This is a genomic window from Pseudomonas extremorientalis (genome assembly GCF_024584605.1).
GTDB classification, from domain to species: domain Bacteria; phylum Pseudomonadota; class Gammaproteobacteria; order Pseudomonadales; family Pseudomonadaceae; genus Aquipseudomonas; species Aquipseudomonas extremorientalis.
This window is the reverse complement of the sequence record NZ_CP089519.1, coordinates 3,616,415-3,674,085: the sequence shown is the minus strand read 5'-3', so window position 1 is coordinate 3,674,085 and position 57,671 is coordinate 3,616,415. Positions and strand designations below refer to the sequence as shown.

Here is a 57,671-nt window from a genome sequence, read left to right as displayed (position 1 = left end):
CGTATAAGACAAGGCCTGGTGCTGGGCATGAGCACCCTGGCCTTCACCGTCTGCTTTATGGTGTGGATGATGTTCGCCGTGCTTGGCGTGCCCATCAAGGAGCTGCTGCAACTCAACGAAACCCAGTTCGGCCTGCTGGCCGCTACGCCGGTATTGACCGGCTCCCTGGTACGCCTGCCACTGGGGCTGCTCACCGACCGTTTCGGCGGGCGCATCGTGTTCTTCCTGCTGATGCTCGCCTGCGTGTTGCCGCTGTACCTGATCACCTACGCCACCGCCTACTGGCAGTTCCTGGTGCTGGGCCTGTTTGTCGGCCTGGCCGGCGGCTCGTTTTCGGTGGGCATCGCCTACGTCGCCAAATGGTTCGACAAGCACAACCAGGGCTTCGCCATGGGCGTGTTCGGCGCCGGCAACGCGGGGGCGGCGGTGACCAAGTTTCTCGCGCCCGGCCTGATCGCCCTCGGCACCTGGCATCTGGTGCCCAAGGTATTCAGCGCGATCCTGTTTATCACCGCGCTGCTGTTCTGGTTCCTCACCAGCGAAAACAAGGCCCACCGCAGCGCCGGCGGCGCTTCCTTGCGCCAGCAGTTGCTGTGCCTCAAAGACCCGGCCGTGTGGCGCTACTGCCAGTACTACTCGATTGTGTTCGGCGGCTATGTGGCGCTGGCGCTGTGGGTGACCAAGTACTACGTGCAGGAATACGGTTTCAGCCTGCAAAGCGCTGCGCTGCTGGCTGCGTGTTTCTCGCTGCCGGGTGGTGTGCTGCGCGCCGTGGGCGGCTGGATGTCCGACCGCTGGGGCGCGCAGAGCGTGACCTGGTGGGTGTTGTGGGTGAGCTGGGTGTGCCTGTTCCTGCTCAGCTACCCGCAGACCCAACTGCAGGTGATGACCGTCAACGGCCCGTTGGATTTCCACATCGGCCTCACGCCTGCGCTGTTCACCGTGCTGCTGTTCGTGATGGGCATCGCCTTCGCGTTCGGCAAGGCCTCGGTGTTCAAGTACATCGCCAACGACTACCCGCAAAACATGGGCGCGGTGTCCGGCATCGTCGGCCTGGCCGGTGGTCTGGGTGGCTTTGTGCTGCCGATTATGTTCGGCGCCCTGGTGGACCTCACCGGCGTGCGCTCTTCCTGCTTCATGTTGATGTACGGCGTGGTCTGGGTGTCCCTCGCCTGGATGTACTTCAGCGAAATCCGCAAACAACCGCTGCTCGGCAAGCCCGCGCTCCAAGGAGAATGATCATGTCCATTGCGCAAAAGCCCACCTCGGGCCCGGTGATCCATGACTGGCGCCCCGAAGACCCGGCGTTCTGGGGCGCCAGCGGCAAGAAGACCGCCACCCGCAACCTGTGGATCTCGATCCCCGCGCTGTTGCTGGCCTTTGCCGTGTGGATGGTGTGGAGCACGGTGATCGTGCGCCTCAACGCCATCGGCTTCAGCTTCAGCACCGACCAGCTGTTCTGGCTGGCGGCACTGCCGGGCCTGTCTGGCGCGACGTTGCGGGTGTTCTACTCGTTCATGGTGCCGATCTTCGGCGGGCGCCGCTGGACCGCCCTGAGTACCGCGTCGTTGCTGCTGCCGTCGCTGTGGATGGGCTTCGCGGTGCAGGACCCCGACACGCCGTACAGCGTGTTCGTATTGATCGCGTTGCTGTGCGGTTTCGGCGGCGGCAACTTCGCTTCGAGCATGTCCAACATCAGCTTTTTCTACCCCAAGGCGCAGCAGGGCACCGCCCTCGGTTTGAACGCCGGCCTGGGTAACCTGGGCGTGTCGGTGATGCAGTTCTGCGTGCCGCTGGTGATCACCTTCGGGGTGTTCGGCCTGATGGGCGGGCAACCGCAAACCCTGGCCGACGGCAGCCAGCTGTGGCTGCAGAACGCCGGTTTCATCTGGGTGCCATTCATCCTCACCGTCACCGTGGCCGCGTGGTTCGGCATGAATGACCTGTCCAGCGCCCGTGCGTCGTTCAGCGACCAGGCGGTGATCTTCAAACGCAAGCACAACTGGCTGATGTGCTGGTTGTACCTTGCGACCTTCGGTTCATTCATCGGTTTTTCGGCGGCGTTCCCGCTGCTGATCAAGACCTCGTTTCCCGAGGTGGTGGCGCTGAAATTCGCCTTTCTCGGCCCGCTGGTGGGCGCGCTGGTACGCCCGCTCGGCGGCTGGCTGGCGGACAAACTGGGCGGTGCGCGGGTGACCCTGTGGAACTTCGTGCTGATGATCGCGATGGTGTTCGGCGTGCTGCACTTTCTGCCGCAGAACGGGCAGGGCGGCAGCTTCTACGGCTTTCTCGGCCTGTTCATGCTGCTGTTCATTACCACCGGCATCGGCAACGGCTCCACCTTCCGCATGATCCCGGTGATCTTCCGCACCCTTCACGAGAAGGCCAGCGCCGGTAAACCCGCTGCGGTGCGTGAACAGGCCCTGAAGGATGCCGGCAAGGAATCAGCTGCGGTGCTGGGGTTCAGCTCGGCCATGGGCGCGTTCGGCGCGTTCTTCATCCCCAAATCCTTCGGCAGTTCCATGGCCGCCACTGGCAGCCCGGCCATGGCCTTCTACATGTTTGTCGGTTTCTACCTGAGCTGCATCGTCGTGACCTGGTGGTGGTACGCCCGTAAGGGCTGCGCCACACCCTGCTAGTCCGACCTGAATTCGCGGGGCAACGCACCCCACGGCACGCCTGATGAGGAAAGCACCATGAGTCACTTACTGGATCAACTGCGGTTCTTCAACCGCAAGCAAGACGAGTTCTCCGACGGCCACGGCGAGACCCGCAAGGAGTCCCGCGACTGGGAAAACGTCTACCGTTCGCGCTGGCAGTACGACAAGATCGTGCGCTCCACCCACGGGGTGAACTGCACCGGCTCGTGCTCGTGGAAGATCTACGTGAAGAACGGTCTGATCACCTGGGAAACCCAGCAGACCGACTACCCGCGCACCCGCAACGACCTGCCCAACCACGAACCCCGTGGCTGCCCGCGTGGCGCCAGCTACAGCTGGTACATCTACAGCGCCAACCGGCTCAAATACCCGAAGATCCGCAAGCCGTTGCTCAAGCTGTGGCGTGAAGCGCGCCTGACCATGGCTCCGGTGGAGGCCTGGGCGAGCATTGTCGAGGACAAGGCCAAGGCCGAGTCGTACAAGAGCAAGCGCGGCATGGGCGGTTTCATTCGCTCCAACTGGGAGGAGGTCAACGAGATCATCGCTGCCTCCAACGTCTACACCATCAAGCAATACGGGCCGGACCGCATCGTCGGCTTCTCGCCGATCCCGGCCATGTCCATGGTCAGCTACGCCGCCGGCTCGCGTTACCTGTCGCTGCTGGGCGGGGTGTGCCTGAGTTTCTATGACTGGTACTGCGACCTGCCACCGGCCTCGCCGATGGTGTGGGGCGAGCAGACCGACGTGCCGGAATCGGCCGACTGGTACAACTCCAACTACATCATTGCCTGGGGTTCCAACGTCCCGCAGACCCGTACGCCGGACGCGCATTTCTTCACCGAGGTGCGCTACAAGGGCACCAAGACCGTGGCCATCACCCCCGACTATTCGGAAGTGGCCAAGCTCACCGACCTGTGGCTCAACCCCAAGCAGGGTACCGACGCGGCGTTGGCCCAGGCCTTCAATCATGTGATCTTCAAGGAGTTCCATCTCGACCACCCGAGTACCTATTTCACCGACTACGCCAAGCGCTTCACCGACCTGCCGGTGCTGGTGATGCTCAAACCCGTGACCGGGTTTGCCCCCGGCGCCGGCTTCCAGCCCGACCGCTTCCTGCGCGCCTCGGACCTCACCGGCAACCTGGGCCAGGACAACAACCCGGAATGGAAAACCATCGCCCTCGATGAGAGCGGTGAGCTGGTGTCGCCACAAGGTTCCATCGGCTACCGCTGGGGCGAGAAGGGCAAGTGGAACATTCTCGCCAAAGAGGGCGGCGAAGGCCGTGCCATCGACCTCAAGCTCAGCCTGATCGGCGCAGACGTGGCCGAAGTCGGCTTCCCGTACTTTGCCGGTGAAGCCCACGAACACTTCCAGCACGTGGCCGGTGACGCGGTGCAGTTCCGCCGCGTGCCGGTGCACAGCGTGACGTTGGCCGATGGCAGCATGGCCAAGGTCGCCACGGTGTTCGACCTGTCGGCGGCCAACCTGGCCATCGACCGTGGCCTGGGCGGCAGCAACGTGGCCGGGGACTACGACGACGCCAGCGTACCGGGCACCCCGGCCTGGCAGGAAGCGATCACCGGCGTCAGCCGCGAGAAAGCCATCCAGATCGCCCGTGAGTTCGCCGACAACGCCGACAAGACCAAGGGGCGCTCAATGATCATCGTCGGCGCGGCGATGAACCACTGGTACCACATGGACATGAACTACCGCGGGCTGATCAACATGCTCATGCTCTGCGGTTGCGTCGGCCAGACCGGGGGCGGCTGGGCCCACTATGTCGGCCAGGAAAAACTGCGCCCGCAATGCGGCTGGTTGCCCCTGGCGTTCGGCCTGGACTGGAGCCGCCCGCCACGCCAGATGAACGGCACCAGCTTCTTCTACGGCCACAGCTCGCAGTGGCGCCACGAAAAAATGAACATGCACGACGTGTTGTCGCCGATGGCGGACAAGTCGCAGTTCCCCACCCATGCACTGGACTACAACATCCGCGCCGAACGCGCCGGCTGGTTGCCCAGCGCGCCGCAACTGAACACCAACCCGCTGCATATCTGCCGGGACGCGGCCGCCGCCGGCATGGAGCCCAAAGACTACGTCATCAAGGCCTGGCAGGACGGCACCTTGCGCTTTGCCTGCGAGCAACCGGACAGCCCGGTGAACTTCCCGCGCAACATGTTCATCTGGCGTTCCAACCTGCTCGGTTCGTCGGGCAAGGGCCATGAGTACATGCTCAAGTACCTGCTCGGCACCAAGAACGGCGTGATGAACGAAGACATTGGCTTTGCCGGCGAAAGCAAGCCCACCGAAGCCGAATGGGTCGACGACGGCGCCATCGGCAAGCTCGACCTGGTGACCACCCTGGACTTCCGCATGTCGTCCACCTGCGTGTACTCCGACATCGTCTTGCCGACCGCCACCTGGTACGAAAAAGACGACATGAACACCTCGGACATGCACCCGTTCATCCACCCGTTGTCGGCAGCCATCGACCCGGCGTGGGAGTCGCGTTCCGACTGGGAAATCTACAAGGGCATTGCCAAGGCGTTCTCGGCCATGGCGGTCGGGCACCTGGGCGTCGAGCAGGACCTGGTGACCGTGCCGCTGATGCACGACAGCGTCGGCGAACTGGCCCAGCCGTTCGGTGGCACCGACTGGAAAAGCGCCGGTGTGGCGCCTGTACCCGGCAAGAACGCGCCGAACATGGCGGTGGTGGAGCGTGACTACCCGAACATCTACAAGAAATTCACCTCCCTTGGGCCCTTGCTGGAAAAACTCGGCAACGGCGGCAAGGGCATCAACTGGAACACCGATGACGAGGTGGCCTTCCTCGGCGAGCTGAACCATCACGAAGGCGACGCGGGCATCAGCCATGGCCGGCCGAAGATCGATACCGCCATCGATGCGGCCGAGGTGATCCTGTCCCTGGCCCCGGAAACCAACGGCCATGTGGCGGTCAAGGCCTGGGCGGCGCTGTCGGCCTTCACCGGCATCGACCACAGCCACCTGGCGCTGCCCAAGGCGCATGAGGCGATCCGCTTCCGCGACATCCAGGCGCAGCCGCGCAAGATCATCTCCAGCCCCACCTGGTCGGGCCTGGAAGACGACCACGTGAGCTACAACGCCGGCTACACCAACGTCCACGAAAACATCCCATGGCGCACCATCACCGGCCGCCAGCAGTTCTACCAGGACCACCCGTGGATGCAGGCGTTCGGCGAACAACTGATGAGCTACCGGCCACCGGTCAACACCCGCACCATCGAAGGGGTGAAGGGCAAGCGCAGCAATGGTGAGACCGAGATCGTGCTGAACTGGATTACCCCGCATCAGAAATGGGGCATCCACAGCACCTACAGCGACAACCTGCTGATGCTCACCCTGAGCCGTGGCGGGCCGATCGTCTGGCTCTCGGAGATCGACGCGAAACGCGCCGGCATCGAGGACAACGACTGGATCGAATGCTTCAACGTCAACGGCGCGCTGACCGCCCGCGCGGTGGTCAGCCAGCGCGTGAAGGAGGGCATGGTGATGATGTACCACGCCCAGGAACGCATCGTGAACGTGCCCGGTTCGGAGACCACCAAGACCCGTGGCGGCCACCACAACTCGGTGACCCGCGTGGTGCTCAAGCCGACCCACATGATCGGTGGCTACGCCCAGCAGGCCTACGGTTTCAACTATTACGGCACGGTCGGTTGCAACCGCGACGAGTTCGTCGTGGTGCGCAAGATGGCCAAGGTCGACTGGCTCGATGGTTCCACCGGCGATGACTTGCCGCGCCCATTGCCGACCGATATCGAGGAGAACTGAGATGAAGATTCGCTCACAGATCGGCATGGTGCTGAACCTGGACAAATGCATCGGCTGCCACACCTGCTCGATCACCTGCAAGAACGTGTGGACCAGCCGCGAAGGCATGGAGTACGCCTGGTTCAACAACGTCGAATCCAAGCCCGGCATCGGCTACCCCAAGGAGTGGGAAAACCAGGACAAATGGAAGGGCGGCTGGGTGCGCAACGCCAACGGCAGCATCAACCCGCGTATCGGCGGCAAGTTCCGCGTGTTGGCGAATATCTTCGCCAACCCGGACCTACCGAGCCTGGACGACTACTACGAGCCGTTCGACTTCGATTACCAGCACCTGCACACCGCGCCGTTGGGCGAGCACCAACCGACCGCGCGGCCGCGCTCGGTGGTCTCGGGCAAGCGCATGCAGAAAATCGAGTGGGGTCCGAACTGGGAGGAAATCCTCGGCACCGAGTTCGCCAAGCGCCGCAAGGACAAGAACTTCGACCAGATCCAGGCCGATATCTACGGCGAGTACGAAAACACCTTCATGATGTACCTGCCGCGCCTGTGCGAGCACTGCCTCAACCCGGCGTGCGCGGCGTCGTGCCCCAGTGGTGCGATCTACAAGCGTGAAGAAGACGGCATCGTGCTGATCGACCAGGAAAAATGCCGCGGCTGGCGTATGTGCATCAGCGGTTGCCCGTACAAGAAAATCTACTTCAACTGGAAGAGCGGCAAGTCCGAGAAATGCATCTTCTGCTACCCGCGCATTGAGGCCGGCATGCCCACCGTGTGTGCGGAAACCTGCGTCGGGCGCATCCGCTACCTCGGCGTTCTGCTCTACGACGCCGACCGCATCAGCGAAGTGGCGAGCACGGCCAGCGAGCACGACCTGTATGAAAAGCAACTGGAGATCTTCCTCGACCCGAATGACCCGGCGGTGATCCGCCAGGCCCTGGCCGATGGCGTGCCGCAGTCGGTGATCGACTCGGCGCAGCGTTCCCCCGTGTACAAAATGGCCGTGGACTGGAAGCTCGCACTGCCGCTGCACCCGGAATACCGCACCTTGCCGATGGTCTGGTACGTGCCGCCGCTGTCGCCGATCCAGAACGCTGCCGCTGCTGGCACCGTGGGCATGAACGGGGTGATTCCGGACGTGGACAGCCTGCGCATTCCGCTGCGCTACCTGGCCAACATGCTCACCGCCGGCGATGAGAAACCGGTCAAGCGTGCCCTCAAACGCCTGCTGGCGATGCGGGCTTTCAAGCGCTCGCAGCAGGTGGACGGCGTGCAGGACCTGCAAGTGCTCGAAGACGTGGGCCTGAGCGTGCCGCAGGTGGAAGAGATGTACCGCTACCTGGCGATTGCCAACTACGAAGACCGCTTTGTGGTGCCGAGCGCGCACCGTGAGGACGCCATGAGCGACGCCTTCGCCGAACGCTCCGGTTGCGGCTTCAGCTTTGGCAGCGGTTGCAGCGGCAGTTCCGACACCAACATGTTCGGTGCCAGGAAAGCCAACCGTCGCGACGTGCTGAAAACCGTCCAGATCTGGGAGGACTGAGCCATGCGCATTCTTAAAGTGATTTCGTTGCTGCTGGACTATCCCACCGAGGCCCTGGTGAATGGCCGCGATGAACTGGAGCAGGCAATTATCGAGTCGCGGGAAATCAGCCCCAAGCAACGCGGCGCGTTGTTCGAGCTGTTGGAGCTGATCTGCGCCAATGACCTGATGGATGGCCAGGAACACTACGGCGCGTTGTTCGGTCGTGGTCGTTCGCTGTCGCTGCTGCTGTTTGAACACGTGCACGGCGAGTCCCGGGATCGTGGCCAGGCGATGGTCGACATGATGGCCCAGTACGAGGCCGCGGGGTTTGCCATCGGCGTCAAGGAGCTGCCGGACTATATCCCGCTGTACCTGGAGTTCCTCTCCACCCGCGAAGACATCGAAGCCCGCGAAGGCCTGGCGGATGTGGCGCACCTGTTGGCGTTGCTTGCGGCGCGCCTGGAAGAGCGTGAGAGCGCCTACGCCAGTTGCATGCGTGCGCTGTTGCAGATCGCCGGCACCGAGCCGCACCAGGCCGTGGCCGAGGTGCGCGCCCAAGTGGCGGCCGAGCCACGCGACGACTCCCTCGAAGCCCTCGACAAGGTCTGGGAAGAGGAGGCCGTGGACTTTATGCAGGCCGAGCAGCAGGACCGTTGCAGCGCGATGCCGAGCGCACCCGGCAAGGCACGGGAAGAAAGCGCCGTGCCGCTGCATTGGGTGGATTTTCAGCAAGCAGCGCCGGCCGCCATGCCGGCCGGGGAGGTGGGTAATGTCTAAGTGGAATTTGCTGGTATTCGGGGTGTACCCCTATGTGGCCCTGGCGGTCTGTCTGCTGGGCAGTTGGGCGCGGTTCGACCTGTCGCAGTACACCTGGAAGGCCGGCTCCAGCCAGATGCTGAACAACCGTGGCATGCGCGTGGCGAGCAACTTTTTCCATATCGGCGTGCTGTTTGTGCTGGCCGGGCATTTTGTCGGCCTGCTCACACCGGCGTCGGTCTATCACCACGTAATCAGCACTGAAAACAAGCAACTGCTGGCGATGGTCTCCGGCGGATTCTTCGGCCTGCTGTGTCTGGTGGGGTTACTGATGCTGGTCAAGCGTCGCTTGAGCGACCCGCGGGTACGCGCCACATCGAGTGCGTCGGACATCCTGGTCCTGCTGGTGCTGCTCGCGCAGTTACTGCTCGGTTTACTGACCATCGTCGCCTCGACCGGGCACATGGACGGCTCGGTGATGGTGATGCTCGCCGACTGGGCGCAGAACGTGGTGTTGCTGCGGCCGGTGCAGGCGGCGGAATCGATTGCGCCGGTGTCGCTGATCTACAAGGCCCACGTGGCATTGGGCTTGACCCTGTTCGTGCTGTTCCCGTTTACCCGCCTGGTGCACATGGTCAGCGCGCCGATCTGGTACCTGGGGCGGCGCTACCAAATCGTGCGGCAGAAGTCGTGAGGAGCGCGTGATGACCCAGCCTGAATTGATTGCCAGCAGTGAACAGGAATGGCCCATCGTCAGCGTCAACGGCGTGTCGATCACGCCCGAGGCGATGGCCCTGGAGTTGCAATACCACCCGGCCGAAAGCCGCGAAGCAGCGGTGTACCTGGCGGCCCGCGCCCTGGTGATTCGCGAGTTGCTGCAACAGCGCATTGCCGAGCTCGGCCTGACGGTGGACATCGCCCCCGGCGAGAACGAAGAGGAAGCGGCCACGCGCTTGCTGCTGGAGCGCGAAATCAGCGTGCCGCAGTGCGACGAAGCGACATGCCGGCATTACTTTGAGAGCAATCGCGGGCGCTTCCACAGCGCGCCGTTGCTGGCGGTGCGGCACATCCTGTTCGAGTGCGCGCCAGACGATGCCGAGGCGCGCCAGATGGCCCATGTGCAGGCGCAAATCCTGTTGCTGAGCCTGGCACAGACCCCCGGCGGTTTCGCCGAGCTGGCGCTGAAGTATTCGGCGTGCCCCTCCAAGGCCCAGGGCGGTTCGCTGGGCCAGATCAGCAAGGGCCAGACCGTGCCTGAACTGGAGCGCCAGCTGTTCACCCTGGCACCGGGCCTGGCCGACAAACCGTTGGAAAGCCGCTATGGCTGGCATGTGATCAGCATCGACCAGCGTATCGAAGGGCAGCCGTTGCCTTATGAAGCGGTGGTCGGGGCGATTCGCACCCAGCTGCAACAAGGCGTGTGGCAGAGGGCATTGGTGCAGTACCTGCAAACCCTGATCGGCGCGGCGGACATTCGTGGCCTTGCGCTGCAGGGCGCCGACTCGCCGCTGGTGCAGTGACATGAGCCTGGTGGATGGGCTCGGCCGTACCATCGATTACCTGCGCTTGTCGGTGACCGACCGCTGTGATTTTCGCTGTGTGTACTGTATGGCGAAGACCATGACCTTCCTGCCGCGCCAGCAGGTATTGAGCCTGGAGGAACTGGAGCGCCTGGCCCGGCTGTTCGTGGGCCAGGGCGTGCGCAAGATCCGCCTGACCGGCGGTGAGCCGCTGATCCGCCCGGGAATTGTCGGGCTGTGCCGCAACATCGCGGCGCTGCCGGGCTTGCGTGAACTGGTGATGACCAGCAACGGCTCGCAACTGGCGCGATTGGCGCGCCCCCTGGTGGACGCAGGGGTCAAGCGCATGAACATCAGCCTCGACAGCCTGGACCCCGAGCGGTTTCGGGCGATCACCCGCAACGGTGACCTGCGCCAGGTACTGGACGGTATCGAGGCGGCGCGGGATGCGGGGTTCGAGCGGGTCAAGCTCAATTGCGTGGTGATGAAAGGGCGCAATTTCGACGAGGTGCCGGGGTTGGTGCGGTATGCGATCAAGCACGGGATCGATATCAGTTTTATCGAGGAAATGCCCTTGGGGGATGTGGGGCGTTCGCGCGGGGAGACGTTCTGTGCCAGTGATGACGTGCGTGGGGTGATTGCCCGTGAGCATGTGTTGCTCGACAGCACCGAGAGCAGCGGTGGGCCGGCCAGGTATGTGCGGTTGGTGGGGCATCCGCGGACGCGGATCGGGTTTATTTCGCCTAATTCGCAGAGTTTTTGCGGCAGTTGCAATCGGGTGCGGATGACGGTGGAGGGGCGGTTGTTGTTGTGTCTGGGGCAGGAGGATGCGCTGGACCTGCGTGGGTTGCTCAGGCGCTATCCCTTGGAGGATGGGCCGTTGGTTGAGGCGTTGCATCGGGCGTTGCGGGGGAAGCCTTTGGGGCATGATTTTACGGGGGCGGGGGAGGTGCAGGTGGTGCGGTTTATGAGCGTGAGTGGGGGGTGATCGTGGGTTGTTTGGTCGTCGTGTACATATCCGTTTCTTCGGTCACGGCGGCTTATGGTTCCGCCGCAATGGGCCATCCATGGCCCAGTGCGGCTAACCCGGCGTCCTGCCGGGTTACCCACGGATTCAAGCCTGCGTTCGGCCAGCGTGTTTGACGGGGCGATCCCAGATCAAAAGCAAGAGCGCGGCGGCCTTAGAGCCGACCGGATTGTATGGCCGGTACTCGGTCAAAGTGTGGGAGGGGGCTTGCCCCCGATGGCAGTGGGTCAGTCACTGATGAGTTGGCTGACACACCGCCATCGGGGGCAAGCCCCCTCCCACAGTTTGATCTTCATGTATCAGTTGAAGGGTGGTTTGCTCTGGCTCTGGCTTTTGATCTGCTTTTGATTTTGATCTTAGGCCCCCCAAATCACTGTCGAATTACGGGCACACCGAGCCTAAGCGAGGTGCCGAGTGTTGGGGCAAGAGCGTTTTGCTTACTTTTGCGCTTTTCAAAAGTGAGCCGCCGTTACCGAAGAAACGGATATGCCCCCGATCTGAAAAACCTTGACCCCGATCAAGGGCACCCAAGACCAATCTTCGTAATATCACCGCATATTGTGTTTAAAGAATAAAAAATACCTATATGTAGTGTTTGGAGCCTCCCCAATGCAAACCACGCTCACCCCCCTGGCCAGCACCCGCCTGCACAAACGCGACGGCACGCTCGTCCCCTTCGACGCCGAAAAAATCCGCCAGGCCCTGATCGCCGCCGGCACCGCCACCGGCGAATACCAGCCCCCCGACGTCGACCTGCTGCTGGGCGCCGTCCTGGCCCGCCTGAGGGGCATCGACCAACTGGACGTCGAACAAATCCAGGACAGTGTCGAACGCGTGTTGATGGACGCCGGCTACTTCCTGTCGATGCGCGCCTACATCGTCTACCGCGAACAACACGGCCGCCTGCGCCGCGACCGCAAGACCCTGGTGGAAGTCGCCACCTCCATGAACGAATACCTCGACCGCGAAGACTGGCGCGTGCAGGCCAATGCCAACCAGGGCTACTCCCTCGGTGGGCTGGTGCTGAATGTGGCGGGCAAGGTCACCGCCAATTACTGGCTGGATGAGGTCTACAGCGAGCAGATCGGCCGTGCGCACCGCGAAGCCGACCTGCATATCCATGACCTGGACATGCTCGCCGGTTACTGCGCCGGCTGGTCCCTGCGTTCGTTGTTGCACGAAGGCCTCAATGGCGTGCCGGGGCGTGTGGAGGCCGGGCCGCCCAAGCACTTGAGCAGCGCGCTCGGGCAGATGGTCAACTTCCTCGGCACCCTGCAGAACGAATGGGCCGGTGCACAGGCGTTCAGTTCCTTCGACACCTACCTGGCGCCCTATGTGCGCAAGGATCAGCTGAGCTATCCGCAAGTGCGCCAGGCGGTGCAGGAGTTCATCTACAACCTCAACGTGCCGTCACGCTGGGGCACCCAGACGCCGTTTACCAACCTGACGTTCGACTGGGTTTGCCCCGAAGATCTGCGTGAACAGGTGCCGGTGATCGGCGGCGAGGAAATGCCGTTTGCCTATGGCGACCTGCAAGCCGAAATGGCGTTGATCAACCGCGCCTACATCGAAGTGATGCAGGCCGGGGACGCCAAGGGCCGGGTGTTCACCTTCCCGATCCCGACCTACAACATCACTCATGATTTTCCCTGGGACAGCGACAACGCCGATCGCCTGTTCGAGATGACCGCACGTTACGGCCTGCCGTACTTCCAGAACTTCCTCAATTCGGACATGCAGCCCAACCAGGTGCGCTCGATGTGCTGTCGCCTGCAACTGGACGTGCGCGAATTGCTCAAGCGTGGCGGCGGGCTGTTTGGCTCGGCGGAGCAGACCGGCAGCCTGGGGGTGGTGACCATCAACTGCGCGCGCCTGGGCTACCTGTTCAAGGGTGACACCTCGGGCTTGCTGCAACGCCTGGACAGCCTGATGGACATGGCCATGGAGAGCCTGGAGGTCAAGCGCAAGGTGATCCAGCATCACATGGACGCCGGTCTCTACCCCTACACCAAGCGCTACCTGGGCACGCTGCGCAACCACTTCTCCACCATCGGCCTCAATGGCATGCACGAGATGCTGCGCAATTTCAGCGGCGATGAACAGGGCATGCACACCGAGCAGGGCCGCGCCTTTGCGCTCAAGTTGCTCGACCATGTGCGCGCCACCTTGCTGCGCTTCCAGGAGGACACCGGCCATCTCTACAACCTGGAGGCGACGCCGGCCGAAGGCACCACCTATCGCTTCGCCAAGGAAGACCGCAAGCGCTACCCCGGCATCCTGCAGGCGGGCAGCGATGTCGCGCCGTACTACACCAACTCGTCGCAACTGCCGGTGGGCTTTACCCAGGACCCGTTCGAAGCCCTGGAACTGCAAGACGAACTGCAATGCAAATACACCGGCGGCACCGTGTTGCACCTGTACATGGCCGAGCAGATTTCCTCGACCCAGGCCTGCAAGCAGTTGGTGCGCAAGGCGCTGGGGCGCTTCCGCCTGCCGTACCTCACGGTGACGCCGACGTTTTCGATCTGCCCGGTGCATGGCTATCTGGCCGGTGAACACGAGTTCTGCCCCAAGTGCGATGAAGTGTTGGCAGCCGCCCGTTAAACCAAGCTTTTCAACCCCAAGGAGATTCACCATGCAAGTATCCCAGCCACAACGTCAGCGCTGCGAAGTCTGGACCCGGGTGATGGGTTATCACCGGCCGGTGTCGGCGTTCAACCCCGGCAAGCAGTCCGAGCACAAGGAGCGCGTGCACTTCACCGAAACGGCTGCGGCGGCCGGGCGTCAATGAGCCGAGCGCTACGGGTCGGGGGCCTGGTGCCCCTGACCACCCTCGACTACCCCGGCATGCTCGCCTGCGTGCTGTTCTGCCAGGGCTGTGCCTGGCGTTGTCGTTATTGCCATAACCCGGACCTGATCCCGCCGCGCGCCAGCACGCAAGTGGATTGGCGCCGGGTGCTGCTGTTTCTGCAACGGCGCCGGGACCTGCTCGATGCCGTGGTGTTCAGCGGCGGCGAGCCGACCTTGCAGGAAGGCTTGCCGGCGGCGATGGATGAAGTGCGGGCGATGGGTTTTCACATCGGCTTGCACAGCGCGGGGATCAAACCGGCAGGGTTTGCCAATGCGTTGCGTCATGCCGACTGGGTCGGGTTCGACGTGAAGGCCCTGGCCGAAGACTGCCAGTCGATCACCCAGGTCAAGGGCAGCGGCGCCGCCAATTGGCGTAGCCTCGACACTTTGCTCGCCAGTGGCGTGGACTATGAATGCCGCACCACGGTGCATTGGCACTTGATCGACCCACCCCGGTTGTTGCTGCTGGCCCAGCGTCTGCAAGCCACCGGTGTGCAGCGCTTCGCCGTGCAAATGGTGCGCACCGTCAGCATGCTCGACCCGCAATTGCCGAGTGCGCCGGCACAGGCCGCGTTGCCCGAGCTGTGGGGCCGTTTGCGCGAGTTGTTTCCCGCGTTTGTCTTGCGCGGGTGATCACCCTACGCCTTGCACGACCTGGCTGGCCCCCAGCCATGCACCGCAGCAGTGCGCGGGTTGGCAAATGTGGGAGGGGGGCTTGTCCCCGATGACGCAGTATCAGTGACAGATGGACTGGCTGACCCACTGCCATCGGGGGGCAAGCCCCTTCCCACAGTTTCAATCCTGGCAGGTTCTGATATAGCGCTTGCTTCAGTGGGCCCAGCCCCAGAACTGCAGCCACCAGCCATAGCCGATCAACCCTGTACTCATCAGCATGCATAGGAACGCCCGTCCGCGAGGCAGTCCCTCGAGTCGTTGCCACGCCAACGACAGGCACCAGCCGATCGCCGCCATCAAGATCCCCGCTCGCAGCGGTTGCACCCACGCCAATACCAAGCCTTCATACCGCAACAGCTTCACCGTGGTCGCCGACAACCCCAGGAACAATCCTGCGCCCGCCAGGGGCGTCAACGTCAATGCCAGGGGCCGAAACATTGCGCCATCACTCGCCCAGCGCGCAGCCAGGTGCAACAACAGCCAGCACCCGCCGCCCACCACCAGCGAACTGGCGGCCAGATACAGCACGATGCACGCCCCATCCAGCCAACTGAAACTGTCATTGAGTTGCGGATAATGGGTGAGCAACCACCAGGGGGCGTTGTCTTGCAGCGGCCATAGCCAGTCGCGGCTCACCATCCACTCGGCCAGGTGTTGCTTGAGGGCGATGAACCAGGGGCTCAGCGTCCACTGAAACGCGCCCATGGCCAGGCCGATCACGCCGAACAGCAGCAGGCGTACGTCCCAGGCCGAACCGTGTTGCAACGGAGCCTGCAGAATTTCCTGGTTGCATGAGCGGGCGATCAATTGCACCGCGCCGCGTTGCCCGCTGCAGCGGCCGCAGGCGTGGCATTCGCTGGCGCCTTGCAGGCGACGGATGTCCAGCAGCGGCGCGCAGTTGGGCAACGACAGGCGCGGCGCGGCGTTGGCCTTCCAGCGTTGTTCATCCACGGCGAAGTGCACCGACGCCAGGCGGGCGAGCAGGGCGAAGACGCCGCTGACCGGGCACAGATAGCGGCACCAGACGCGTTTGCCGCGCACGAACAGCAGGCCCACCACAACCGCCGCGAGAGTCGAGCCACCGAGGATCAGCAGCGCGGCCGGGGCGTAGTCGTACACGCTGATCAACTGGCCATAGAGCGTGGTCAAGCAAAAACCCAGGGTCGGCCAGCCGCCCCAGCGTAGCCAGCGCGGAATGCCCAGGCCGCGTCCGTGCTGGCTGGCCCATTCGCTCAAGGCACCTTCCGGGCAGAGCACGCCGCACCACAGGCGCCCGAACAGCACCATCGACAGCAACACGAAGGGCCACCAGAGGCCCCAGAAGATGAATTGTGCAAGCAGCGTGAGGTTGTTGAGCAGGCGCGCCTGGCTGTCCGGCAGGGGCAGCAGCGTCGGTAACACCAGCAGCACGGCGTACATCAGCACCACCATCCATTGCACGATTCGGATCAGCCGCCCATGGCGGCGCATGCCATCGCCCAGTCGCTGTAGCCAGCTCATGCGGCTTGCCGTGACCGGCGCAGGCCGTTACCCACCACCAGCCAATAGCCGAGCAACACCATTACCGTGATCAGGCTGGGCGCGGCACGGTAGCCGGCGAAGTCTGCCAGCAACGCGCCCAGGCCATGGCTGTCACTGAGCAGCAGGCTGCTGTCCCAGCGGCTGTCGCCAAAGGCCGAGTAGACCCAGTCGGGCATGTCCATCGCCAACAGTTGCCCACTGATGCGGTCCACCGCAGACACCAGCAAAGCGCCGCCCAGCAGCAACAGCAAGGCTTCGCTGACGGCAAAAAAACGTGCCCAGGAAATAAAGCGTCGGCTGCTGCGCAACAGCACCACGCTCAGCCCGGCCAGCACCAGCCCCAGCACGCCACCGACGGCGAACAGGCCCAGAGCTTCGTCGTGCAGACGGGCACCGGCACCAAACAAAAACACCACGGTCTCGCTGCCTTCGCGGCTCACCGCCAGCAGGGCCAGCAGCAACACGCCCCAACCGCCGTGCCGGGCCAGGTGCTGGTCGGCTTCACTGACCAGCCGGTGTTTGAGCGTGGGCGCATGGCGATGCATCCAGAACACCATCTGCACCATCAGGCCGCTGGCGGCCAGGGTCAGCGCCGCTTGCAGCCATTCACCCTCGGGGCCGGTCATGGTTTCGCCGGCCCACAGCATCAACCCCGCCAGCCCGGCGGAACCGAGCAGGCCCAGCAGCACGCCGGCCCAGAGGTAACGGGCCAGGCGTGAGCGACCGGCCTGGCAGCTGATCCAGGCCTGCAGAATGCCGATCACCAGCAGCGCCTCGACGCTTTCGCGCCACACAATAAACATCGATGTGTTCATCAACGGCTCCTATTCGGCGCGGATGCTGCCTTGGGGCAGTTGGGGGTTGAATTCGTCGAAGAACGGATAGGTGCCTGGCTTAAGAGGATGGATCACCACAAAGGTGGTCGCCCCAGGGGACAAGACTTTCTCCACCCGCAACGGTGTGCTCTCGAATTCGGCCGGGCCTTGGCCGAGGTTCTTGAGTACGATCTTGAAACGCTCGCCGGCCTTGACCGCCAACTGGGGCGGCGTGAAGTGGCCGTCTTGCAGAGTCAGCTCATAGCTGGGCAAGGGCGCCGCCAAGGCTGCGCCGTTTAGCGAAAAAACGCCGAGCAGCAGGGCGCGGCGCATCAATAGCCGCCTTTCTTGCCGATGCCGGCATAGACGAATTCGTAATGCACTTCGCAGCGTTCGAACCAAGGGGCGACGCCGGTTTCCTTGTCGGTGTGACGGCCCAGGGAGGGGTGGCCGGAAGGAGGGGTAACGGTGAAGGTCAGGCTGTACTTGCCCGGCCCTTGCAGTTTGACGTTGTCGCCATAGTGCGGGCCGTCATTGGCGACCATGGCGTGGAAGTCACCGTTGATGGGCGGCGTGTCACCTTGTTTTTTCAGCGCGAAGGACAGGTTCAGGTAAGGCACGAAACTGCCTTCCTGAAAGCCTTGGGCGTTGTCTGCCGTGGCGCGCACATCGGCTTCCAGGTGCACGTCGGAATCGGCGGTGGCGCGCATCATGCCGGCGGGGGCCATCTCGATCGGTTGCAGGTACACCGCACCGATTTCCAGCCCCGGGCAGTGTTGCGGTTCGCCGATCGGGTACTCCTTGGCGGACACCGCGAAGGTGGTCATCAACAGGAGAATGGGCAGCAGGGATGAGGTACGCATGAGGGCTTCCTGACGGGAAAGGGGAGAGGGCCCGAGTCTAGGAAGGTCTGCCGTGAATAATAATGATTCTTGTCAAATTTGCAGGATATTTCATGATTGCCCGGCTTGATCCGTGTCAAGGCCGGGTTGGTATCGTGGCATTAGACTTGACCTACAGTTCACCGGTAGGAAGCTGCTTCATGGCCAAGCCATTTCCGCTGCATCCCAAACACCCTGAACGCATCTGCTGGGGGTGTGACCGCTATTGCGGCGCCTCTGACCTGGCCTGCGGCAACGGTGCCGATCGCACCATGCATCCGGCCGAAATGCTCGGTGATGACTGGTACGAACAGGGCGATTGGGGATTGGCGCCCGAACCTTCGCCAGCACCCGGCACCGAAGCCCCGGCACTACCCGTGAGGCTTCGGTGAAACATGCTTCAGGCTGCCAGGGTCTTGGTTGCCTGCTGCTTTTTATGCGCTGTTTTCATCGCTTCCATCTCGGCGCCCAGTTCTTCAAGTTGTGCTTTCCCGAGTAATTTTCTCGCTTGGGGAAACATCTCGCTTTCCTCCTCTTCGATATGGTGTTCCAACAGCTCTTTGACCACTTTGACGCGGCCGGAAAACTCTGTTGTCGAAGGTTCGGTGTGCTTCAGGTCGGGCAGTACCAGGGCGTCGACGGTACGGTGCTCTTCCTTGGCCTCGTGGTACATGATGTCTTGTTCCTTGCCCCCGGCTTTTCTGAACGCCGGGTACAGGATTTCTTCTTCCAGCTTGGTGTGCAGGCTGATTTCCGCTTCCAGCTTGGCCAGCAGTTCAGTGCGTTTCTTGACCCCGCGTTCGGTGGATTCACTCAGTTGAGTCAACAGGGCTTTGACGCGTTCGTGGTCGGCTTTGAGCAGGTCAATCGCATTCATGGGTGACACCTCACGGGAAACTCAGGGCGTGTCGAAATGCACGCCTCGTCCAGTGCAGGAGTGCATCAGGTGTACCAACCTGAGCTTTTTGAAATACCTCTACAAATTCAATGGCCTACAGCGAGTGCGTGACGGTGCTGTTCGTGCAGGTTGCATGGTTGGCCCTGTGGCGCATTGCATTCCACCACGGCGCAAGGTTCGCGCAAATTTAAATGAACCCTGACGGCCGATGCTTGACCTAACGCATACGACCTAGGAGGTGAAGCATGGAAATTCAATATATCTGGATTGGGCTGGCGGTGATTCTGTTGCTGCTGGAGTTGTGGGCGATCAATATCGTTTTGCGCAGCACGGGGGGCTGGGAGTCCAAAGGATTATGGCTGGTGGTGCTGATTTTTGTGCCGCTGTTGGGGCTGATCGCCTGGGCAATGTTCGGGCCGAAACGGGAGATGCCGGAGCATCGTAAAAGCTGAGGCATCAGCCCATAAAAAACAGGCGCCTCGACGGCGCCTGTTTTCGTTCAGCGCTCGGGCATCAGCTTGCCACAGCCCTTGCAATTGCCTCATTGAATGCCGGCAGATCGTCCGGTGTACGCGAAGTAATCAGGGTCCAGCCGTTAGCCTTGCATTCCTTGACCTCGGCATCGACCCAGCCGGCGGCACCGGCGTTTTCCAGGTCAATACGCACGCTCTTGTAGGAGGTCAGGGTCTTGCCCTTGATCACGCCTGCGTCAATCAGTGCCCAGGGTCCGTGACAAATCGCCGCTACGGTTTTACCCGCCTTCACGAATTCGTTGATCAGCTTCAGTGCGGCTGCATCCTGGCGAAGCGTGTCCGCATTGACGGTGCCGCCGGGAATGACCAGTGCATCGAAATCAGCACCGGAGAGCTCGGACAGTTTTGCAGCGGATTCCACGGTCTGGTCTTTCTCGGTGTCGCCGACGAAGGTCTGTGTGGTGCCGCCCTTGCTGGAGGCGTGGGTCACCGTCGCGCCATGCCCGCGCAGTGCTTCCAGCGGTTTGAGCAGTTCATCGCGCTCAATGCCGGTATTGGAGGTGATAACCAGAATATTCTTGCCGTTTAGGTGTGAACTCATGATCGAGTGTCTCCTGTTGGGGAATGGGATCTGAGAGAGTTGATCCAGCGCGGGCGACAAAGGTTTAAATTAATTTGCGCTTATTTTCCGGGCGGTTGGCGCGGGCAATTTCCTTGAACTATCCACATCGGCAGGCCTCTGCTGCTTAAGCGCCCGTCATTTTCACGGGCCTTCAATTGACTGGAGACTCACCATGAATGCCGATAAAACCCCAGCACCCATCAGCTCTGAAGAAGCCCAGCGGGGCACCGACAAGGCTGACAAGGGCCAGACTCTGGAACGCCCGAATCCCAAGACCGAAACCGTCGATAAAGTAGTGACGCCCACCGAGATCAAAGACATCGAGCGTCAGACCGATGCCATCAATGAACAGGCCGCCAAGGCCGAGCGCAAACTGGGCCACTGAACATGGCCCGCGCCATCAGTGCGTCGGAGTTGGGCATTGAACTCAAGCCCGGCGACGACCACAGTCTGTTCAAGTGGTTTATCGCCAGCTTCCTGATGGGCAAGCGTATCCAGGCACCGATTGCCGCGCAGGCCTATAAGGTGATTGTCGAGGAAGAAGGCCGTGACACTGCGCGCAAGCTGCAGCACTGCACATCGCGTGAATTGGTGGCCATGCTGGGACGCGCGCATTACGTGCGCTATGACGAAACCACCGCGCAACGCTTGCTCGACCTCAGCGCCAGGTTGAACGCCGAATACGCCGGCAAGATCACCCATATGCGCAGTGTCAGCGAAAGCCGTGAGGCCTTCGAAAAACGTCTCGGGGAATTCGACGGGGTGGGCCCCAAGACCATCGAGATTTTCATGCGCGATGCTGCCAAGGTGCTGTTTTGACTGCAGCTCCCTATGTGGGCTGTGCCGGCTGGAGTTTGCCGCGTGAATACTGGCCGAGGTTCAGCGGTGAAGGCACGCACCTGCAGCGCTACGCTTCGCGCTTCAATGCGGTGGAAATCAACAGCTCCTTCTATCGTCCGCACCTGGCGAAGACGTATGCACGCTGGGCGGATTCGGTGCCCTCAGGCTTCCGTTTCTCGGTCAAAGTGCCTAAGCGCCTCACTCATGAGCTGCGCCTGCAAGGCTGTGAGGCTGCACTGGATGAGTTTCTTGGGCAATGCCTGCAACTGGGCGAAAAGCTGGGTTGCCTGTTGGTGCAATTACCGCCTTCGTTGCATTACGAACCGCTCGTTGCCAGCGCATTCTTCACGGCGTTGCGCCGACGTTTCATGGGCCACGTAGTGCTTGAGCCACGTCATGGGAGTTGGCTTGCGGCTGAGGAGATGTTGCGCCACCTGCAAGTCGGGCGAGTGGCGGCCGACCCGCCGCTTATTGCGTCGGGAGACACACCGGCCGGTTGGCAGGGCGTGCGTTATTGGCGCCTGCACGGGACGCCGCGCATTTATCACAGCGGCTATGGACCTGAACGGGTCCAGGCCTATGCCCGTTTGTTCAGCGCGTCCATGGAGGATGGCGTGCCCACCTGGTGCATCTTCGACAACACGGCCAGCGGCCTGGCAACCTCCGATGCGCTGTGCCTACTCGACCTCTACCCGCAGCACTTCCACACCTAGCTGTTCATACGCTTGCACATTCGGCACGTGCCATTCGGTAATCAACGTGTGTATGCGGCTGCACGGTGCCACCACAAACGGCTCCACGGCGCCGATCTTGTCGGCCATGGTCACCGCCACCACATGGGACGCACTGTCGAGCAAGGCTTGCTTGACCGCGACCTCGTCAAAATGCAGCGAACTGATACCGACTTGCGGATGCAGTGCGCACACGCCGGTAAACAGCAGGTCGGCCTTGATGCTCTGGATCAACCGCACGGTTTCATGGCCGCCGGTGGACAGCGTCGCCGGGTTGAGTTGGCCGCCGGAGAGGATCACTTTTACATCGGGATGGTCGGCCAGGGCGATGGCGATCATCGGCGATGTGGTGACCACCGTCAGGCGGATCGAGTGCGGCAAGGACTGGGCGATCTGCAGGGTGGTGGAGCCGGAATCGAACAGCACGATCTGGCCATCCTCGACCCGTTCGGCGGCCAGGCGGGCGAGGTGGCGCTTGGCGTCGTTGGTTTCGCCCACTCGGGTGAAAAAATCCTTGCCGGTGTCTTTGGGGCGGGGCAGGGCGCCGCCGTGCACGCGTTGCAGCAGGCCGGCAGCGGCGAGCTCGCCCAGGTCGCGGCGGATAGTGTCCTGGGACACGGCGAAGTGCTCCACCAGCTCCGAGGCGGTGACTTTGCCGTCGCGTTCCAGCAGCAACAAAATCTTCTGTTTGCGCAAAGAAGGCAGGTCGATGGCTTGATGGGTGTTGTGCATGGTTTTGCGTCTTTTTGCGGGTTTGTGCGAGATTAGTCGTCTCATTCCGTAAACGCAATGGCTGGTTGTGCGGGCGATGGGCGGTTACTCTCAGCATTCAGTCCAGGGAGAGGTGACCTAGATGTCGTTGATCACAACCATCGAAGATTTACGCAAGCTCGCGCAAAAACGTGTGCCACGGATGTTCTACGACTATGCCGATTCCGGCTCCTGGACTGAGAGCACCTACCGCGCCAACGAAAGCGACTTTGCCCGCATCAAGTTCCGCCAGCGCGTGGCGCGCAATATCGACGAGCGCTCGATCCGCGCCAGCATGATCGGCCAGGACATGGCCATGCCCGTCGCGCTGGCGCCGACCGGTTTGGCCGGCATGCAGCATGCCGATGGCGAGATTCTCACCGCCCGCGCTGCCGCTGCCTTTGGGCTGCGCTACACCTTGTCGACCATGAGCATCTGTTCGCTGGAAGACATCGCCGAGCACGTCGGCCAGCCGTTCTGGTTCCAGTTGTACGTGATGCGCGACCGCGCCTTTATCGAGCAATTGATCGAGCGCGCCAAGGCCGCCGGCGTGGATGCATTGGTGCTGACCCTCGACTTGCAGATCCTCGGGCAACGCCACAAGGACTTGATCAATGGCCTGTCCGCGCCGCCCAAACTGACCCTGCCGAATATCCTCGACATGGCCACCAAGCCGCGTTGGGTGATGGGCATGCTTGGCACTAAACGACGCGGCTTCGGCAATATCGTCGGGCATGTTAAAGGCGTGGCCGACATGAGTTCGCTGTCGTCCTGGACCGCCCAGCAATTCGACCCACGCCTGAGTTGGGACGATGTGGAGTGGATCAAGCAGTGCTGGGGTGGCAAGTTGATTATCAAGGGCATTCTTGATGTAGAAGATGCACGCCTGGCCGCAAATGCCGGTGCCGATGCGCTGGTGGTGAGCAACCACGGAGGACGGCAATTGGATGGCGCGCCGTCGAGCATCAGCCAGTTGCCGGCGATTGTGGCAGCGGTGGGGGAGCGCATCGAGGTGTGGCTCGACGGCGGCATTCGCTCCGGCCAGGACGTGCTCAAGGCGGTGGCGTTGGGTGCCAAAGGCACGATGATCGGCCGGCCGCATTTGTATGGCCTGGGGGCGATGGGCGAGGCGGGTGTGACCAAGGCGCTCGAGATCATTGCCCGCGAGTTGGACGTGACGATGGCGCTGTGTGGGTATAACGATATACGCGATGTGAATCGCGAAATTTTGTTGCCGGGGACATTCCCGGAAAACGTTTACTGAGCAAAAAAAGCGTAAAAAAATAAAAAGAGTTGTCCACGAAAACCGTGGGTATCTCTGTGGATAACTTTGCGAAGCCCCGGCAGGGTTGGCGATTTAAGCCAAGATCAATATTTGATCAACTTCGGATTTGGCCCAGCATGGCCTGGGTTTGCGCTTGACAGGCAAGCACGAACCCAGTGCCGAAAAACATTTTTACGAGTCGCCGTTGCGGCCTGTGGAGTGGGTGACAACCTGCGTCGGCATCTTCGCTTGCATCAGTTTGTCCAGCGCCTGGCCATAACTGCGACCGGCCAGGCTCATGCTGTTGTTGTGGCTGGCACCGGGCACCAGTAACAGCCGCTTGGGCTCCCGGGCGGCTTCAAACAACTGCTGGCTGAAGCGCGGCGGTACGTAGCGGTCGTCAAGGCCATGCACCACCAGCAGCGGCATATGGATGTCGGCGATCTTGTCGATGGAGTCGAACTTCTGTGACAGCAACCAACGCACCGGCAGTGAGGTATTCGCCACGGCGGTGGCCACATCCGCCAGCGACGTAAAGGTGGATTCGATGACGAGGCCACGTACCGGCAACGGTGTCTGTTTGCCCAATTCGGCAGCCAGGTCGATGGCTACCGCGCCCCCCAGCGAGTGTCCGTAGATCAGGCGTTTCTGTGGGTCGGGTTGCAGCACCTGGAAGCGTTCCCATGCGATGCGTGCGTCTTCGTACACGGTGGTTTCCGACGGCAGCTCGCCGTGGCTCTTGCCGAAGCCGCGATAGTCGATGGCCAGCACCGAATAACCCAGGGCGTGCAGTTGCTCGATGCGAAACAGCTGCCCGGTGAGGTTCCAGCGCACGCCGTGCAGGTAGAGGATCGCGGGAGCATCTTTCTTGTCCGCCGGGTACCACCAGCCATGGATGTTCTGCCCCGATTTGAAGCTGGCCGGCTTGAGTTCGAATTCCTGCACCGCCTTGGGCAAGCCGTTGTACCAACTGGCGGTGCCTGGCTCGATGCGAAACACCAGTTCGCGTTCCTTGTGTTGCAGCACGGCGCAGCCCACCGGCAGGCCGACGATCAACAGCGCCATGCACAGCAGCGGAAACCAGCGCAGGCTCAGGCGCGAGAAAAAACGTGAGGACATGAAGGTTCCAGGTAAAAGGTCAAGCTGGGGTTTTACCAGATGGCTTGCCCAGGCAGGCATTAATTCGACGGCCGCCCACGGGTGTTTCTTACAAAGTGTTACTGCATTGAACAATACGTGCAGAGATTGTTAGGGTGGGTAATCGTCACCGGCGACGCATGTGGGTTACATCCTGCGCGCCAGCAATGATCCATTTGCCTGGGATCGCATGAAACAAACACTCGCCCTTTCTTGAGAGTACGACCATGGACACCAGCCCCGTTCGCATCACCGCCGAAGAGACCCTTTCGAAGAACTGGTACCTGCTGAAAAAGTACAGCTTCGACCTGCGCCGCCGCGACGGCAGCTGGCAAACCCAGACCCGCGAGGTGTACGACCGCGGCAATGGCGCGACCATCCTGTTGTACAACCGCGCCCAGCGCACGGTGTTGCTGATTCGCCAGTTCCGCATGCCGACGTTCGTCAACGACTACCATGGTTACCTGATCGAAGCGGCGGCCGGGTTGCTGGATAACGCCAGCCCCGAAGAGCGCATTCGCCTGGAGGCCGAGGAAGAGACCGGCTATCGCGTCGGCCATGTGGAGAAAATCTACGCAGCGTTCATGAGCCCGGGCTCGGTGACCGAGCGAATTCACTTTTTCATGGGGGAGTATCAGCCGGGTGATCGGGTTGGGACTGGCGGTGGCTTGGAAGAGGAGGGCGAAGATATCGAAGTGCTGGAGCTGGGCTTTGAGGAGGCTTTGGCAAGGGTGCAAAACGGCGAGATTGTGGATGGCAAGACCATCATGTTGTTGCAGCATTTGGAGTTGCGGATGCTTAAAGAGGGTTGGTGAACTCCCTTTGTTTGGGTGATCCCGCTTGTTGTGGTTCGCAGCCTTCATGTGGTGAGCAGGCTTGCCCTGCGTTGGGCTGCGCAGCAGCCCCAAAAACAGGCAATGCCGATTTACCTGAAAACACCCATCGTCTGGATTGGGGCCGCTTTGCGGCCCAACGCAGGGCAAGCCTGCTCGCCACAGAGGGGCGGTGTTGCCTTGGAGGGCGGTGTTTGGGTTACCAGGTTGACTGGTCTTCGAGGCTGGCTTTTTGGAGGTCATCTCGCCAAACCTCATTGGCTAGTCGATAGATGTCGGCGAAAAAGCCCCGCGGATCGGCGATTTCTGTTTCGTCCCAGGCCATCGTTATGTATTCGTCGTAGTCGCTTTTGAATTCTTTTGAGAAGTCAAAGTCGTGGTTGTCCAGTGCATCCCTGAGAGCTGACATCAATACGAAACGATGTCTGTATGATAGGTACATAAGGTCTTTGAGGATAAAAGAAACTATGATCTCTTCCCTGTCTTTCTGATTGTTAGGATCATGTTTCCGTAGCTCTTTTCCAGCTGTTTCCTCAAGATCGTATATGGATAAGGCTCCTAGTATATGAGATATATTAGGGCTGTATGGAGTGTTCATAAATGGGCATTTCAGCATCGTCTGTTCACTTCGGGAATGCGGTGAATGGTCGAGTTGGATTGTTTCTATCAAATCTGACTTCCACTCTATCCATGTTCTCAATGTATCTAGGGTTGTTTACGTCCCTGGGGTTAGGTTTGTAGCCTCGTCCGGCTCCAGGTAGCTCGACCACAACCACGGGGTTGCCGCTTCTATCAAAAGCTGTGGGAGATGGCGAATTGTCCTGCATCCTGCCCAAAGCCTTATTTATAGCGTGGAGCTGCATTCTCCAGGATTTAAATTGGGAGCTGGAGTTGACCGCTCCTCTCTCCCCAGTCGTAGGATGTGTTCCATCAATAGATCGTTGCTTTAACGCGCTGTCTGGTATCTCTGGACCATGCTTTTCAACCGTATGCATATCGTACTCCTGCTCCCAGCCCAGCACTTTCCGTTTTGCATTGGCCTCTGCCAGTTTATCTATTCTCGCCTGTCGGTCAGTCCGTGTGAGTTGAGGAAGAGTGGGTGTGCCTTCATCAACGCTAGGCATCGGAATGGCAGGAGGAGCATTAGGTTTGCATCTGTCACCCGGACACGTGCTTAAGCCTAACGGATCAACCCACCCCGTAGGACTAGGTACGTACTGGTACGCATTGATCCCACCCGCCAGCTTCACCGGATCCGGCGTCAGGTACCGACCAACATCCGGATTGTAGTAGCGATGGCGGTTGTAGTGCAGCCCGCTTTCCTGATCGAAATACTGACCCTGGAAACGCAGCGGGTTGTCGACTTTTCCGATGTCGAGGCGGGTGATTTCGCCGTAGGCACGGTAATGCGCGGACCAGACGATTTCGCCATCCGGGGCGGTGAGTTCCTGCGGCGTGCCGAGGTGGTCGAGTTGGTAGTGGTAGGGCTTGGTTTCCTTGGGGCCGAAGCCTTCCAGCAAGGCTAGCGGACGGAAGCTGTCTGGTTCATAGAGATAGCTGCGATGCCGATCCGCGTGGTGTTCGGCGATGAGTTTGTCGCCTTGCCAGAAAAACTCGGTAGTAATCCCATCTATGGTTTTACTGATACGCCGCCCAAACGGGTCATAGCGGTAGCTGGCGGTCTGGCCGTTGGGCGTTTTAATACCGATCAGGCGGTGCTGGCAGTCGTAGCGGTACTCGGTGACGAGTTGATGGCCCTTACCGCGTCGTTCGCGGATCAGGTTGCCGAAGGCGTCGTAGTCGTAGTGGTGGTCGCCCTGAATCATCAGGCGGTTGCCGGCGACGATGTCGGGGCCGGGGCGGTTTTGCATGAGCAGGTTGCCGGCGGGGTCGTGGCCGAAGCGTTCTTGCTCGCCTTGGGTGTGGTCGGCGCGGGTGAGGCGGTTGAGTGGGTCGTAGTGGTAGCGGTGTTCGCCCTTGCGGGTGTCGAGCTGGCGGGTGAGGTTGCCGGATTTGTCGTAGTCGTAGTGGCGGCGGTATAGCGGGCCTTCGGCGTCGTTGATGCTCTGGTTGAACAGGCGGCCCTGGTGGTCATGTTGGTAGTGGCTGAGCAGGTTTCCTTGGGCGCGTTGCTGTTCGCGACCAGCGTTGAACAGGTGTGAGGTGAGAACGGCGCCGTTCAGTTCGACGGTGGCAAGGTGGCCGCCTTTGTCGTGATTGAAGGTGAGGCGGTTGTTGTCCGGCAGGCGCAGGTTTTGCAGCTGGCCGCAGGCGTCGTAGCCGTAGCGCAGGGTGCCCCAGCCTTGGTGTTCGGCGGTGAGGCGGTTTTGGCTGTCGTACTCGTAGGCCAGGGACCAGTGGCCGTCTTCGACGCTGAGGAGATTGCCCTGGCGGTCGTAGGTGTAATCGACGGTATTGCCATCGGGCAGGGTTTTTCTGACCAGGCGTCCGGCATGATCGCGCTGGTAATGGGTAACCAGCTGACTGCCGTCATCGCCGTGTTCGGTCTTTTCCGAAAGGTTGCCATTAAGGTCGTAGACGTAAGCGGTGCGCTGACCATCAAACCCGGTTTCCTGCTGGATCAGGCCGTTGTTGTGGTACTGGAGCCGGTAGGTCTCGCCCACCTCGTTTTCGATCTCGGTCAGCAGTAACCGCGCGTTGTCGCAGCGGTACTTGACCTGGGTGCCATCGGCATTGATGCGGCGGCTGATCAGGTGCAGGCCGTCGGCGTATTCGTAGCGGGTGACGTGCCCCTGTTCATCGCGTTCGGCGATGATTTTTCCGTAAGCGTTGTAGGTATATTTACGCGTGTCGCCGCTTGGCAAGACGACCTGGACTAACCGCCCAACGTCGTTCCACTGATACTGGGTCGGCGCGCCATGCTCATCCTCACGCGCAATCTGTCGCCCACGGTCGTCATAGCGATAACGCTTGATCCCACCATTGGGCAACTGCTCCTCAAGCAACTGCCCACGCTCATTCCACACCAGCCGCTGACAGCTGTGATCCGGGTACCAAACCCCAACCAGTTGCCCGTATTTGTTGTAGCTGTAGTCAGTAGTGTTGCCATCAGGATCGGTCTTGCGCGTTACATCGCCCTGATCGTTGCGTTCATACTTCCAAACCGCCTGACCCCGCCTTACAACGCGTACGAAGCCGTTATCATGCTCGTAGGTCGTCGGCTCATCGTCCCCCGGAAACACCGCCACCAAGCGCCCGGCTTCGTCGTACTGATACGCCGTGATCGCCCCGAGCGGGTCCTGCTCAACCGTCAGCCGGCCTCTGTCATCGTAGGAGTTGAAATGCTCGGCCCCATCCGGATCCACTCGCTGCACCAGCCGCGCCCGCTGGTCATGCACGTAGACTTCCTGGCTGCCATCGGCGTTAAACACCGTGACCTGGCCGTTGTCATCCCAGGCATAACGCGTGTCCATCTGCGAGAAACTGGCCCAGTGCCGAATGCACCGCGCCGCCTTGCCAGATCGTTGCCACTCCCAGAAGAAACTCGCCCCACCGGCCAAACCGCGCTCAAGGATGACGTGCTGTTCGTCGTAGCGATAAACCTCGCTTTCACCGACCGCGTTGGTCGCTGAAACCAGTCGTCCCAAGTCGTCATAGGCGTAGGAAACAACCGTCTGCTCCGTCACCCACACAAACGGACCGTCATCCACAACGCGATGAATCTGGTAATCCACCGCCACGATCCGGCCCGACACATAGCGCAACCACAACGAGCGCCCGACGCCGTTATCCACCCGCTCAACACGGCCCAGAAAGTCCCGGGTAATGCGCAGCCGGTTGTCATACGCGTCGCTGATCGCTGTCAGCACACCGTCGCGGAAGTGGTAGAAACGTGATGCCTGGGCCAGCACCAGTTCATCAGGCGACGAACCCAGATAGATCGCCGCTTCGGCCAGGCTGTTGGTGATTGCAGGGCGAGAAGTCGACGGCAAGGGCAGGGTGGTGGAGCGGTTTTCATGATCGGTCCAAAGCACCGAATCCCCGGAAACACTCAGCCGATGCGCCAGCGCGTGACTCCAGCCAAACCCCAACCCACAATCCACGTCAACCGCACTGGTGCGATACAACCGTGTCCACTCAAACGGCAAGATCCCGTCCAGCGTTCCATCGGTGAGGGTCAGCAGTTCCTCGCCGGTGACCATCGACACCGGGCAGCCGTTGGTGGCGGTCTTGTCCGAAGATGCCGCCGCATCCCCATTCGGGTTGCGAGCAGAAACCGGCACATCATCCACGGTCTCCTGCCGCACCAACGCCGTTCGCTGGGACTTGTTGCGCACCACCGGCACCGCGTTGGCAACCACCTGATCCCCGGCCTTCAACGGCGCATCCGGAATCGTCTTGATCGTCGTCGCCTGGCTACTGAGCAATATCGGCTTGGCCACCTGCGTGTGATCATCCGCACGAAATTTCCCGAACTGCCCAGCCATGTGCTCAAGCCATTTGCGCGCACGTTGAGACTTGATGCTGCCCAGTACCTTGGTACTGATGCGTACCGCCATCCCCATACCTGCCGTGGCAAGGCACAGCAGCAAATTGATCAATACTTCAGCGCTGATTTCCCCCAGCAGCTCATTCATATAAGGCGGCGGCAACATCCGCATCCAACTGACCATTGCCGACAGATAAATGAACAGCAACGGCTCATCACTCAGCACCAGCAAGCCCTTTGCGATGCTTTCGGTGCCGAGCTTCAACAGCTTTTCGAATTCTTCGTGGCTCAGGTAATGCAGCAGCTTTTCGGCATGCTTCAGTGGGGCCAGAAACCACTGAAGCACCTGCGTGATGTTGTCCCAGAGTGAATACAACGCCCCACTAAACCCGCGTGCGTAGGCTTCGTGCAGCGAGAGGTAGCGCTTGAGAAAATTGGCTTCGGAATAACCCTTCCACAAGGCGGCGAAGGTGGTGGCCCATTCACGGCGCAGCCAGCCTTCCAGCGGTTCGATAACCGACTGATAAGAGGCGTACAGCGCCTTGAAGTGCACCTTGGAAACGTTGGGATAGAAACTGACCCGATACTGCTGGTTACGATCACATTCCTTGATTTCGAGAATGCCGCTGGGTCCGATGGTTTTATGGATGGGCTCCCCGAGCGGGCCACCTTTCGGATCAATGCGCTGCACCATCACGGGCGTATCGCCAATCGGCACAAATCGAGAACTCTGGAACATATGCACCAGGGTCAGCGTGCCGTCTGCCTGGCAGGTTGCGGTGGTGGTGCTGGGAAACAGGGAGCGGTTGATCGGCGCGACCAGTGCCACTTCATCTCCAACCTTGAAGACCTGCTCGATATCCAGCGCCGAAAAGCTGAAAAAGCTCTCCGCCCAGGCGTCGTAGTGATTGAGGCAGCGCTTGAAGTCGCGGATAACGGATTCGACGTCTCGCGTCTTTGAATCCAGGATGGCCAGTACCAAATAGCCAATGGTTTGGCTGGTCACTTCGATCATGAAACAGCCCCATCAACCGGAGCCCAAACCCATAACGCCATCTGCAATCCCTCGCACTGTGTAGTCAGGCGAGGGACTTTGCGGATGTTTGCAGGGGAGGGGAGTAGAGCTTATCCGGCGGTTATGTGGGACGGTTCGACAACGCTCGTCCGCTATCACGCGACTAGCGGCTATTGTCAGAAATTTCCCACAAGAGTACAAATGTACTCCATGACGACTCTAACCCCCCGCCGTACCGCCATCCTGACCTTTATCCGCGACCGAATCGCGCAACAAGGTCAGCCTCCCAGCCTCGCCGAGATCGCCGAAGCGTTCGGTTTTGCCTCGCGCAGCGTGGCGCGCAAGCATGTGCTGGCGCTGACCGAAGCCGGGTTTATCGAGGTCAACCCCAATCAGGCGCGTGGCATTCGTTTGCTCAACCAGCCGGCGCGCCCGGAATGGCTGGATGTGCCGGTGCTCGGTCGCGTGGCCGCAGGTTTGCCCATCGGCGCCGATGCCGAAGTGCACAGCCGTCTGCAACTGGACCCGTCGACCTTCGCGAAAACCCCGGACTACCTGTTGCGGGTGCAGGGCGATTCGATGATCGAGGACGGCATTCTCGACGGTGATCTGGTCGGCGTACGCCGCAGTGCCGAGGCCTTGAACGGGCAGATCGTGGTGGCGCGCCTGGACGGCGAAGTGACCATCAAGCGTTTCGAGCGCAGTGGCGACCACGTGCGTCTGCTGCCGCGCAACCCCGCGTATCAACCCATCGTGGTGGGGCCCGACCAGGACCTGGCCATCGAAGGGGTGTTCTGCGGTTTGGTGAGGCAAGGCTGATGGGCGCCGTGGTTGCGCTGGACACGCTGTTCAATGGCGGGCGTGTCTGGAAGGGCCGGCCCGCCGCGCCGCCGTCCAGTGTGCATCCCACCGGGCTGGCGGCCCTGGACGCGGTGCTGCCCGCGGGCGGCTGGCCGGAGGCGGCCTTGAGTGAAATCCTCATGGCCAAGGAAGGTGTGGGCGAATTGCAACTGGTGCTGCCGACCCTGGCGCGCTTGTCGAAGGCAGGGGAGCGCATTGTGTTGGTGGCGCCTCCGTATACACCGTACCCCCATGCCTGGCAGAACGCCGGGGTGGACCTGCGCCTGCTCTCGGTGATCCAGGCCGAGGAACGCGATGCCCTGTGGGCGGTGGAGCAATGCCTGCGTTCCGGCAGTTGCGGGGCGGTGCTGTGCTGGCCGCGCAAGGCCGATGACCGGGCGCTGCGGCGCCTGCAAGTGGCGGCGGAAACCGGGCAGACCCTGGCGTTTGCCTGGCGCGCCTTGAGTGAGTCGGTCAACTCATCGCCCGCGGCGTTACGCCTGGCCGTGGAGGCCAAGCCCGCGCAGGTAAGGGTGCTCAAGTGCCGGGGCGGGCTGGCCCATCCGACGCCGATTGCCCTGGCGGGGCACTGAGGTTGTCATGCGCTGGGTGTGTATTGTCTTCCCGCAATTGGCGCTGGACGGGGTGCAGCGTGTGCACCCCGAACCGGACCAACCCTTGGTCCTGCTGGCCGGCACGCCACAGCGGCGCGTGCTGCAAACCGTCAATGACGCCGCCCGCGCCCTGGGCCTGCGCCCCGGTCAATCCCTGACGGCGGCGCATGCCCTGACCAAAACCTTTGCCAGCGTCGAATACGACCCCGCCGAGATCGAGCGCCATCAACAGTTCCTGGCTGCCTGGGCCTACCAGTTCAGTTCCCAGGTCAGCCTGTATTACCCGCGTGCCTTGTTGTTCGAGATTGAATCGAGCCTGGGCCTGTTTGGGCCGTGGCCGCGGTTCGAAGCACGCTTACGCCAGGAATTGACCGAACTGGGTTTTCGTCACCGCATCGTCGCTGCGCCCAACCCGGCCGCGGCGCGGGTGCTGGCGAATTTCTACGATGGTTTGGCGGTGCAGGATCACGGCTTGCTACAGGCCCTGGCGCCGCTGCCCATCGATCGCGCCGGCCTCGACCCGCAGGCCGCCACGGCGTTGTCGCGCATGGGCCTGCGCCGCCTGGCCCAGGTGCAAGCGCTGCCTCGGCACACCTTGGCGCGACGCTTTGATGCCGACCTGCTCAAGCACCTGGACGCATTGACCGGGCAGCGCCCATTGGCCTTGGCGTTCTATCAGCCCCCGGACCGATTCGACGTGCGCATCGAGCTGAATTTCGACGTGCAGTCCCATCAGGCGCTGCTGTTTCCTTTGCGACGCCTGACGGGCGATCTGTCGGCCTTCCTGTGTGGCCGCGACAGTGGCGTGCAGCGCTTTGACTTGCACCTGGAACACGCCCAGGCGCCGGACACGGTGATCAAGGTCGGCCTGCTCAGCGCCGAGCGCGAACCGGCGATGCTGTTTGAATTGGCCCGGGGTCGCCTGGAGCAGGTACAGGTCACCTCACCGGTACGCGGTTTCCGCCTGGTCGCCCAGGATTTGCCGGTGTTCGTGCCGCAGCGCCAGGACCTGTTCGACGACCGCCCGCAGCAGACCTTGCCGTGGGAACAATTGCGCGAACGCCTGCGCGCCCGTCTCGGCGATGAGGCCGTGCAGGGCTTGCGCTTCCACGCCGACCATCGCCCCGAATGCGCCTGGCAAGCGGCGAGCGACAAAAACCTCTGCCCGACCTTGCACAAGGTGCAACGCCCCGGTTGGTTGCTGAGCGAACCTACGCTATTGGCCGAACACGGCGTGAATATCCTCATGGGGCCGGAACGCATCGAGTCGGGCTGGTGGGACGGCGCCGATATCCGCCGCGACTACTACCTGATCCAGACCCGCGCCGGCCAGCAAGGCTGGGCCTTTCGTAACGTCGGGCAAAGCGATGGGTTGTGGCTGCAAGGCTGGTTTGCATGAATTACGCCGAGCTGCACTGCCTGTCCAACTTCAGCTTCCAGCGCGGTGCGTCGAGTGCGCTGGAGCTGTTCGAACGGGCCAAGCGCCAAGGCTACAGCGCCCTGGCGATCACTGACGAATGCACCCTGGCGGGCATCGTGCGGGCCTGGCAGGCGGCGAAGGCGGTGGAATTGCCGCTGATAATCGGCAGCGAGATGCGCCTAGAGAACGGCCCGAAACTGGTGCTGCTGGTGGAAGACCTCAGCGGTTACCAGCACCTGTGCCGCTTGATCACCGTGGCCCGGCGGCGCGCGGAAAAGGGCCGCTATCGCCTGTTGCAGGAGGACTTCGAGCAACCGCTGCCCGGCCTGCTGGCACTGTGGGTTGCCGAGGACGGCGACACCCAGGCCTCGATCCAGTGGCTGCGCCGCACCTTCGCCGGGCGCCTGTGGCTGGCGGTGCACCTGCACTGCGGCCAGGACGATGCGCGCCACCTGGAGCAACGCCTGAACCTGGCCGTCAGCCTGCACATCCCGGCGGTGGCCTGTGGCGATGTGCACATGCATGCGCGTGGCCGCCGCGCCCTGCAAGACACCATGACCGCCATCCGTCATCACGTACCAGTGGCCGAAGCCGGCACGCGCCTGCACCCCAATGGCGAGCGGCACCTGCGCAGCCTCGATGCCCTGGCCGCGCTGTACCCGCAAGCCCTGCTCGATGAAACCCAGGCGATTGCCCGGCGTTGCACCTTCGACCTCAGCCAGTTGCGCTATCACTACCCGCGTGAACTGGTGCCCAGCGGCCACGACGCCGAATCCTGGCTACGTGCCGTGACCGAAGCGGGCATCGCCCAACGCTGGCCGCAGGGTGTCGACGCCAAGACCTTGCAGCAGATCCATGACGAACTGAAGATCATCAGCGAGCTGGGCTACGAAAGCTATTTCCTCACGGTGCATGACATTGTGCAGTTCGCCCGCAGCCGTTCGATCCTGTGCCAGGGCCGCGGCTCGGCGGCCAACTCGGCGGTGTGTTTTGCCTTGGGCATCACCGAGATCGACCCGAGCCTGACGAGCCTGTTGTTCGAGCGCTTTCTGTCCAGGGAGCGCAACGAGCCGCCGGACATCGACGTGGACTTCGAACATGAGCGCCGCGAAGAAGTGCTGCAGTACGTATTCCAGCGCTACGGCCGAACCCGCGCGGCGCTGACCGCGGTGGTCAGCAGTTACCACGCCGCTGGCGCGGTGCGCGATGTGGCCAAGGCCCTCGGGCTGCCGCCGGACCAGATCAACGCCCTGGCCGACTGCTGTGGGCGTTGGAGCGACGACGCCCCGCCGCTGGAGCGCTTGCGTGAAAGCGGCTTCGACCCCGACAGCCCACTGCTGCGCCGAGTGCTCACGCTCACCCAGCAGTTGATCGGCTTCCCTCGGCACTTGTCCCAGCACCCCGGCGGCTTCGTGATTTCCGAATACCCGCTGGACACCCTGGTGCCGGTGGAAAACGCCGCCATGGCCGAGCGCACCATCATCCAGTGGGACAAAGACGACCTCGACGCCGTGGGCTTGCTCAAGGTGGATATCCTGGCCTTGGGCATGCTCAGTGCGATCCGGCGTTGCTTCGACTTGCTGCGCCGTCACCGCCACCGCGACCTGGCCTTGGCGACGATCCCCCAGGACGACCCGGCCACCTACGCGATGATCAGCAAGGCCGACACCATCGGCGTGTTCCAGATCGAATCGCGGGCGCAGATGTCGATGTTGCCAAGGCTCAGGCCGCAGAAATTCTATGACCTGGTGATCGAGGTGGCCATCGTGCGACCGGGGCCGATCCAGGGCGGCATGGTGCACCCGTACCTGCGGCGGCGGAACAAGGAAGAACCCGAAACCTATCCTTCGCCGGAGCTTAAAACCGTTCTGGAACGCACCCTGGGCATTCCGCTGTTCCAGGAGCAAGTGATGCAGATCGCCATGGTCGCCGCCGACTACAGCCCCGGCGAGGCCGACCAGTTGCGTCGCTCCATGGCCGCCTGGAAACGCCACGGCGGCCTGGAGCCGCACCAGCAGCGCCTGCGCACCGGCATGCTGAAAAACGGTTACACCGAAGCCTTTGCCGCGCAGATCTTCGAGCAGATCAAAGGCTTTGGCAGCTATGGCTTTCCTGAATCCCACGCGGCCAGTTTCGCCTTGCTGACCTACGCCAGTTGCTGGCTCAAGTGCCATGAACCGGCGGCGTTTGCCTGTGCGCTGATCAACAGTTGGCCCATGGGCTTCTACAGCCCGGACCAGATCCTGCAGGATGCACGGCGCCATCGCTTGCAGATCCGGCCGGTGGATGTGCAGGCCAGCGATTGGGATTGCAGCCTGGAGCCCATCGATGGTGCACAACCGGCGATTCGCATGGGCTTGCGCATGATCTCCGGGTTTCGCGAAGAAGATGGGCGGCGCATCGAAGCCGCGCGCCTGCGTCGAGCGTTCAGGGACATTGCCGACCTGGACGAGCGCGCCGGGCTGGATGCACGTGCCCAGGCCTTGTTGGCGGATGCCGGAGCCTTGCGCGCCCTGGCTGACAACCGGCACACGGCGCGCTGGGCGGTGGCCGGCGTGCACAAGCAACTGGGGCTGTTTGCCGGCCTGCCGAGCCCGGATGAGGCGGTGGTCGAGTTGCCGGCACCGACCGTGGGTGAAGACCTGCAGGCTGACTATGCCACTGTGGGCACGACCCTGGGGCCGCACCCTCTGGCGTTGCTGCGGGATGAATTGCGCAAGCGCCGCTGCCGCAGCTCCCATGAACTGATGGCGGTGGAGCACGGCCGTAATGTCAGCGTCGCGGGGCTGGTGACCGGTCGACAGCGCCCGGGGACTGCCAGCGGTGTGACCTTTGTCACCCTGGAAGATGAATTCGGCAACCTCAATGTGGTGGTCTGGCGTGACTTGGCCGAGCGTCAACGCCAGGCGCTGGTGGGCTCGCGGCTGTTGAAGGTGGACGGGCGCTGGGAAGCGGTGGGCGAGGTGCGGCACTTGATCGCCGGGCGCCTGACCGACCTGACGCCCTTGTTGGAAGGGATCAATGTGCGCAGTCGGGATTTTCACTGAGTCCCGTGGTTTCTGCTGTAATCACTTCTGATGCAGATGAGGTGAAACCATCCGGGTTTGCAGCGCTCCAAAACTTGCCGATGTTCTCTTAGCGCACAGAGCCAACCGATGCAATTCTTATCCAACCCCCACGGCTGCGAAGGCTGGGCCGGTGAAATGGCTCAGCGGATCCGCGCATTCGATTGGTCGGGCACCGACCTGGGCCCCATTGACCGCTGGTCCACCAGCCTGGCGTGTACCGTACAGATGATGCTGGCTTCGCCCGTGCCGATGGTGATGTTGTGGGGACGCCTGGGGCACATGATCTACAACGACAGCTACTCGGCCTTTGCCGGTGGCCGTCACCCCTACCTGCTGGGCACACCGGTGGAGCTCGGCTGGCCGGAAGTGGCCGACTTCAACCGGCATGTGATGGACACCTGCCTGGCCGGCGGCACCCTGTCATTCAACAACAAGGACCTGGTGCTGTTGCGCAACGGCCAGCCGGAAACCGTGTGGCTGGACCTCTACTACAGCCCGGTGGCCGGCGACGATCAACAACCGGCCGGCGTGCTGGCGATTGTGGTGGAGACCACCGAACTGGTGAAGTCCGAACAGGTACGCCGGGAACTCACGCACAACCTCGAACAACGGGTGGCCGCCGAAGTGCAGGCGCGCTCCGCGGCCGAGGACCAGTTGCGCCAGTCGCAGAAACTCGAAGCCATTGGCGGCCTCACCGGCGGCGTGGCCCACGACTTCAATAACCTGCTGCAAGTGATCGCCGGCAACCTGCACCTGCTGGCCCGCCAGGAACCGGACAACGCCCAGGTGCAGCGGCGTGTCACGGCCGCCATTGCGGCGGTGGAGCGTGGAGCCAAGCTGTCCTCGCAACTGCTGGCGTTCGCCCGGCGCCAACCGCTGTCGCCGGCGGTGTACAACCCGCAACGCATTTACGCGGGGCTTGGCGAGTTGCTGCAACGGGCGTTGGGCGAAACCATCCATATCGACGTGCAGATGCCCCAGGATGCCTGGTTTATCAATGTCGACCGCAACCAACTGGAGAACGCGCTGCTCAACCTGGCGATCAATGCCCGCGACGCCATGAAGGGCGAAGGCGTGATCCGCATCTCCGGCGAAAATATCATCCTCAATCCGGCCGATTGCGCGGGTAAAAGCATCAAGCCCGGCGAGTATGTGCGCCTGGAGGTGGCCGATACCGGCGTCGGCATGTCCGAGAGCACCCTCAAGCGTGCCTTTGAACCCTTCTTCACCACCAAGCGTGAAGGCTATGGCACCGGCCTGGGCCTGAGCATGGTGTTCGGCTTTGTGCGCCAGAGTGGCGGGCATGTGGAAATGTGGAGCGAGGAGGGCAAGGGCTCGGTGGTGCAGATGTATTTCCCCCACAGCCTGGAACCGGAAAGCCTCGATGTGCATATGGACCAGGTGCAGCACAGCGGCGGACAGGAAACCATCCTGGTGGTCGAGGACAATGAAGGTGTGCGCCTGACTGTCGTGGAGCTGCTCGAACAGTCCGGCTACACCGTACTTACCGCCGAAGACGGTGACCAGGCCATGTCGAAACTGCAGGCAGGCTCGCCACCGGACCTGATCTTCACCGATGTGGTCATGCCCGGCCGCGTCAAAAGCACCGACCTGGCCGACTGGGCCCGCCAGCAGACGCCTGCGGTGCCGGTGCTGTTCACCTCCGGCCACACCCGTGACATTCTCTCCAGCAATCACTTGCTGAGCCCCGATATTCATCTGCTGAGCAAACCCTACAGCCCCGAAGCGCTGACGCAACGGGTGCGCAGCGTGCTCACCGCCAGACAAGGTTGTCCATGACTTCAACGCGCAATATTCCCTCTATCACTGCCCAACCCTCGGGCTTTGTCCGCGTGCGCGGCGCCCGCGAACACAACCTGCGCAACGTCGATGTGGATATCCCCCGCGATGCCCTGGTGGTGTTCACCGGGGTGTCGGGTTCCGGCAAATCGTCCCTGGCGTTTTCCACGGTGTATGCCGAGGCCCAGCGTCGCTATTTCGAGTCGGTGGCGCCCTATGCACGGCGGTTGATCGACCAGGTCGGCGTGCCGGACGTGGACAGCATCGAAGGCCTGCCGCCTGCCGTGGCCCTGCAACAGCAGCGCGGCACGCCGAGTGCGCGCTCGTCGGTGGGCAGCGTGACCACGTTGTCGAGTTTGATCCGCATGCTGTACTCCCGCGCCGGCAGTTATCCGAAGGGGCAGGCGATGCTGTACGCCGAAGACTTTTCGCCGAACCTGCCCCAGGGCGCGTGCCCGCAGTGCCATGGCCTGGGGCGTGTGTATGAAGTGACCGAGGCGCTGATGGTGCCCGATCCTTCCCTGACCATTCGCCAGCGTGCGGTGGCTTCCTGGCCGTTGGCGTGGCAGGGGCAGAACCAGCGGGACATCCTGGTGACCCTGGGCTATGACGTGGACATCCCCTGGCGCGACCTGCCGAAAAAGCAGCGCGACTGGATCCTGTTTACCGAAGAGACCCCCACCGTCCCGGTGTACGCCGGGTTCACCCCGGAACAGACCCGCGATGCGTTGAAGCGCAAACTGGAGCCGAGCTACCAGGGCACCTTCATCGGCGCACGGCGCTACATCCTGCACACGTTCACCCATACCCAGAGTGCGCTGATGAAAAAGCGCGTGTCGCAGTTCATGCAGGGCAGCGCCTGCCCGTTGTGCGACGGCAAGCGCCTGACCCAGGCGGCGCTGTCGGTGAAGTTTGCCGGGGTGGACATCGGCGAGTTGTCGCAACTGCCGTTGACGCAGTTGGCCGAGTTGCTGAGACCGGTGGCGGCGGGGCAGGACAAGATGAAGCTGTCGGTGGAGAAACGCCTGGCCGCGCAGCGCATCGCCCAGGACTTGCTGGAGCGGGTCAGTACCTTGACCGAACTGGGCCTGGGTTACCTGTCCCTGGAGCGCAGCACGCCGACCTTGTCGTCCGGCGAGTTGCAGCGGTTGCGCCTGGCAACGCAATTGGGTTCGCAGTTGTTCGGCGTGATTTACGTGTTGGACGAACCTTCGGCGGGCCTGCACCCGGCGGACGGCGAGGCATTGTTCACCGCCCTTGACCGCTTGAAGGCGGCCGGCAATTCATTATTTGTGGTGGAGCATGACCTGGAAACCATGCGCCGCGCCGACTGGCTGATCGACGTCGGCCCGGCGGCCGGTGAACAGGGCGGGCAGGTGCTGTACAGCGGCCCGCCGGCGGGGCTGGCGCAGGTGGCGGCGTCGCAGACCCGTGAGTACCTGTTCGCGGAAAAGCGCGTGTCGACTCAGGTGCGCCGTGAAGCCACCGGCTGGCTGCAACTGGAAGGTGTGACGCGCAATAATCTCAAGGGCCTTGACGTGGATTTCCCATTGGGCTGCTTCACGGCGGTCACCGGGATTTCTGGCTCGGGCAAGTCCAGCCTGGTCAGCCAGGCACTGCTGGAGCTGGTGGGCGCCGGCCTTGGGCGTGTGATGGAAAACGACGAAGAACCAAGCCTGGAAGACGACGCCCCGCAAACCAGCGGGGGCCACATCCGCGCCGGGCTGGAGCATATCCGCCGCCTGGTGCAGGTCGATCAGAAACCCATCGGCCGCACGCCACGCTCCAACCTGGCGACCTACACCGGGCTGTTTGACAACGTGCGCAAGCTGTTCGCGGCCACTCCGGCGGCGAAGAAACGGCAGTACGATGCCGGGCAGTTCTCCTTCAATGTCGCCAAGGGCCGCTGCCCGAACTGTGAAGGCGAGGGCTTTGTCAGCGTTGAACTGCTGTTCATGCCCAGCGTGTATGCGCCATGCCCGACCTGCCACGGCGCACGCTACAACCCCGAGACCCTGGCGATCAAATGGCAAGGCTTGAGCATCGCCGACGTGCTCGGGCTGACAGTGGAACAGGCGGTGGAGGTATTTGCCGAGCAGCCTGGGGTGTTGCGTTCGTTGCAGGTGCTGCGGGATATCGGCCTGGGCTACCTGCGCCTGGGGCAACCGGCGACCGAGTTGTCCGGTGGTGAAGCACAACGCATCAAACTGGCGACCGAGCTGCAACGCAATGCGCGGGGCGCCACCCTGTATGTGCTGGATGAACCCACCACCGGGTTGCATCCACGGGATGTGGACCGCCTGCTCAACCAGTTGAACCAGCTGGTGGACGCGGGGCATACAGTGGTCGTGGTGGAGCATGAAATGCGCGTGGTGGCGCAGAGTGACTGGGTGATCGATATCGGGCCGGGGGCGGGGGATATGGGCGGGAAGGTGGTGGCCAGTGGTACGCCGCAGAAGGTTGCCAAAAGCAAGGCCAGCCGGACTGCGCCATTCCTGACCAAAGAACTGAACTAAAAGCGGATGAGAACTTAATGTGGGAGGGGCGGTGCGACGGTTCGACTTGCCCCTCCCACATGTCTAATCACTGTTGAGTCAGTTGGATCTGTGCTTTCGCCTGCTTCACAACATTCTCAACCGTAAACCCGAACTGCTCCTGCAACTGGGCCAACGGCGCCGACGCACCAAAGCTGTTCATCACCACCTTGGCGCCGGTCTGCCCCACATACCGGTCCCAGCCGAGGGGGCCTGCCTGCTCCACCACGACCCGAGCTTTCACCGCCGGCGGCAACACGCTGTCGCGGTACGTCTGGTCCTGGTCCTCGAACAACTCCCAGCTGGGCATGGACACCACCTGCGCGGCAATCCCTTCGTCTTTCAACTGCTCATACGCCGCCACCGCCAGGCTGACTTCGCTGCCTGTGGCCAGCAGAATTACCTGGGGCGCATCTGCACCCGCCAGCACGTAAGCGCCCTTGGCGGCCCCGGATGCCGCCGCGTACCGCGTACGATCCAGCGTCGGCAGCGGTTGACGCGACAGCACCACGCAACTTGGCCGATGGGTCTGTGCCAGCGCCACCTTCCACAGCTCGCGGGTTTCATTCGCGTCACCGGGGCGCAAGGTCAGCAGGCCCGGCGTTGCGCGCAACTGGGTCAGATGCTCGATCGGCTGGTGCGTTGGCCCATCTTCACCCACGCCAATCGAGTCGTGGGTAAACACGAACACCACCGGCAGTTCCATGATTGCCGCCAGGCGGATCGGTGGCTTCATGTAGTCGCTGAACACCAGGAAGGTCGAGGTGTACGGCCGCAGGTAGGACAATGCCATGCCATTGGCGATGGCGCCCATGGCATGTTCACGAATGCCGAAGTGCAGGTTGCGCCCGCTGTAGTCCTCGGCGCTGAAACGCCCGGCGCCGTCGAAGGTGAGGTTGGTCTTGGTCGACGGTGACAGGTCGGCCGAGCCGCCCAGCAGCCAGGGGATCTGTTCGGCAAACGCATTCAGCACCTGGCCGCCGGCGGCACGACTGGCGATGCCCTTGGCGTCGGTGTCGAAATCCGGTAGGTGTTTCTGCCAGTGCTCCGGCATTTCCCCGGCTCGCATGCGCCTCAATTCATCGGCCAATTCCGGTTCGTACTGTTCCAGCTGGGACAGGTGCTCGCTCCACTTTTCATACAGCGGCTCGCTGCGCTCAAGCAAAACATCACGCAATTGCGTGCGCACCTCATCGGGAACCAGGAAGCTGGAATCCTCGGGCCAGCCATAGGCTGCCTTGGTCAGGCGAATTTCCTCTTCGCCCAGGGGCTCGCCATGGGCGGCGGCCGTGTTGTGTTTGTGCGGGGAGCCGTAGCCGATCACGCTGTCGACCACAATCAGGGTGGGCGCGCCGCGGTTGCAATGGAACGCCTCCAAGGCATTGCTCAGGGCTTGCAAGTCGTTGGCATCGGTCACATGCAGGGTGTGCCACCCATACGCCTGGAAGCGCTTGATCACATCTTCGCTGAACGCCAGCTCAGTGTGGCCTTCGATGCTGATGGTGTTGTTGTCATAGATCCAGCACAGCTTGTCCAGTTTCAAATGCCCGGCCATGGACGCCGCTTCGCCGCTGATGCCCTCCATCATGTCGCCGTCGCCGCACAGGGTGTAGACGTTGTAGTCGAACAGGGTTTTTTCTTCGCGGTTGAAGCGCTTGGCCAGCCAACGCTCGGCCATCGCCATGCCGACGCTGTTGGCACAGCCCTGGCCGAGCGGGCCGGTAGTGGTCTCCACCCCAGTGGTCATACGGTATTCGGGGTGGCCGGGGGTTTTGGAGCCCGCTTGGCGAAACTGCTTGATATCGTCCAGGCTGACAGCGGCCTGGCCGGTGCGCTTGCCGTCGGCATCCAGTTCCACCACACCGGCCAGGTGCAGCAGCGAATACAGCAACATCGAGGCATGGCCGACGGACAGCACAAACCGATCACGGCTGGGCCAGTCGGGATGTTGCGGGTGATAACGCAGGAAACGACTCCACAGCGTATAACCCACCGGCGCCAGGCCCATGGGCGTGCCCGGATGGCCGGAATTGGCCTTTTGCACGGCATCCATGGCCAGGGTGCGGAGGGTGTTGATGCATTGGGTGTCGACAGCGGTGGCAGCGTGCGTCATGAAACCGTTCTCCCTCGGGTGGCTATCTAGAGTGGAGGGCAGGGCGAGGCAAAGGTTTGATCCAAACGCCCGCGCCGCGACGAACGGGGCTGTATTGACCCTGAACATGACAAGACCCCTCGCAATGGTCTAGCTTCTAGGGCGTAAGCCATTGATCAACATGCGGAGGTACGCCATGCCAGTGAAACACGACCTGTATCAGGACTTGGGGTTGAGCAAGGAAGTCGTTCACGAACGCAGGGCGAGCGACAAACGCCTGGACTCGCTGCTCACGCAGTACGACGACGCTGACAAAGAGGTGCTGAAGGCGGAGTCGGCAAGTGCCAGCGACGAGGATGTGGAGAAGCTGAAGAAGAAACGCTTGTTGATCAAAGATGAGATTGTGGTGAAGTTGGGCTGATCACGATCGAGCCTCCTGTAGGAGCGAGCTTGCTCGCGAAAAACGCCAACGATGACGCCGGCGCCCTGAGTGGACGCGGCGTTCTCGGGTTCTTCGCGACCAAGCTTGCTCCTACAGAGTTATGGACATATTTGTTCAGAATTGTCCGGGGGACAGGTGGCTCTTCACTGCCTATGATGCCCACCGCCCACCCGGCTCTGGGGACTGTTGCAGCGCAAGGATTGCGCTGGTGAGCCGGGTGGGTACTTCAGTTCATGCCAGCAGCGCCTGGGTGCATTCATCGATGGAGCGCTGCTGCGTCTCGCCATACAGTTTCAATTCATCAATCGTCCGCCGGCCCAGTGCCTGTTCGAATTCGGCCTGGTTCGAGTTGGCCGCGTAGTGACTCTGCGCCGCATCCCCCAGGTTCGACTGGAAAATCCCTGCCGCGCTCACCGGCAGAAAATCTTCATACACCAACGGTTCCACGTCGATGTGGCCGGCGGCGATCAGTGCCTCCAGGGTGCGTGGTTGATCGGCGCTGCCGCGTGCCGCCAGGCCTTGCTCGGTGGGGAAGTAGCGGTAGTAGGCCAGGCCCTGCTCGCGCATCTGGGCATGGTTGTCCGGGAAGGCCTGGAAGTGTTGTTCCATCAATTCGACATAGCGTGCAGCGTTGCCCTCGTTGGGGAAGGCGCCCAGTGCGTCGCGGGCGGCGTTCAGCAGTTGGTCGTAGAGCGCGCGGCCTTTGGGCGTCAACGCCACGCCGCGTTGTTCGATTTCGCCGAAGCGTGCGCTGTGGCTGCCTTGGGCGTCGGTGAAGGCGATGGGTTCATCCAGGGCCTTGAAGCTGGTCTGACGCAGCAGGATCGGGCAGTGGCGGCGCGGCGGGCCTTCGATCACGGCCTTGGGGGTGATGCCTTTGCCGGGCATGGCGGCCTGGACCTGGTCGATGTCCAGGGTGCGCGGGGTCAGGTGGTTGATGTGCGGGCCCTTGAAAGCGACCACGTCGGCGATCAGGCGGTGCTGGTCGCTCAGTTGCTGGTACTGCGCGCCGGTGACGGTGGCGGTGTGATGCCAGCGGAAGGTTTCCAGGGCCTGGCGGATGAATTCGTCGGCATCCTGGGCGTTGAGTCCGCCCTGGTTTTCGGCTTTTTCAATCAGCGCCAGGGCGCCGGAGGTGAAGATCGAACGCTTGGCCAGGGCGGTTTCGGCGAAGGCGCGCAGGTCGGGGTTTTCGATCAGTTCCAGGCGCAGCAATGAGGTGAACACGCGAAACGGGCTGGTCTGCAACGCCTGTTCATGCACGGCGCGAAACGCGGTGGAGTGTACGGGCACGCCAGCCGGGGTCAGGTCGTAGTAGCCCACCGGCTGCATGCCCATCACCGCGAACAGGCGGCGGATGGTGGCCAGCTCGGTGGCGGTGCCCAGGCGGATCGCGCCGTGGCGTTCCATGTCCAGGCGCTGGATTTCGCCGGTGCGTTGCAGCTGTTGCGCCAGCAGCGGTTGGGTGTCGAGCACGTGCGCATTGGTCTCGGCCACCAGATCCATCAGCGCGCCATACAACGGAACTTCATCTCGGTACATGTCGGACATGGCCTTGGAAAAGCCCTTGCGGATCTCGTCGGGGCTGACCTGTGCGGTGCTGGGCATAGAAAAATTCCTGATGGCGGGGGCGCGGATAGTGGCCTTTTGCTGGATTTTGTTGAGCGCAACGTCGCCTTGCAAACGAAGATTCTTCAGGACTTCATTCTGCAAATGAATGAGATGACGTGAAGATGACAAAAAACGGCCCGTGTGAAATTTCATTTTCGGGCGTTTTTCCTAACTAATTCTTCACGAAGTCCGCCCCGGCCGGCGTGAAAGAATCGTCACGTTTGCAAGGATGAAAACGCGGTTATGCACACCAGACACATAAAAAAATGTTTAGGGGCTGTCGTTAATGAAAATTTCTACACTGGCGTTGTCGATCACCGCCGCCGTTCTTGCACAACAGGCTTACGCCGATGACTTCGGGCTCGGCTCGCTGGGCACCGGCAACGGTCACAGCGGCTTCCTTGAAGACAGCCATGCGTCTGTCAGCTCACGGACCATGTACTACAGCGCGGATAACCGCTCGGGCACCAACAACGATCTGCGCGAAGCCGCCACAGCGCTGCGTTTTGACTACAAGTCCGGCTTCACCCAAGGCACCGTTGGCCTGGGTTTCGATGTCATGGCCTTCGGCGCCCTGCGCCTGGACGGTGGCGACGGCCACACCGCGGGTCCGGGCCTGGCGGGTAACGGCAACAGCTTCTTCCCGACCAGGAACAATGGCACTGAACCGGCCGACTCCTTCGGGCGCGCCGCCGGCAATGTGAAGTTCCGTATTTCCCAGACCGAGTTGCACGTCGGTGGTGGCCTGGCGCCGGTGCTGCCGATCCTGGTGTCCAACGACAGTCGCGTGGCACCGCAGACCTTTGATGGCGGTATCCTGACCTCCAACGACATTCCCAATGTCACCTTCACCGGTGGTGAGCTGAACCGCGCCGAAGGCCGTGCTTCCAGCAACTCCACAGGCCTGAGCGTGGCCGGTGGTACTCGCGACAGCGACAGCTTCAAGTTCGGTGGGGTGGACTACAAGCCGTTTGGTTCTTCCGACAACGTGATCGCGAAAAACCTGACGTTGCAGTACTACTACGCCCAACTGCAAGACTTCTACAAACAGAACTACGTCGGCCTGGTCCATACCCTGCCGCTGGGCAATGACCAGTCGTTCAAGACCGACCTGCGCTACTTCGACAGCCGCAGCGACGGCAAGAACGGCGAGAGCGGCTACCAATTCAACAACAACGGTGGCTACGCCAAACACGCCGGCGAAGTCGACAACAAAACCTACAGTGCGGCCTTCACCTACCAACTGGGCGGCAGCAGCTTGATGCTCGGCCACATTGGCGTGGGTGACGACGGCGGTTTCGTCTGGGTCAACCAGGGCAGCCTCGCCGACCCGCATGCCCAAGGCGCCGGCGGCAGCGACTTCTACCTGTTCACCGACGCCGTGGTCGGCCAGTTCTCCCGCGCGGGCGAGCAGGTCAACTTTGGCCAATACACCTATGACTTCAAGGCGTACGTACCTGGGCTGAAGGCGTCCGTGGCCTACCTGGACGGTTCGGACATCAAGTCCAAGGTCGCCGGCGGCCCCGACCAGAAGGAAAACGAAGCCGACTTCCGCCTGGACTACGTGGTGCAGGCAGGTCCCCTGAAAGGCTTCGGTACTACGTTCCGTACCGGCACCTATCACGGCAAGAACACCGGCACCGCCGACCAGGACCAGACCCGCCTGATCTTCAACTACACCTACGCCATCTTCTAAGTCTTCATGTGCACCCGGGCGTCATTGGGCTCTACACTGCCTCTCACCTGGTAGGCGATGGAGGACCCGATGACGGCCACACCCGACACTCGAATGCTTGAGACAACCGAAGGTCAGCGTCTGGCGCAGCAGGATGCCGAGCGCTGGCGCGAGTGGGGCCCCTATCTGAGCGAGCGCCAATGGGGCACGGTGCGCGAAGACTACAGCGCCGACGGCGACGCCTGGGCCTACTTCCCCCATGAACATGCACGCAGCCGCGCCTACCGCTGGGGCGAGGATGGCCTGGCCGGTTTCAGTGACAAGGCGCAACGCTGGTGCCTGGGCCTGGCCCTGTGGAACGAGCGTGACGCGATCCTCAAGGAACGCCTGTTCGGTCTCGACAACGCCGAGGGCAACCACGGTGAAGACGTCAAGGAACTGTACTTTTTCGTCGACGGCGTACCGAGCCATGCCTACATGCGCATGCTCTACAAATACCCCCATGCCGCCTTTCCCTACGCCGACCTGATCAGCGAAAACGCCCGCCGTGGGCTGGCTGATGCCGAGTACGAGATCCTCGACACCGGCGTGTTCGAAGACAACTGCTACTGCGATGTCAGCGTCGAGTACGCCAAGCACCTGCCCGACGATATCTTCATGCGCGTCACCGTGCACAATCGCTCGGACCAGCCGACGCGGCTGCAGGTGCTGCCGCAACTGTGGGCGCGCAATGACTGGAGCTGGACCTTCGACGTGCCCAAGCCGCAGTTGATGTTGGACGGGGAGCAGGTGCTGGCACGCCATCCGGAACTGCCGGACCGTCATCTCGGCGCCTGGGGCCAGGACGGGCTGGAGTGGCTGTTCTGCGAGAACGAAACCAACTACCCCAGGCTGGATGGGCAGCCGGCGCCGGGGCCGTTCAAGGATGGGATCAACGATTACGTGATCGAGGGTGTTCACTCGGCAATTCGGCGTGACAGCGGTACCAAAGTCGCGGCGCGTTTCGTTGTCGAACTGGCCGGGATGGAAAGTAAAACGCTCTACCTGCGCTTTGCCCCTGTCGACGCGCCACAGGTCAACGCGCGCAAGCTGTTCGAACAACGCCGCCAGGAAGCGGATGACTTCTACGCCGCCCTGCAACGTGGCATGGCCGACGACGATGCGCGCAATGTGCAGCGTCAGGCACTGGCCGGGTTGCTGTGGTCCAAGCAGCTGTACTATTTCGACGTCAACCAATGGCTCGACGGCGACCCCGCACAACCCGCGCCGCCGCCCGAGCGCCTGCATATCCGCAATACCCATTGGCGCCACCTGTCCAACTTCGACATCCTCTCCATGCCCGACACCTGGGAATACCCGTGGTATGCCTCGTGGGACCAGGGCTTTCAGGCAGTGGCCATGGCGCTGATCGATCCGGCGTACGCCAAGCAGCAGTTGTTGCTGCTGGTGAAGGACCGCTTCATGCACCCCAACGGCCAGTTGCCGGCCTACGAATGGCGGTTCGACGACGCCAACCCGCCGGTGCATGCCTGGGCCAGCTGGAGGGTCTACCAGCAGGACAAGGCGCTCAACGGCGTAGGCGATATGGATTTCCTTGAGCGGATCTTCCACAAGCTGCTGCTGAATTTTTCCTGGTGGGTCAACCGCAAGGACGCCGAAGGCCGCAACCTGTTCCAGGGCGGTTTCCTGGGGCTGGACAATATCGCCTTGTTCGACCGCTCCGCCGCACTGCCGCCGGGGTATCAACTGGATCAGGCCGACGGTACGGCGTGGGTCGCGGCCTATGCACTGGACCTGATGCGCATCGGCCTGGAGCTGGCCAAGCGCAATGCGGTGTATGTCGACATCGCGGTGAAATTTTTCGAGCACTTCCTGTATATCGCCGGCGCCATCAACCGTGTCGACGACAGCGCCGAAGGCCTGTGGGATGAGCAGGACCTGTTCTTCTACGACGTGCTGCACCGCCCCGATGGCCAGAACGAACCGGTGCGCCTGCGTTCGATGGTTGGCCTGATGCCGCTGTTTGCCGTACTGGTGCTGGAGCAGCGCGAACATGAAGGCCTGGAGGGCTTGCGCGAGCGGCTGCTGGGGTTCATGAAACATCGGCCGGACCTGGCCAGGCTGGTTTCACGCTGGAACGAACCGGGGCAGGGTAATCGCCTGTTGCTCGCGCTGCTGCGCGGCGAGCGGACCAAAGACCTGCTGCGGCGCATGCTCGATGAACAGGAGTTCTTGTCGACGTTCGGCGTGCGCTCCTTGTCCAAGGCGTTCGCCGAGCAACCGCTGGCGTTGAAGATGAATGGCAACACCCTCAGTGCGAGCTACCAGCCGGGTGAATCCGACTCGCGGCTGTACGGCGGCAACTCCAACTGGCGCGGGCCGTTGTGGATGCCGGTGAACTACATGCTGATCGAGTCGCTGCGCGAATTTCACCGTTATTACGCGGACAACTTCTCGGTGGAGTATCCGACGGGCAGTGGTTATCTGGCGTCCCTGGAGGACGTGGCCGACAGTCTGAGCCAGCGGCTGACGCGGTTGTTCCTGAGAGATGAAAACGGCTCGCGGCCGTCGATGGTGGGATATGCGTCGTTGGAGGCGGATCCGGCAAGTCGCGATCTGGTGCTGTTCCATGAGTACTTTCATGGCGAGACCGGGCGTGGGCTGGGGGCTTCGCATCAAACCGGGTGGAGTGCGTTGGTGGCGCTGTTGCTGCAACCCAAATAAAAATCCCGCCTGCAAAGGCGGGATCAGGATTCACGGCTACCCGTGAATCAGGACGGGAACAGCTCGCTCAGCTTCATGGCCAGCATCATGTCGCCTTCGGTGCGCAGCTTGCCGCCCATGAAGGCTTGCATGCCGTCGGTCTCGCCGCTGACGATGCCTTTCATGGTTTCTGCGTCCATCACCAGGGTGACCTGGGCGTCCGGGTTTTCGCCTTCCAGCAGTTCGCAGGTGTTGTTTTTCACGACCAGCGAGAAGTTCTGGGTGTCGTCGATGCGGAAACCGAACACCAGGTCCAGGCCGTCAGCGGCGGCTGGGTTGAATTTGGCTTTCATTGCTTCTACAGCTTTGGCTACGTCAGTCATGGTTTCGATCCTTTAGGGTAGAGTCCAGTGACCTTGGGGTCACGGTTGGTCGCGGTTCATCGGAAGGTGATGAGCTGCGGCGCCTTCAACAGTTGCAAGTGGGTATGGCTGTTGAAGGAAGCCAGTGCCACCTCGCGACCACGGAATTTCAGCTGGTTGAGCGAGGTGTTAACAATTTGCCAGTTCAGTTCGAAGGCTTGCGCGGCAGGCATTCGGGTGATCAGGTGGAGCAGGGCGGTGATGGTGCCGCCGGAGGTGAACACCGCGATCTTCTGCGTGTTGTCCGCCGCCTCAAGGATGCGTTGCAGGCCACCTTGAACGCGTTCCACGAAGCCCAGCCAGCTTTCCAGTCCCGGTGGATCATAGGTGCCGGCCAGCCAGCGCTCGATGATCAGCGCGAAGATGCGCTGGAATTCGCTGCGGTTCTGCGCGGCATTGCGCAGGATCTCCAGGGCTTCGGGTTCGGTGGTGAGCAGGTCGGGAAGCAGGGCGCGGATGATTGCGTCGGCATCGAATTCGTTGAACGCGCTGTCGGTTTCCAGCGCCGGCACCGGCAGACCGAGGGTGTGGTACTGATCGAAGGCGGCGCTGGCGGTGTGCTGCTGGCGGCGCAGGTCGCCGGCCACGCAGCGGTCGAACACCAGGCCCATGTCCGCCAGGTGGCGACCGAGCACTTGCGCCTGCTCCACGCCGACGGGCGACAGGACGTCATAGTCGTCTGCACCGAAGGAGGCCTGGCCATGTCGAATCAGATAGATGCTGCCCACGTCCGTTTTCCCGGTACGTTGAAAGTCTGGCGAGGTTATGAGGATGCCTGCGAGCTGTCAATGAAAAAACATACGCTTGTTTTAAAAGCTCGTTGGAGCCTGTAGTTGCTGGCGGTTTGATCACTGGCCCGAACGCGGTGCCGCCGGTATGCTGGGGCAATCCGCGCCCGGCGCACTGCACTTGTAAGGAGCAACATGGATTTTTTGGCCGAATATGCGAGCTTTCTGGCGAAGACCGTCACCCTGGTGGTCGCTATTCTGGTGGTATTGATCAGCTTCGCGGCGCTGCGCAGTAAAGGGCGCCGCAAATCCGCCGGCCAGTTGCAGGTCAGCAAGCTCAATGATTTCTATAAAGGCCTGCGCGAGCGCCTGGAGTCGAGCCTGCTCGACAAGGACCAGCTCAAGGCCTTGCGCAAGTCCGAAGGCAAGGCCGAAAAGAAGAAGGGCAAGCAGAAGGCCGAGGCCAAGCCACGGGTGTTCGTGCTGGACTTCGACGGTGACATCAAGGCCTCGGCCACCGAAAGCCTGCGCCACGAAATCACCGCCTTGTTGAGCCTGGCCACCCCGAAAGACGAAGTGGTGCTGCGCCTGGAAAGCGGCGGCGGCATGGTCCACAGCTACGGCCTGGCCTCGTCGCAACTGGCGCGTATCCGCCAGGCGGGCGTGCCGTTGACCGTGTGCATCGACAAGGTCGCGGCCAGCGGCGGCTACATGATGGCGTGCATCGGCGAGAAGATCATCAGCGCGCCGTTTGCCATCCTCGGCTCCATTGGCGTGGTGGCGCAGTTGCCGAACGTCAACCGCCTGCTGAAAAAGCACGATATCGACTTCGAAGTACTCACCGCCGGCGAGTACAAGCGCACGCTCACCGTGTTTGGCGAAAACACTGAGAAGGGCCGCGAGAAGTTCCAGGAAGACCTGGACATCACTCACCAGTTGTTCAAGAACTTCGTCTCGCGTTATCGCCCGCAGTTGGCAATCGATGAAGTCGCCACCGGAGAAGTGTGGCTGGGTGTTGCAGCCCTCGACAAGCAACTGGTCGATGAACTGCAAACCAGTGACGAATACCTGGCCACCAAGGCCAAGAGCGCCGAGGTGTTCCACCTGCACTATGCCGAGCGCAAGAGCCTGCAGGAGCGTGTGGGCCTGGCGGCCAGCGGTTCGGTGGACCGGGTGCTGTTGACCTGGTGGAACCGGTTGACCCAGCAGCGGTTCTGGTAAGGCTGATCAGCGGTGCGCAGGTTTTATTGAAGCCTGTTGCACCGCTGGGATAGGTTTCCTCATCAACATCCCCACCACCCACGCTCCGAGCAACCCCAACAACCCCGCCACCCACAACACCCCGCTGAAGCCACCCACAAAGGCCTGCCGTGCCAGCGGCTGTACCACCGCCCGTGCCGATTCCGGCAACAAGCCCATCGCCGCCGGCATATCCCCGGCCACCACGCGTGACGCAATCGCGTTTACCTGTGCCTGCCATTGCGCGCCAATGCTTGCACTCAACAGCCGTTCGCTATGACCGCTCAACAACGCCCCATACACCCCAATCGCCAGCATGATCGCGCTGAAGCGCATGGTCGTGCTCATGCCCGACGCCATTCCCGCGCGGTCCCGTGGTACGCAGGCCATGATGTTTTTTTGCGTATCGCCATTGAGCAAGCCGGCACCGGCGCCTGTAACGGCAATCGCCAGGGCGAAGGGCAGGTAGTCGCCGACGTTCACTGCCCAGGCACTCAAGAGGTTGCCGCTGCCCACCAGGGTCAACCCGGCTGCCATCATCGTCGCCGGGGCAAAGCGTGCGGCCAGGCGTGCGCCGATGCGCGGACAGATCAGCATGGTCAGCGCAAACGGCAGCATGCCCAGGCCCGAAGCGATCGCAGAAAATCCCAGGCCGTTCTGCAGGTAGAACGGTAGCAGCGTCATCATCACCTGGGCACAACCGGCATAGGCGAACATCCCCAACAGCGCACCGATAAAGCGTGGGTGGCGGAACAGTTGCAGGTCGACCATGGGCCGCCGTTGCACCCGTTCGACGAGTACAAACACGCCCAGCAAGACTGCACCACCGATCAGGCGGGCGTAGGTCAACGGGTTGTCCCAGCCGATGCGATTGGCTTCGATCAGGCCCCAGATCAGGCACAGCAGGCTGGCGCTGAACGCCAGGCTGCCCCACGGATCGAGCCGAGCGGATTGGGTGTCGCGGGATTCCGGGATGACGCGCAGGACCAGACTCATCAACATCAGCCCCACCGGCAGGTTGAGGTAGAAGATCCAGCGCCAGCCCAGGTACTGGGTGATCAGGCCGCCCAAGGTCGGTGCGGCAGTCATCGCCACGCCCATGCACGCGCCCCAGAAGGCCCAGGCCTTGGCGCGCTGCACCTCGTCGTGGAAGGTATGGCCGATGGAGGCGAGGGCGGATGTGAGCAACAGCGCCGCGCCCACGCCTTTGACCGCGCGGGCGCTATCGAGGAGCAGCGCGGTGGGTGCTGCCCCGCAACCCAATGACGCCAGGATGAAAATACTCAGGCCCCAGACCAGGGTTTTCTTGCGCCCGAACCGGTCGGCAATGCTCCCGGCCGGAAGCAATAGCGCGGCGAACGCCAGCATGTAGGCGCTGACCACCCATTCGATATCGGCGAAGTTCGCCCCCAGGTCGCGGGCGATACTCGGCAGGGTCACGGCGACGATATTGGTGTCGAGCACGATCAGCGAGCAAACGCCGGACGCAGTCAGCAAGGTCAGGCGTGGGCTGACCCGGCTCATGGTTGAATTACCTCAAAGGCAATAGGGGGAATGCAGTTGACGGACATCGCAAGGGCTCTCTAGTGTTGTGGTTTGTCTCAGCATATCCGCGCTGCCCAGTGGCTTTATTAGCCAAGCCGACTCATTTCATTACCTTTGAGCTAATCCAGACATGGACATCCGTCATTTTCGCTATTTCCTGGCCGTTGCCCGTCAGCGCAATTTCACCCGCGCCGCCGAGCAGCTGGGGATCGCACCCCCGACCTTGAGTCGGCAGATCCAGGACATGGAAACCAGCCTGGGCACACGTCTGTTTATCCGTCAGCAGCGCGAAGTCAGCCTGACCGAGGCCGGTGCCGCGCTGCTGATCGAAGCGGAGGCGACGGTGCGTCAGTTCGAGTTTGCCCAGCGCAATGCCCAGCGTGCCGGGCGTGGCGAGATCGGCCATCTGGAGTTGGGCTACGTGGCTTCCGCCGTGTATTCCGGGGTGTTGCAGCGGCAGATGCAGGGGTTCTGCCAGGCGTTTCCCGATGTCAGCGTGAACGTGCGTGAATGTGCCATGGCAATACTGCCGGGTGCCGTTGCGGACGGGCGCTGCGATATCGGCTATGTCCGTTCGCCGATGACCTTGCCGGACGGTGTGGAAGCAGTGCGCCTGGACAGTGAAGGTTTCGTGCTGGCGTTGCCGCAGGACTCATGGCTGTTGGGTTTGAAAGTCATCCACTGCGAGCATCTGCAAAACGAGACCTTCATCCTGCCGGAGCAGATCAGCGGCACGCTGCACGTCGCGGCCCAAGGTGGTTTTGCGCCGCGCCTGGGGCCGCAGCCGGGTGGGTTGGTGGCGGTCGTCGCGTTGGTGTCATTGGGGCAGGGCGTGGCGGTGGTGCCGGCGTCGGTGGTGGGGCACGTGAGCTTGCCGGGAGTGGTGTATCGCCCGATTCAGGGCAGCGAGGCGGCGTCCTGGTTGTCGTTGATCCACCGGCGCTTCGAGAGAGCGCCGGCAGTGGTGCGGTACATGCAGTTGGTCAAGGCTCAAGCACTACCTTGAGGGACTTGTCGCCGCGCTCCATCACTGCGAACGCTTCCTTGAAGTCCGCCAGGGCGAACTTGTGGGTGACCACGTCGCGCATGTCGATCTTGCGGTTGCCGATAAAGTCGATGGCGCGCGGGTACATGTAAGGCCCCAGGTGCGAGCCGAGCACATCCAGTTCCTTGCGGTCGCCGATGATCGACCAGTCCACCGTGGCCTCGTCATTGAACACGCTGAACTCGACGAACCGCCCCAGCTTGCGCAGCATCGCCAGGCCCTGGTTCACGGCCTTGTGATGACCGGTGGCTTCGATGTAGATGTCGCAGCCGTAGCCATCGGTGATGTCGCGGATCTTCGCCAGTACATCGACGTCGGCCGGGTTCCACACTTCGTCGGCGCCCATGCGCAGGGCGAGGGCGGCGCGTTCCGGTTTCATGTCCAGCACGATGAGTTTCTTCGGATGGCGCATGCGCACCGCACCAATGATGCCCAGGCCCAGGGTGCCGGCGCCGGCGACCACCACGACATCGTCGAAATCCACATTGGCGCGCTCGGCAGCGTGCAGCGAGCAGGCCAGGGGTTCGATCAGGATCGCTTCATCCGGGGCGATGGAATCCGGGACCTTATGGATGATGCCTTCCTTGGTGAAGATCATGTACTGGGCCATGGCGCCCTGCACGTTGTTCTGGAAGCCATACAGGTCGTGTTTCTGGCACATCCAGTACTGGCCGTGGTTGCAGAAGCGGCAGCCCCAGCACGGCACGATCTGCTCGGAAATGACCCGGTCGCCGATCTTCACGCCGCGCTTGTCCGCGCCGGGGCCCAGGGCGACCACGCGGCACACGAATTCATGGCCGGGGATCATCGGCGGTTTCACATAGCGTGGTTGCTCGGCGTCGCCCCAGAACGACGGCGCGCCGCGATAGGTCTTGATGTCGCCCATGCAGATCCCGCACAACTCGACCTTGGTGAGGATTTCCTCGGGGCCGGGGGTGGGCACGTCGACGGTTTCCAGCCGGTAGTCTTCCGGGCCATGGCAGACCACGGCCTGCATGGTTTTCGGGATGACGGGGTGCAGGTGTTCTTGCGGGCGTTCGGTGACGGTGGACATGGCAGGCCTCACAACAAAGATGAACGGATCGCTCCCATGCGGGGAGCGATCAACCGGCTACGGCTTACTTGGCGCCGCTGACTTGCTTGTACAGCGCATCGGCGTTGGCGTTGGTTACTGGCACCCAGGGCAGGATGTAGTTCTTCGCGGTGCCGTCAGCCCATTGCACGTCCTTGGCATAGCGTTCCCAGATCACCGACCGGGGCTTGTAGTCGCTGCCGGCCAGGGCGCGCAGGGCCACGTCCAGCGCACCCTGGGACTGGGCCTGGGCATCCTGCAGGAAGGTGGTGACTTCGTCTTTTTTCGCGGCCTGGATGGCATCCGGCATGCCGTCGATGGAGGTAACCGGTACATCCTTGGACGTCAGGCCGTGGGATTTCAGGGCCTGTACCGCGCCGAGGGCCATGTCGTCGTTCTGCGCGATGACGCCGTTGATGCCTTTGGGGTGGGCGTTCAGCCAGTCCTCCGTCAGCGCCATGGCCTGGGCGCGGTCCCAGTTGGCGGTCTTTTTCTCGATGATCTTGATGTCCGGGTGCTTGCCCAGCACTTCCAGCTCGCCTTTTTCCCGGTCGATCTGTGCCGACTGACCAATGGGGCCCTGGATGATCACCACATTGCCCTTGCCGTTGAGTTTGTCGACCATGGCCTGGGCCTGCAGGCGGCCGCCCTCTACATCGTCGTTACCCACGTAGGGGACGGCGGCATCGGCAACTTTCGTATTGGAGGCGATGACCACCACGTCGTTACTCATGGCCTGCTTCACGGTGCCGACGCCAGCCTTGGTGTCGATGGGCACGAAGAGGATGGCGTCGTAGTGCTGGGTCACCATGTTTTCGATCTGGTTGTTCTGAGTCAGCGCGTCGTAGTTGCCGTCGAATACGGTCAATTGCACGGTGCCGTCTTTCACGGCGGGGTGCTCCTTGAGTTCGCGTACCCAGTTCTGCATGAATTGGCCCTTGAGACCGTAGACCGCGGCGCCGACCTTGTAGGTCTTGCCGTCGGCGGCCAGGGCGATGCTGCTGGCGAGGAGGGAAAGGGCCGCAGCGGCGGCGAAGGTCGTAGCAAGTTTCATGATGAGCACCCCATTTATTGTTGTAGTCAGTCGTTCATTCATTGCCTTGTGCTGATCATATGTTTATCAAATGAAAATCTGATCAGTCAAATGCTTTCGTATAAAACTCAGAAATAGGCTGATTTATTGTTTTTTAGGGCTTCGCACCAAAGACAAGTAGGCATTTATGCTGATAATAATTTCACGCAATGATCAAATGATCGAACTGGTTTCTAAGGTTTTACAGATCTTGTAATAGTTTTGGGTTGTGGGGATTTTCCCTTTCGACTGTACGATTCAAGTCCTTTTGTCATTGCAGGATTTGCATGAACACCCTCTCGGAGCCTCCCAGTCGTCTTTCCCCAAGACATCCTCTGTCGTTGTTCCCGCTGAAGCACCCCGTATTCCGACTGCTAACCTTTTACCGGTCCACTGACCGCACTCTGCCGTGCCCGGCATTCTGAAAATCGATGACTGAAGAGACTCAATAAATGGAATGGTTAGCGGATCCAACGGCCTGGCTCGGCCTGTTGACCTTGATTGTGCTGGAACTGGTACTGGGCATCGACAACCTGGTGTTTATCGCGATCCTGGCGGACAAGCTGCCGCCGGAGCAGCGTGACCGTGCGCGCTTGATCGGCCTGTCCCTGGCGTTGCTGATGCGCCTGGGCCTGTTGGCGAGTATTTCCTGGTTGGTGACCCTCACCCAGCCGTTGTTCGAGGTGTTCGACAAGAGCT

The 57,671-nt window shown here is 62.0% G+C and carries 46 protein-coding genes and 1 pseudogene (2 of these 47 running past the window's edge); 30 read left to right on the top strand and 17 right to left on the bottom strand.

The window, feature by feature from the left end; translation table 11 throughout:
• The 11 genes and pseudogenes from LUU92_RS16220 to LUU92_RS16170 all read left to right on the top strand — a co-directional run.
• Positions 1–1,239 carry the 3' portion of an MFS transporter gene (locus LUU92_RS16220; RefSeq protein WP_093123471.1) on the top strand. It extends 12 nt beyond the left edge of the window, so the window shows 1,239 of its 1,251 coding nt (coding positions 13–1,251); its start codon lies beyond the left edge, outside the window; its stop codon occupies positions 1,237–1,239.
• A 2-nt stretch (positions 1,240–1,241) separates the two neighbouring features.
• Positions 1,242–2,639, top strand: a complete 1,398-nt coding sequence (locus LUU92_RS16215; RefSeq protein ID WP_257102301.1) for a NarK family nitrate/nitrite MFS transporter — start codon at positions 1,242–1,244, stop codon at positions 2,637–2,639.
• A gap of 57 nt (positions 2,640–2,696) precedes the next feature.
• Entirely contained in the window at positions 2,697–6,470 is a 3,774-nt protein-coding gene (locus tag LUU92_RS16210; protein ID WP_257102300.1) for a nitrate reductase subunit alpha, read from the top strand.
• A 1-nt stretch (position 6,471) separates the two neighbouring features.
• Complete coding sequence (gene narH / locus LUU92_RS16205; protein WP_092245433.1) at positions 6,472–8,010, top strand: nitrate reductase subunit beta; 1,539 nt, start codon at positions 6,472–6,474, stop codon at positions 8,008–8,010.
• A 3-nt stretch (positions 8,011–8,013) separates the two neighbouring features.
• Entirely contained in the window at positions 8,014–8,769 is a 756-nt protein-coding gene (gene narJ, locus LUU92_RS16200; protein WP_092245436.1) for a nitrate reductase molybdenum cofactor assembly chaperone, read from the top strand.
• Complete coding sequence (gene narI, locus LUU92_RS16195; RefSeq protein WP_093123456.1) at positions 8,762–9,442, top strand: respiratory nitrate reductase subunit gamma; 681 nt, start codon at positions 8,762–8,764, stop codon at positions 9,440–9,442. The genes narJ and narI overlap by 8 nt, the downstream gene beginning before the upstream one ends.
• Before the next feature lie 10 nt (positions 9,443–9,452).
• Positions 9,453–10,268, top strand: a complete 816-nt coding sequence (locus tag LUU92_RS16190; protein WP_257102299.1) for a peptidylprolyl isomerase — start codon at positions 9,453–9,455, stop codon at positions 10,266–10,268.
• 1 nt (position 10,269) lies between these two features.
• Positions 10,270–11,256 (top strand): GTP 3',8-cyclase MoaA, encoded by a 987-nt coding sequence (gene moaA / locus LUU92_RS16185; RefSeq protein ID WP_093123450.1) that lies wholly within the window; start codon positions 10,270–10,272, stop codon positions 11,254–11,256.
• Positions 11,257–11,890: 634 nt separating this feature from the next.
• Positions 11,891–13,899: pseudogene (locus tag LUU92_RS16180) on the top strand (ribonucleoside triphosphate reductase).
• A 31-nt stretch (positions 13,900–13,930) separates the two neighbouring features.
• On the top strand, positions 13,931–14,086 hold the full coding sequence (gene nrdD / locus LUU92_RS16175; RefSeq protein ID WP_093123442.1) for an anaerobic ribonucleoside-triphosphate reductase: 156 nt from the start codon (positions 13,931–13,933) through the stop codon (positions 14,084–14,086).
• Positions 14,083–14,778 carry an anaerobic ribonucleoside-triphosphate reductase activating protein gene (locus tag LUU92_RS16170; RefSeq protein WP_257102298.1) on the top strand — a complete coding sequence of 232 codons (696 nt, stop codon included), beginning with the start codon at positions 14,083–14,085 and terminating at the stop codon, positions 14,776–14,778. Before nrdD ends, LUU92_RS16170 begins: the two co-directional genes overlap by 4 nt.
• Positions 14,779–14,973: 195 nt before the next feature.
• Here LUU92_RS16170 and LUU92_RS16165 read toward each other — a convergent pair whose 3' ends face one another.
• From LUU92_RS16165 to LUU92_RS16150, 4 genes are read right to left on the bottom strand one after another with little or no spacing between them, the layout of a single operon-like run.
• Positions 14,974–16,320, bottom strand: coding sequence for a 4Fe-4S binding protein (locus LUU92_RS16165; RefSeq protein WP_257102297.1), 1,347 nt, complete (start codon positions 16,318–16,320; stop codon positions 14,974–14,976).
• Entirely contained in the window at positions 16,317–17,156 is an 840-nt protein-coding gene (locus tag LUU92_RS16160) for an FTR1 family iron permease (RefSeq protein WP_257102296.1), read from the bottom strand. Before LUU92_RS16160 ends, LUU92_RS16165 begins: the two co-directional genes overlap by 4 nt.
• Before the next feature lie 9 nt (positions 17,157–17,165).
• Entirely contained in the window at positions 17,166–17,489 is a 324-nt protein-coding gene (locus LUU92_RS16155; protein WP_257102295.1) for a cupredoxin domain-containing protein, read from the bottom strand.
• Complete coding sequence (locus LUU92_RS16150; RefSeq protein WP_092245465.1) at positions 17,489–18,019, bottom strand: iron transporter; 531 nt, start codon at positions 18,017–18,019, stop codon at positions 17,489–17,491. Before LUU92_RS16150 ends, LUU92_RS16155 begins: the two co-directional genes overlap by 1 nt.
• Positions 18,020–18,198: 179 nt before the next feature.
• Between LUU92_RS16150 and LUU92_RS16145 the strand changes: the two genes are divergently transcribed.
• Positions 18,199–18,429 carry a DUF3079 domain-containing protein gene (locus LUU92_RS16145; RefSeq protein WP_092245468.1) on the top strand — a complete coding sequence of 77 codons (231 nt, stop codon included), beginning with the start codon at positions 18,199–18,201 and terminating at the stop codon, positions 18,427–18,429.
• Positions 18,430–18,437: 8 nt separating this feature from the next.
• On the opposite strand, the gene LUU92_RS16140 is transcribed toward LUU92_RS16145, so the two are convergent.
• Positions 18,438–18,914, bottom strand: a complete 477-nt coding sequence (locus LUU92_RS16140) for a PA2171 family ribosome-binding persister protein (protein WP_257102294.1) — start codon at positions 18,912–18,914, stop codon at positions 18,438–18,440.
• Between the two features lie 266 nt (positions 18,915–19,180).
• Here LUU92_RS16140 and LUU92_RS16135 point away from each other — a divergent pair, with 266 nt between their 5' ends.
• Positions 19,181–19,387 carry a PLDc N-terminal domain-containing protein gene (locus LUU92_RS16135; protein ID WP_071491707.1) on the top strand — a complete coding sequence of 69 codons (207 nt, stop codon included), beginning with the start codon at positions 19,181–19,183 and terminating at the stop codon, positions 19,385–19,387.
• Positions 19,388–19,448: 61 nt separating this feature from the next.
• Here the strand turns inward: LUU92_RS16135 and LUU92_RS16130 are convergent, their stop codons facing one another.
• Positions 19,449–20,009, bottom strand: coding sequence for a type 1 glutamine amidotransferase domain-containing protein (locus LUU92_RS16130; protein WP_257102293.1), 561 nt, complete (start codon positions 20,007–20,009; stop codon positions 19,449–19,451).
• A gap of 193 nt (positions 20,010–20,202) precedes the next feature.
• On the opposite strand from LUU92_RS16130, the gene LUU92_RS16125 reads away from it, so the two are divergent.
• From LUU92_RS16125 to LUU92_RS16115, 3 genes are read left to right on the top strand one after another with little or no spacing between them, the layout of a single operon-like run.
• Complete coding sequence (locus LUU92_RS16125) at positions 20,203–20,415, top strand: hypothetical protein (RefSeq protein ID WP_093512624.1); 213 nt, start codon at positions 20,203–20,205, stop codon at positions 20,413–20,415.
• A gap of 2 nt (positions 20,416–20,417) precedes the next feature.
• On the top strand, positions 20,418–20,849 hold the full coding sequence (locus LUU92_RS16120; RefSeq protein WP_071491704.1) for a DNA methylase: 432 nt from the start codon (positions 20,418–20,420) through the stop codon (positions 20,847–20,849).
• A complete protein-coding gene (locus LUU92_RS16115; RefSeq protein ID WP_257102292.1) occupies positions 20,846–21,583 on the top strand; it encodes a DUF72 domain-containing protein in 738 nt (245 codons plus the stop codon). Before LUU92_RS16120 ends, LUU92_RS16115 begins: the two co-directional genes overlap by 4 nt.
• Here the strand turns inward: LUU92_RS16115 and LUU92_RS16110 are convergent.
• Positions 21,548–22,333: a DeoR/GlpR family DNA-binding transcription regulator gene (locus LUU92_RS16110; RefSeq protein WP_257102291.1), complete on the bottom strand. Its 786-nt coding sequence runs from the start codon at positions 22,331–22,333 to the stop codon at positions 21,548–21,550. The two genes, LUU92_RS16115 and LUU92_RS16110, sit on opposite strands and share 36 nt — an antisense overlap.
• Before the next feature lie 121 nt (positions 22,334–22,454).
• Between LUU92_RS16110 and LUU92_RS16105 the strand changes: the two genes are divergently transcribed.
• Positions 22,455–23,615, top strand: a complete 1,161-nt coding sequence (locus LUU92_RS16105; RefSeq protein WP_092245482.1) for an alpha-hydroxy acid oxidase — start codon at positions 22,455–22,457, stop codon at positions 23,613–23,615.
• Between the two features lie 192 nt (positions 23,616–23,807).
• On the opposite strand, the gene LUU92_RS16100 is transcribed toward LUU92_RS16105, so the two are convergent.
• A complete protein-coding gene (locus LUU92_RS16100; protein ID WP_257102290.1) occupies positions 23,808–24,734 on the bottom strand; it encodes an alpha/beta hydrolase in 927 nt (308 codons plus the stop codon).
• Positions 24,735–24,979: 245 nt separating this feature from the next.
• On the opposite strand from LUU92_RS16100, the gene LUU92_RS16095 reads away from it, so the two are divergent.
• Positions 24,980–25,567, top strand: coding sequence for an NUDIX domain-containing protein (locus LUU92_RS16095; protein WP_071491699.1), 588 nt, complete (start codon positions 24,980–24,982; stop codon positions 25,565–25,567).
• 217 nt (positions 25,568–25,784) lie between these two features.
• On the opposite strand, the gene LUU92_RS16090 is transcribed toward LUU92_RS16095, so the two are convergent.
• Positions 25,785–26,183, bottom strand: a complete 399-nt coding sequence (locus tag LUU92_RS16090) for a hypothetical protein (RefSeq protein WP_371322022.1) — start codon at positions 26,181–26,183, stop codon at positions 25,785–25,787.
• A 25-nt stretch (positions 26,184–26,208) separates the two neighbouring features.
• A complete protein-coding gene (locus LUU92_RS16085) occupies positions 26,209–31,050 on the bottom strand; it encodes an RHS repeat-associated core domain-containing protein (protein ID WP_257102289.1) in 4,842 nt (1,613 codons plus the stop codon).
• A 201-nt stretch (positions 31,051–31,251) separates the two neighbouring features.
• On the opposite strand from LUU92_RS16085, the gene lexA reads away from it, so the two are divergent.
• From lexA to uvrA, 6 genes are all read left to right on the top strand, one after another.
• Complete coding sequence (gene lexA, locus LUU92_RS16080; protein WP_071488029.1) at positions 31,252–31,869, top strand: transcriptional repressor LexA; 618 nt, start codon at positions 31,252–31,254, stop codon at positions 31,867–31,869.
• A complete protein-coding gene (gene imuA / locus LUU92_RS16075; protein ID WP_257102288.1) occupies positions 31,869–32,483 on the top strand; it encodes a translesion DNA synthesis-associated protein ImuA in 615 nt (204 codons plus the stop codon). The genes lexA and imuA overlap by 1 nt, the downstream gene beginning before the upstream one ends.
• Before the next feature lie 7 nt (positions 32,484–32,490).
• Positions 32,491–33,903, top strand: a complete 1,413-nt coding sequence (locus LUU92_RS16070) for a Y-family DNA polymerase (protein ID WP_257102287.1) — start codon at positions 32,491–32,493, stop codon at positions 33,901–33,903.
• A complete protein-coding gene (locus LUU92_RS16065; RefSeq protein ID WP_257102286.1) occupies positions 33,879–36,971 on the top strand; it encodes an error-prone DNA polymerase in 3,093 nt (1,030 codons plus the stop codon). The genes LUU92_RS16070 and LUU92_RS16065 overlap by 25 nt, the downstream gene beginning before the upstream one ends.
• Before the next feature lie 108 nt (positions 36,972–37,079).
• Positions 37,080–38,792: an ATP-binding protein gene (locus LUU92_RS16060; protein WP_248488026.1), complete on the top strand. Its 1,713-nt coding sequence runs from the start codon at positions 37,080–37,082 to the stop codon at positions 38,790–38,792.
• Positions 38,789–41,308, top strand: coding sequence for an excinuclease ABC subunit UvrA (uvrA, locus tag LUU92_RS16055; protein ID WP_257102285.1), 2,520 nt, complete (start codon positions 38,789–38,791; stop codon positions 41,306–41,308). The genes LUU92_RS16060 and uvrA overlap by 4 nt, the downstream gene beginning before the upstream one ends.
• Before the next feature lie 67 nt (positions 41,309–41,375).
• On the opposite strand, the gene tkt is transcribed toward uvrA, so the two are convergent.
• A complete protein-coding gene (tkt, locus tag LUU92_RS16050; protein ID WP_071488023.1) occupies positions 41,376–43,439 on the bottom strand; it encodes a transketolase in 2,064 nt (687 codons plus the stop codon).
• A gap of 175 nt (positions 43,440–43,614) precedes the next feature.
• Between tkt and LUU92_RS16045 the strand changes: the two genes are divergently transcribed.
• A complete protein-coding gene (locus tag LUU92_RS16045) occupies positions 43,615–43,839 on the top strand; it encodes a DUF465 domain-containing protein (RefSeq protein WP_071488022.1) in 225 nt (74 codons plus the stop codon).
• 252 nt (positions 43,840–44,091) lie between these two features.
• Here the strand turns inward: LUU92_RS16045 and hglS are convergent, their stop codons facing one another.
• Positions 44,092–45,468, bottom strand: a complete 1,377-nt coding sequence (gene hglS / locus LUU92_RS16035; RefSeq protein ID WP_257102284.1) for a 2-oxoadipate dioxygenase/decarboxylase HglS — start codon at positions 45,466–45,468, stop codon at positions 44,092–44,094.
• 289 nt (positions 45,469–45,757) lie between these two features.
• Here hglS and LUU92_RS16030 point away from each other — a divergent pair, with 289 nt between their 5' ends.
• On the top strand, positions 45,758–47,167 hold the full coding sequence (locus tag LUU92_RS16030) for an OprD family outer membrane porin (protein WP_071488020.1): 1,410 nt from the start codon (positions 45,758–45,760) through the stop codon (positions 47,165–47,167).
• 69 nt (positions 47,168–47,236) lie between these two features.
• On the top strand, positions 47,237–49,870 hold the full coding sequence (locus LUU92_RS16025; RefSeq protein ID WP_257102283.1) for an MGH1-like glycoside hydrolase domain-containing protein: 2,634 nt from the start codon (positions 47,237–47,239) through the stop codon (positions 49,868–49,870).
• Positions 49,871–49,917: 47 nt separating this feature from the next.
• On the opposite strand, the gene LUU92_RS16020 is transcribed toward LUU92_RS16025, so the two are convergent.
• Positions 49,918–50,232, bottom strand: coding sequence for an SCP2 sterol-binding domain-containing protein (locus LUU92_RS16020; protein ID WP_071493079.1), 315 nt, complete (start codon positions 50,230–50,232; stop codon positions 49,918–49,920).
• A gap of 56 nt (positions 50,233–50,288) precedes the next feature.
• Complete coding sequence (locus LUU92_RS16015; RefSeq protein WP_222541630.1) at positions 50,289–50,999, bottom strand: histidine phosphatase family protein; 711 nt, start codon at positions 50,997–50,999, stop codon at positions 50,289–50,291.
• Between the two features lie 195 nt (positions 51,000–51,194).
• On the opposite strand from LUU92_RS16015, the gene sohB reads away from it, so the two are divergent.
• Complete coding sequence (gene sohB / locus LUU92_RS16010; protein ID WP_071488016.1) at positions 51,195–52,220, top strand: protease SohB; 1,026 nt, start codon at positions 51,195–51,197, stop codon at positions 52,218–52,220.
• Between the two features lie 6 nt (positions 52,221–52,226).
• Here sohB and LUU92_RS16005 read toward each other — a convergent pair whose 3' ends face one another.
• Complete coding sequence (locus LUU92_RS16005) at positions 52,227–53,762, bottom strand: MFS transporter (protein WP_257102282.1); 1,536 nt, start codon at positions 53,760–53,762, stop codon at positions 52,227–52,229.
• A 151-nt stretch (positions 53,763–53,913) separates the two neighbouring features.
• On the opposite strand from LUU92_RS16005, the gene LUU92_RS16000 reads away from it, so the two are divergent.
• Positions 53,914–54,789 (top strand): LysR family transcriptional regulator, encoded by an 876-nt coding sequence (locus LUU92_RS16000; protein ID WP_257102281.1) that lies wholly within the window; start codon positions 53,914–53,916, stop codon positions 54,787–54,789.
• On the opposite strand, the gene LUU92_RS15995 is transcribed toward LUU92_RS16000, so the two are convergent.
• The gene (locus LUU92_RS15995; protein ID WP_222541633.1) at positions 54,767–55,882 is read right to left on the bottom strand and encodes an MDR/zinc-dependent alcohol dehydrogenase-like family protein; all 1,116 of its coding nucleotides are present in this window, start codon (positions 55,880–55,882) and stop codon (positions 54,767–54,769) included. The genes LUU92_RS16000 and LUU92_RS15995 overlap by 23 nt on opposite strands.
• A 64-nt stretch (positions 55,883–55,946) precedes the next feature.
• Entirely contained in the window at positions 55,947–56,954 is a 1,008-nt protein-coding gene (locus tag LUU92_RS15990) for a substrate-binding domain-containing protein (protein WP_092244364.1), read from the bottom strand.
• 470 nt (positions 56,955–57,424) lie between these two features.
• On the opposite strand from LUU92_RS15990, the gene LUU92_RS15985 reads away from it, so the two are divergent.
• Positions 57,425–57,671, top strand: partial view of a TerC family protein gene (locus LUU92_RS15985; protein ID WP_257102280.1) — the 5' portion only. Its footprint extends 1,316 nt past the window's final position; only the first 247 of its 1,563 coding nucleotides appear in the window; the start codon lies at positions 57,425–57,427; the stop codon falls past the right edge of the window.

Excerpts from the sequence above, each read along its gene's own strand:
- LUU92_RS16005 (WP_257102282.1), bottom strand. The coding sequence starts at position 53,762 with ATGAGCCGGGTCAGCCCACGCCTGACCTTGCTGACTGCGTCCGGCGTT.
- LUU92_RS16210 (WP_257102300.1), top strand. The coding sequence starts at position 2,697 with ATGAGTCACTTACTGGATCAACTGCGGTTCTTCAACCGCAAGCAAGAC.
- imuA (WP_257102288.1), top strand. The coding sequence starts at position 31,869 with ATGGGCGCCGTGGTTGCGCTGGACACGCTGTTCAATGGCGGGCGTGTC.
- LUU92_RS16020 (WP_071493079.1), bottom strand. The coding sequence starts at position 50,232 with ATGACTGACGTAGCCAAAGCTGTAGAAGCAATGAAAGCCAAATTCAAC.
- uvrA (WP_257102285.1), top strand. The coding sequence starts at position 38,789 with ATGACTTCAACGCGCAATATTCCCTCTATCACTGCCCAACCCTCGGGC.
- nrdD (WP_093123442.1), top strand. The coding sequence starts at position 13,931 with ATGCAAGTATCCCAGCCACAACGTCAGCGCTGCGAAGTCTGGACCCGG.
- LUU92_RS16105 (WP_092245482.1), top strand. The coding sequence starts at position 22,455 with ATGTCGTTGATCACAACCATCGAAGATTTACGCAAGCTCGCGCAAAAA.
- LUU92_RS16110 (WP_257102291.1), bottom strand. The coding sequence starts at position 22,333 with ATGCACAACACCCATCAAGCCATCGACCTGCCTTCTTTGCGCAAACAG.
- LUU92_RS16190 (WP_257102299.1), top strand. The coding sequence starts at position 9,453 with ATGACCCAGCCTGAATTGATTGCCAGCAGTGAACAGGAATGGCCCATC.
- LUU92_RS16125 (WP_093512624.1), top strand. The coding sequence starts at position 20,203 with ATGAATGCCGATAAAACCCCAGCACCCATCAGCTCTGAAGAAGCCCAG.
- LUU92_RS16030 (WP_071488020.1), top strand. The coding sequence starts at position 45,758 with ATGAAAATTTCTACACTGGCGTTGTCGATCACCGCCGCCGTTCTTGCA.
- hglS (WP_257102284.1), bottom strand. The coding sequence starts at position 45,468 with ATGCCCAGCACCGCACAGGTCAGCCCCGACGAGATCCGCAAGGGCTTT.
- moaA (WP_093123450.1), top strand. The coding sequence starts at position 10,270 with ATGAGCCTGGTGGATGGGCTCGGCCGTACCATCGATTACCTGCGCTTG.
- sohB (WP_071488016.1), top strand. The coding sequence starts at position 51,195 with ATGGATTTTTTGGCCGAATATGCGAGCTTTCTGGCGAAGACCGTCACC.
- LUU92_RS16160 (WP_257102296.1), bottom strand. The coding sequence starts at position 17,156 with ATGAACACATCGATGTTTATTGTGTGGCGCGAAAGCGTCGAGGCGCTG.
- LUU92_RS16070 (WP_257102287.1), top strand. The coding sequence starts at position 32,491 with ATGCGCTGGGTGTGTATTGTCTTCCCGCAATTGGCGCTGGACGGGGTG.
- narJ (WP_092245436.1), top strand. The coding sequence starts at position 8,014 with ATGCGCATTCTTAAAGTGATTTCGTTGCTGCTGGACTATCCCACCGAG.
- LUU92_RS15990 (WP_092244364.1), bottom strand. The coding sequence starts at position 56,954 with ATGAAACTTGCTACGACCTTCGCCGCCGCTGCGGCCCTTTCCCTCCTC.
- LUU92_RS16170 (WP_257102298.1), top strand. The coding sequence starts at position 14,083 with ATGAGCCGAGCGCTACGGGTCGGGGGCCTGGTGCCCCTGACCACCCTC.
- LUU92_RS16145 (WP_092245468.1), top strand. The coding sequence starts at position 18,199 with ATGGCCAAGCCATTTCCGCTGCATCCCAAACACCCTGAACGCATCTGC.
- LUU92_RS16215 (WP_257102301.1), top strand. The coding sequence starts at position 1,242 with ATGTCCATTGCGCAAAAGCCCACCTCGGGCCCGGTGATCCATGACTGG.
- LUU92_RS15995 (WP_222541633.1), bottom strand. The coding sequence starts at position 55,882 with ATGTCCACCGTCACCGAACGCCCGCAAGAACACCTGCACCCCGTCATC.
- LUU92_RS16045 (WP_071488022.1), top strand. The coding sequence starts at position 43,615 with ATGCCAGTGAAACACGACCTGTATCAGGACTTGGGGTTGAGCAAGGAA.
- LUU92_RS16130 (WP_257102293.1), bottom strand. The coding sequence starts at position 20,009 with ATGAGTTCACACCTAAACGGCAAGAATATTCTGGTTATCACCTCCAAT.
- LUU92_RS16060 (WP_248488026.1), top strand. The coding sequence starts at position 37,080 with ATGCAATTCTTATCCAACCCCCACGGCTGCGAAGGCTGGGCCGGTGAA.
- LUU92_RS16025 (WP_257102283.1), top strand. The coding sequence starts at position 47,237 with ATGACGGCCACACCCGACACTCGAATGCTTGAGACAACCGAAGGTCAG.
- LUU92_RS16100 (WP_257102290.1), bottom strand. The coding sequence starts at position 24,734 with ATGTCCTCACGTTTTTTCTCGCGCCTGAGCCTGCGCTGGTTTCCGCTG.
- tkt (WP_071488023.1), bottom strand. The coding sequence starts at position 43,439 with ATGACGCACGCTGCCACCGCTGTCGACACCCAATGCATCAACACCCTC.
- LUU92_RS16155 (WP_257102295.1), bottom strand. The coding sequence starts at position 17,489 with ATGCGCCGCGCCCTGCTGCTCGGCGTTTTTTCGCTAAACGGCGCAGCC.
- lexA (WP_071488029.1), top strand. The coding sequence starts at position 31,252 with ATGTACTCCATGACGACTCTAACCCCCCGCCGTACCGCCATCCTGACC.
- LUU92_RS16140 (WP_257102294.1), bottom strand. The coding sequence starts at position 18,914 with ATGAATGCGATTGACCTGCTCAAAGCCGACCACGAACGCGTCAAAGCC.
- narH (WP_092245433.1), top strand. The coding sequence starts at position 6,472 with ATGAAGATTCGCTCACAGATCGGCATGGTGCTGAACCTGGACAAATGC.
- LUU92_RS16085 (WP_257102289.1), bottom strand. The coding sequence starts at position 31,050 with ATGATCGAAGTGACCAGCCAAACCATTGGCTATTTGGTACTGGCCATC.
- LUU92_RS16095 (WP_071491699.1), top strand. The coding sequence starts at position 24,980 with ATGGACACCAGCCCCGTTCGCATCACCGCCGAAGAGACCCTTTCGAAG.
- LUU92_RS16000 (WP_257102281.1), top strand. The coding sequence starts at position 53,914 with ATGGACATCCGTCATTTTCGCTATTTCCTGGCCGTTGCCCGTCAGCGC.
- LUU92_RS16120 (WP_071491704.1), top strand. The coding sequence starts at position 20,418 with ATGGCCCGCGCCATCAGTGCGTCGGAGTTGGGCATTGAACTCAAGCCC.
- LUU92_RS16150 (WP_092245465.1), bottom strand. The coding sequence starts at position 18,019 with ATGCGTACCTCATCCCTGCTGCCCATTCTCCTGTTGATGACCACCTTC.
- narI (WP_093123456.1), top strand. The coding sequence starts at position 8,762 with ATGTCTAAGTGGAATTTGCTGGTATTCGGGGTGTACCCCTATGTGGCC.
- LUU92_RS16135 (WP_071491707.1), top strand. The coding sequence starts at position 19,181 with ATGGAAATTCAATATATCTGGATTGGGCTGGCGGTGATTCTGTTGCTG.
- LUU92_RS16090 (WP_371322022.1), bottom strand. The coding sequence starts at position 26,183 with ATGAACACTCCATACAGCCCTAATATATCTCATATACTAGGAGCCTTA.
- LUU92_RS16165 (WP_257102297.1), bottom strand. The coding sequence starts at position 16,320 with ATGAGCTGGCTACAGCGACTGGGCGATGGCATGCGCCGCCATGGGCGG.